At 72.8% G+C, this 57,291-nt stretch carries 46 protein-coding genes (1 of these 46 only partly in view); 24 read left to right on the top strand and 22 right to left on the bottom strand.

Annotation, left to right across the window (positions count from 1 at the left end; all coding sequences use genetic code 11):
• Both ACL02R_RS19135 and ACL02R_RS19130 read right to left on the bottom strand, forming a co-directional pair.
• On the bottom strand, positions 1-1,001 hold a 1,001-nt coding region (locus ACL02R_RS19135), incomplete at its 3' end, for a glycoside hydrolase family 6 protein (RefSeq protein ID WP_412798161.1).
• Between the two features lie 146 nt (positions 1,002-1,147).
• On the bottom strand, positions 1,148-2,320 hold the full coding sequence (locus tag ACL02R_RS19130) for a lipid II:glycine glycyltransferase FemX (protein WP_412798163.1): 1,173 nt from the start codon (positions 2,318-2,320) through the stop codon (positions 1,148-1,150).
• Between the two features lie 230 nt (positions 2,321-2,550).
• Between ACL02R_RS19130 and murJ the strand changes: the two genes are divergently transcribed.
• The 10 genes from murJ (at position 2,551) to ACL02R_RS19080 (ending at position 12,862) form a co-directional block, all read left to right on the top strand.
• The gene (gene murJ / locus ACL02R_RS19125; RefSeq protein WP_412798160.1) at positions 2,551-4,314 is read left to right on the top strand and encodes a murein biosynthesis integral membrane protein MurJ; all 1,764 of its coding nucleotides are present in this window, start codon (positions 2,551-2,553) and stop codon (positions 4,312-4,314) included.
• Positions 4,311-4,874 carry a SigE family RNA polymerase sigma factor gene (locus tag ACL02R_RS19120; protein WP_412798159.1) on the top strand — a complete coding sequence of 188 codons (564 nt, stop codon included), beginning with the start codon at positions 4,311-4,313 and terminating at the stop codon, positions 4,872-4,874. The genes murJ and ACL02R_RS19120 overlap by 4 nt, the downstream gene beginning before the upstream one ends.
• A gap of 52 nt (positions 4,875-4,926) precedes the next feature.
• Entirely contained in the window at positions 4,927-5,742 is an 816-nt protein-coding gene (locus ACL02R_RS19115) for a hypothetical protein (protein ID WP_412798158.1), read from the top strand.
• 63 nt (positions 5,743-5,805) lie between these two features.
• The gene (locus ACL02R_RS19110; protein WP_412798157.1) at positions 5,806-6,396 is read left to right on the top strand and encodes a MarR family winged helix-turn-helix transcriptional regulator; all 591 of its coding nucleotides are present in this window, start codon (positions 5,806-5,808) and stop codon (positions 6,394-6,396) included.
• A gap of 18 nt (positions 6,397-6,414) precedes the next feature.
• Positions 6,415-6,747: a DUF3817 domain-containing protein gene (locus tag ACL02R_RS19105; protein WP_362965345.1), complete on the top strand. Its 333-nt coding sequence runs from the start codon at positions 6,415-6,417 to the stop codon at positions 6,745-6,747.
• A 92-nt stretch (positions 6,748-6,839) separates the two neighbouring features.
• The gene (locus ACL02R_RS19100; RefSeq protein WP_412798156.1) at positions 6,840-8,540 is read left to right on the top strand and encodes a methylmalonyl-CoA mutase; all 1,701 of its coding nucleotides are present in this window, start codon (positions 6,840-6,842) and stop codon (positions 8,538-8,540) included.
• Positions 8,541-8,601: 61 nt separating this feature from the next.
• On the top strand, positions 8,602-9,582 hold the full coding sequence (locus ACL02R_RS19095; protein ID WP_412798155.1) for a tetratricopeptide repeat protein: 981 nt from the start codon (positions 8,602-8,604) through the stop codon (positions 9,580-9,582).
• A gap of 508 nt (positions 9,583-10,090) precedes the next feature.
• Positions 10,091-10,708, top strand: coding sequence for a DUF6230 family protein (locus ACL02R_RS19090; RefSeq protein WP_412798154.1), 618 nt, complete (start codon positions 10,091-10,093; stop codon positions 10,706-10,708).
• A gap of 149 nt (positions 10,709-10,857) precedes the next feature.
• Positions 10,858-11,454, top strand: a complete 597-nt coding sequence (locus tag ACL02R_RS19085; protein WP_412798153.1) for a DUF6114 domain-containing protein — start codon at positions 10,858-10,860, stop codon at positions 11,452-11,454.
• Positions 11,444-12,862: a hypothetical protein gene (locus ACL02R_RS19080; protein ID WP_412798152.1), complete on the top strand. Its 1,419-nt coding sequence runs from the start codon at positions 11,444-11,446 to the stop codon at positions 12,860-12,862. Before ACL02R_RS19085 ends, ACL02R_RS19080 begins: the two co-directional genes overlap by 11 nt.
• Before the next feature lie 11 nt (positions 12,863-12,873).
• On the opposite strand, the gene ACL02R_RS19075 is transcribed toward ACL02R_RS19080, so the two are convergent.
• The 7 genes from ACL02R_RS19075 to pta form a co-directional block, all read right to left on the bottom strand.
• Positions 12,874-13,644, bottom strand: a complete 771-nt coding sequence (locus ACL02R_RS19075) for a GvpL/GvpF family gas vesicle protein (RefSeq protein ID WP_412798151.1) — start codon at positions 13,642-13,644, stop codon at positions 12,874-12,876.
• 43 nt (positions 13,645-13,687) lie between these two features.
• Entirely contained in the window at positions 13,688-14,017 is a 330-nt protein-coding gene (gene gvpO, locus ACL02R_RS19070) for a gas vesicle protein GvpO (RefSeq protein ID WP_412798150.1), read from the bottom strand.
• A gap of 78 nt (positions 14,018-14,095) precedes the next feature.
• Positions 14,096-14,761: a hypothetical protein gene (locus ACL02R_RS19065; protein WP_412798149.1), complete on the bottom strand. Its 666-nt coding sequence runs from the start codon at positions 14,759-14,761 to the stop codon at positions 14,096-14,098.
• Complete coding sequence (locus ACL02R_RS19060; RefSeq protein WP_412798148.1) at positions 14,758-16,026, bottom strand: AAA family ATPase; 1,269 nt, start codon at positions 16,024-16,026, stop codon at positions 14,758-14,760. Before ACL02R_RS19060 ends, ACL02R_RS19065 begins: the two co-directional genes overlap by 4 nt.
• A gap of 212 nt (positions 16,027-16,238) precedes the next feature.
• On the bottom strand, positions 16,239-17,669 hold the full coding sequence (gene pyk / locus ACL02R_RS19055) for a pyruvate kinase (protein ID WP_412798147.1): 1,431 nt from the start codon (positions 17,667-17,669) through the stop codon (positions 16,239-16,241).
• Between the two features lie 37 nt (positions 17,670-17,706).
• Positions 17,707-18,909: an acetate kinase gene (locus ACL02R_RS19050; RefSeq protein ID WP_412798146.1), complete on the bottom strand. Its 1,203-nt coding sequence runs from the start codon at positions 18,907-18,909 to the stop codon at positions 17,707-17,709.
• Positions 18,906-21,065 (bottom strand): phosphate acetyltransferase, encoded by a 2,160-nt coding sequence (gene pta, locus ACL02R_RS19045; RefSeq protein WP_412798145.1) that lies wholly within the window; start codon positions 21,063-21,065, stop codon positions 18,906-18,908. Before pta ends, ACL02R_RS19050 begins: the two co-directional genes overlap by 4 nt.
• Before the next feature lie 231 nt (positions 21,066-21,296).
• Here pta and ACL02R_RS19040 point away from each other — a divergent pair, with 231 nt between their 5' ends.
• The 3 genes from ACL02R_RS19040 to ACL02R_RS19030 all read left to right on the top strand — a co-directional run bounded on the left by ACL02R_RS19040 (position 21,297) and on the right by ACL02R_RS19030 (position 24,300).
• On the top strand, positions 21,297-22,322 hold the full coding sequence (locus ACL02R_RS19040) for an ATP-dependent 6-phosphofructokinase (RefSeq protein WP_412798144.1): 1,026 nt from the start codon (positions 21,297-21,299) through the stop codon (positions 22,320-22,322).
• 173 nt (positions 22,323-22,495) lie between these two features.
• Positions 22,496-23,497 (top strand): ATP-binding cassette domain-containing protein, encoded by a 1,002-nt coding sequence (locus ACL02R_RS19035; protein WP_412798143.1) that lies wholly within the window; start codon positions 22,496-22,498, stop codon positions 23,495-23,497.
• Entirely contained in the window at positions 23,494-24,300 is an 807-nt protein-coding gene (locus ACL02R_RS19030; RefSeq protein WP_412798142.1) for an ABC transporter permease, read from the top strand. Before ACL02R_RS19035 ends, ACL02R_RS19030 begins: the two co-directional genes overlap by 4 nt.
• Here the strand turns inward: ACL02R_RS19030 and ACL02R_RS19025 are convergent.
• Positions 24,238-27,501: a BTAD domain-containing putative transcriptional regulator gene (locus ACL02R_RS19025; protein ID WP_412798141.1), complete on the bottom strand. Its 3,264-nt coding sequence runs from the start codon at positions 27,499-27,501 to the stop codon at positions 24,238-24,240. The two genes, ACL02R_RS19030 and ACL02R_RS19025, sit on opposite strands and share 63 nt — an antisense overlap.
• 92 nt (positions 27,502-27,593) lie before the next feature.
• On the opposite strand from ACL02R_RS19025, the gene ACL02R_RS19020 reads away from it, so the two are divergent.
• Positions 27,594-27,941 (top strand): VOC family protein, encoded by a 348-nt coding sequence (locus ACL02R_RS19020; RefSeq protein ID WP_412798140.1) that lies wholly within the window; start codon positions 27,594-27,596, stop codon positions 27,939-27,941.
• Between the two features lie 705 nt (positions 27,942-28,646).
• On the opposite strand, the gene ACL02R_RS19015 is transcribed toward ACL02R_RS19020, so the two are convergent.
• From ACL02R_RS19015 to ACL02R_RS18995, 5 genes are all read right to left on the bottom strand, one after another.
• Complete coding sequence (locus tag ACL02R_RS19015) at positions 28,647-28,799, bottom strand: hypothetical protein (protein ID WP_412798139.1); 153 nt, start codon at positions 28,797-28,799, stop codon at positions 28,647-28,649.
• A gap of 145 nt (positions 28,800-28,944) precedes the next feature.
• On the bottom strand, positions 28,945-30,228 hold the full coding sequence (locus tag ACL02R_RS19010; RefSeq protein WP_412798138.1) for a YrhB domain-containing protein: 1,284 nt from the start codon (positions 30,226-30,228) through the stop codon (positions 28,945-28,947).
• Complete coding sequence (locus tag ACL02R_RS19005) at positions 30,225-30,521, bottom strand: YrhB domain-containing protein (protein ID WP_412798137.1); 297 nt, start codon at positions 30,519-30,521, stop codon at positions 30,225-30,227. The genes ACL02R_RS19010 and ACL02R_RS19005 overlap by 4 nt, the downstream gene beginning before the upstream one ends.
• Positions 30,518-30,796 carry a YrhB domain-containing protein gene (locus ACL02R_RS19000; protein WP_412798136.1) on the bottom strand — a complete coding sequence of 93 codons (279 nt, stop codon included), beginning with the start codon at positions 30,794-30,796 and terminating at the stop codon, positions 30,518-30,520. The genes ACL02R_RS19005 and ACL02R_RS19000 overlap by 4 nt, the downstream gene beginning before the upstream one ends.
• A 24-nt stretch (positions 30,797-30,820) precedes the next feature.
• Entirely contained in the window at positions 30,821-32,263 is a 1,443-nt protein-coding gene (locus ACL02R_RS18995) for a toxin glutamine deamidase domain-containing protein (protein ID WP_412798135.1), read from the bottom strand.
• A gap of 312 nt (positions 32,264-32,575) precedes the next feature.
• Between ACL02R_RS18995 and ACL02R_RS18990 the strand changes: the two genes are divergently transcribed.
• Complete coding sequence (locus ACL02R_RS18990; protein WP_412798134.1) at positions 32,576-32,938, top strand: ASCH domain-containing protein; 363 nt, start codon at positions 32,576-32,578, stop codon at positions 32,936-32,938.
• Between the two features lie 10 nt (positions 32,939-32,948).
• Here ACL02R_RS18990 and ACL02R_RS18985 read toward each other — a convergent pair whose 3' ends face one another.
• Positions 32,949-33,857 (bottom strand): serine/threonine dehydratase, encoded by a 909-nt coding sequence (locus ACL02R_RS18985; RefSeq protein WP_412798133.1) that lies wholly within the window; start codon positions 33,855-33,857, stop codon positions 32,949-32,951.
• A gap of 214 nt (positions 33,858-34,071) precedes the next feature.
• Between ACL02R_RS18985 and ACL02R_RS18980 the strand changes: the two genes are divergently transcribed.
• Complete coding sequence (locus tag ACL02R_RS18980) at positions 34,072-35,292, top strand: amidohydrolase (protein WP_412798132.1); 1,221 nt, start codon at positions 34,072-34,074, stop codon at positions 35,290-35,292.
• Between the two features lie 46 nt (positions 35,293-35,338).
• Here the strand turns inward: ACL02R_RS18980 and glgB are convergent, their stop codons facing one another.
• From glgB to ACL02R_RS18960, 4 genes are all read right to left on the bottom strand, one after another.
• A complete protein-coding gene (gene glgB / locus ACL02R_RS18975; RefSeq protein WP_412798131.1) occupies positions 35,339-37,522 on the bottom strand; it encodes a 1,4-alpha-glucan branching protein GlgB in 2,184 nt (727 codons plus the stop codon).
• Positions 37,523-37,614: 92 nt separating this feature from the next.
• Positions 37,615-39,090, bottom strand: coding sequence for a maltokinase N-terminal cap-like domain-containing protein (locus ACL02R_RS18970; RefSeq protein ID WP_412798130.1), 1,476 nt, complete (start codon positions 39,088-39,090; stop codon positions 37,615-37,617).
• Between the two features lie 206 nt (positions 39,091-39,296).
• Entirely contained in the window at positions 39,297-41,000 is a 1,704-nt protein-coding gene (gene treS, locus ACL02R_RS18965; RefSeq protein WP_412798129.1) for a maltose alpha-D-glucosyltransferase, read from the bottom strand.
• Entirely contained in the window at positions 40,997-43,033 is a 2,037-nt protein-coding gene (locus tag ACL02R_RS18960; protein WP_412798128.1) for an alpha-1,4-glucan--maltose-1-phosphate maltosyltransferase, read from the bottom strand. The genes treS and ACL02R_RS18960 overlap by 4 nt, the downstream gene beginning before the upstream one ends.
• A 740-nt stretch (positions 43,034-43,773) precedes the next feature.
• Between ACL02R_RS18960 and ACL02R_RS18955 the strand changes: the two genes are divergently transcribed.
• The 8 genes from ACL02R_RS18955 to ACL02R_RS18920 all read left to right on the top strand — a co-directional run bounded on the left by ACL02R_RS18955 (position 43,774) and on the right by ACL02R_RS18920 (position 53,869).
• Entirely contained in the window at positions 43,774-45,441 is a 1,668-nt protein-coding gene (locus tag ACL02R_RS18955; RefSeq protein ID WP_412798127.1) for an ABC transporter substrate-binding protein, read from the top strand.
• Between the two features lie 136 nt (positions 45,442-45,577).
• Positions 45,578-46,582 carry an ABC transporter permease gene (locus tag ACL02R_RS18950; protein WP_412798126.1) on the top strand — a complete coding sequence of 335 codons (1,005 nt, stop codon included), beginning with the start codon at positions 45,578-45,580 and terminating at the stop codon, positions 46,580-46,582.
• Positions 46,582-47,535, top strand: a complete 954-nt coding sequence (locus ACL02R_RS18945; protein ID WP_412798125.1) for an ABC transporter permease — start codon at positions 46,582-46,584, stop codon at positions 47,533-47,535. The genes ACL02R_RS18950 and ACL02R_RS18945 overlap by 1 nt, the downstream gene beginning before the upstream one ends.
• 5 nt (positions 47,536-47,540) lie before the next feature.
• Positions 47,541-48,575, top strand: coding sequence for an ABC transporter ATP-binding protein (locus ACL02R_RS18940; protein WP_412798124.1), 1,035 nt, complete (start codon positions 47,541-47,543; stop codon positions 48,573-48,575).
• Entirely contained in the window at positions 48,572-49,753 is a 1,182-nt protein-coding gene (locus tag ACL02R_RS18935; protein ID WP_412798123.1) for an ABC transporter ATP-binding protein, read from the top strand. The genes ACL02R_RS18940 and ACL02R_RS18935 overlap by 4 nt, the downstream gene beginning before the upstream one ends.
• Before the next feature lie 135 nt (positions 49,754-49,888).
• Positions 49,889-52,465, top strand: coding sequence for an alpha-glucan family phosphorylase (gene glgP / locus ACL02R_RS18930; protein WP_412798122.1), 2,577 nt, complete (start codon positions 49,889-49,891; stop codon positions 52,463-52,465).
• Positions 52,466-52,679: 214 nt separating this feature from the next.
• Positions 52,680-53,564 (top strand): helix-turn-helix domain-containing protein, encoded by an 885-nt coding sequence (locus ACL02R_RS18925; RefSeq protein ID WP_412798121.1) that lies wholly within the window; start codon positions 52,680-52,682, stop codon positions 53,562-53,564.
• A complete protein-coding gene (locus ACL02R_RS18920; RefSeq protein ID WP_412798120.1) occupies positions 53,561-53,869 on the top strand; it encodes a DUF397 domain-containing protein in 309 nt (102 codons plus the stop codon). Before ACL02R_RS18925 ends, ACL02R_RS18920 begins: the two co-directional genes overlap by 4 nt.
• A 50-nt stretch (positions 53,870-53,919) precedes the next feature.
• On the opposite strand, the gene ACL02R_RS18915 is transcribed toward ACL02R_RS18920, so the two are convergent.
• Positions 53,920-55,809: an ABC transporter ATP-binding protein gene (locus ACL02R_RS18915; protein ID WP_412798119.1), complete on the bottom strand. Its 1,890-nt coding sequence runs from the start codon at positions 55,807-55,809 to the stop codon at positions 53,920-53,922.
• Positions 55,806-57,291: the 3' portion of an ABC transporter ATP-binding protein gene (locus tag ACL02R_RS18910; protein WP_412798118.1), read on the bottom strand. The gene runs 344 nt beyond the window's last position; only the last 1,486 of its 1,830 coding nucleotides appear in the window; the start codon falls outside the window, past its right edge; the stop codon is at positions 55,806-55,808. The genes ACL02R_RS18915 and ACL02R_RS18910 overlap by 4 nt, the downstream gene beginning before the upstream one ends.

Genomic DNA, 57,291 nt, shown 5'->3' with positions numbered 1-57,291 from the left:
CCCCCCCCCCCCCCCCGCGCCAGCTCCAGCGCGTACTCGGGCCACCACTCCCCGGCCGCCGGGCCGCCCCTGCACTCCCCGTCCGACTCGCCCGGCCGCTTGATCCACAGCAGCGCGTCCGTCAGGGCGTCACCGGTGTCGGCGGTCGGCGGCGTCCCCAGGGCACGGTCCGGCGGGTTGCACCACGACTCCTCGCCGCCGTCGTAGGGCCCGTTGCCGTTGCGGCTGGTGTCGATGACGAAGTGGGCGCCGTCCAGCAGCTCCGACAGGACATGCCCGTACGCGGTGTTGTCGGACAGCGTCTGGAAGTTGGCGACGTTCAGCGCGAAGCCGTCCGCGCGCGCCACGCCCGCGCGGCGCAGCGGGTCGGCGATGCGCGCCGGGTCGGCGATCCACGCCGGGTTGCCCGCGTCGAGGTAGACCCGCGTGTGGGGCTGCCGCTTGAGCCGGTCCACGGCGTCGCCCAGCGTCGCCAGCCGGTCCTCGACGTACATCGGCGCGGTGCAGCCGTCCACGATGTGCGGCACGGCGTCCGGCTCCAGCACGACGACGGCGTGCGCGTCGCCGATGCCCCCGGCCAGCGCGTCGATCCACCCGGCGTACGCGGCCTCGTCCCGCGCGCCGCCCTGCGAGTACTGGCCGCAGTCACGGTGCGGGATGTTGTACGCCACCAGCACCGCCGTCGTCTCCCGCGCGGTCGCCGCCTCCGTCACCTCGCGCGCCCACGCCCCCGGGTCCTCCTCGCCCGGCGCCCAGTGCGCGAGCGGCCGGTCGGCGATCCTGCGCAGCACACCGGCGTCGTCGGTACGCCCTTCCGCCTCCCACTCCGCCACCTGCCGCGCCGCCGGGCTCTCCGGGTCCACCCAGAACCGCTCGTCGGCCGTCCCCGCCGCCGCGCCCCCTTCCCGGGGACCGTCGTGGGCGGCTTCCCCGCCCGAGGAGCAGGCCAGCGCGAGGACCGCGCAGCACAGGACAGCGGTGACCGACGAACGACGCAGCATGCCGTCATCGTGACACGCCGTCACCGCCGCGCCGTGGACCTCGCGCCGCGGACCGACCGCGGCACCCCCTCACCGCCCGCCGCTCCCCACTCCCCACCGCTTCTTGTCACCTGCTGTCACCTCTTGTCAGCTTCTGTCACCTCTTGTCACCTCTTGTCCAAGTAGCTCTTCATCGCCCGGTGCAGCGTCCTGTTCACCGCGCCCTGGAGCGGCAGCTCCCACTCGCCCAGCATCTCCACCGCCTCGCCGCCCGTCCCGAGCTTCCACCGCACGAGGCCGAACGGCCGGTCCGCCGGGTCCAGCGTGTCCGGTATCCCGCGCATGTCGTACACCGAGGCGCCCATCGCGTGCGCGTCGCACAGCATCCGCCACTGGAGCCCGTTGCTCGGCCGAACGTCCCGCCGGTGGTCGGCGGACGCACCCGTCAGGTACCAGACCCGCGCGCCGTCGGGGGAGCGCAGCAGCGTGTGCGCCGCGAGCAGTTCGCCCCCGTGCCGCGCCGTGTACAGCCGCATGGTGCCCGGCACGTCCGAGTTCAGCGCCGCGTACTGCCGCTGGTAGTACTCCAGCGAGCGCCCCAGCCGGAACCCGTCACGCCGCTCCGTCACCCCGAGCAACTCGTGGAACCCCGGCAGGTCCTCGGGCCCCGCGACCTCCGCCCGCACGCCCGCCTTCGCCGCCTTCTTCACATTGCGCCGCCACTCCTGGCTCAGCCCGGTCCACAGCCCGTCCCGGTCACGCCCGGCGAGCGGCACCTCGAAGACCAGCCGAGGCTGCGCGTCCGCCGCCCCCGCGCCCTCCTCGCCGCACCGCGTCCAGCCCGCCTCCCGCAGCCGGTCCGCCACCACGGCGCCCAGCGGCTCCACACGGTCGGGCAGCACGTCGCCCACCCGGCGGCCGGGACCGGCCGCGTCCTTCAGCGTCCGCGCCGACCACCGCCGGTACGCCAGCGGCGGCCCCATCCGCACGGCGAACGCGCCCGCCTCCCGCAGCCGGTCGAGCAGCGGGCCGAACCACTGGTCGAGGTCGGGCACCGACCAGTCGATCACCGGACCCTCCGGCAGGTACGCGAACCACCGCCGCAGGCGCGGCACCTGGCGGTACAGCACCAGCGCCGCGCCGGCCAGCCGCCCGTCCACCAGCCAGCCCAGGCTCTCGGCACGCCAGCCCCGCTTCACGGCGGCCCACGCCGGGGTCTGGAGGAAGCTGACCTGCCCCGGCGCCGCGCCCGTCCACGGCCGCCGTTCGGCCAGGAACGCCAGGTGCTCCGCCGAGCTGAGCGGGACGAGCAGCGGGTGCGTCCGTCCCCACGCCGGCATCCCGGACGGCGGCGCAGGCGGCATCTGGTGCGCCCTGGGGCGCTGGATGGTCGTATCGGACACGGGACTTCCCTCCGCGACGGCGGCCGGGCCGCGCGGCCCGGGGGCGGGCGTCAGGTACAGCCCACTCGCAGCTCCTCACGTCCGGGAGGCCCGGGAGGTGACAGAGATGTTTGCGACAGCTTCCCGATGGGGTGGCCGGGCGGCCGCCCTGGCACAATCACCTGCTCATGGGCAAGCACAGCAGACGCGGCGTCACCGCTCCCGCCGCCGCCGTGGCCCCGGCCGAGCCGCCGGAGCGCACCGGGCGGCACGCGGGACCCGCGGCGGAGACGGCGCCGCGCGAGGAGGCCGCGCCGTCCGGCTCGCCCGGCCGGGGCAGCGCGATCATGGCCGCCGGGTCCCTCGTCTCGCGGGCGACCGGCTTCGTGCGCACCGCCGTCGTCGTCGCCGCGCTCGGCACGACGCTGCTCGGCGACGCCTTCCAGATCGCCAACACGGTGCCGAACATCGTGTACTTCCTGATCCTCGGCGGCGCGCTCAACTCGGTGTTCGTCCCCGAGCTGGTCCGCGCCCGCCGCACCCACGCCGACGGCGGCGCCGCCCACACCGACCGCCTCCTGACCGCCTGCCTCCTCGGCCTGCTGCTGCTGACGGCCGCGGCCGTCGTCGCCGCGCCCTGGCTGGTCACGGCGTACGCGCCCGACTTCACCGGCGCGCAGCGCGACCTCACCGTCGCCCTGGCGCGCTACTGCCTGCCGCAGATCCTGTGCTACGGCCTGTTCACCCTGCTCGGGCAGGTCCTCAACGTACGGGGCCGCTTCGGCGCGATGATGTGGGCGCCGGTCCTCAACAACCTCGTCGTCATCGGCGTCTTCGGCCTCTACCTGGCGATGGCCGCCGACGTCACCGAGGCCGGCGCCATGACCGGCGGCCAGGCCCTGCTGCTCGGCCTCGGCAGCACCGCCGGTGTCGTCGCCCAGGTACTGGCGCTCATACCCCCGCTGCGCGCCGCCGGTTTCCGCTGGCGCCCCCGCTTCGACCTGCTGCACGCCGGGCTCGCCGCCCCCGTGCGCGCCGCCGTGTGGACGGTGCTGCTCGTCCTCGTCAACCAGCTCGCCCTGTGGGTCGTCACCAGCCTCGCCACCTCCGCCGCCGTCCGCGCGACCGCCGAGGGCGTCACCACCGGCGTCGGCTTCGCGGCCTACACGAACGCCTACCAGCTGTGGGTCGTCCCCCAGGGCATCATCACCGTCTCGCTCAGCACCGCCCTGCTGCCCCGCATGAGCGCCGCCGCCGCGGACGGCGATCCGCGCGCCGCCGGGCGCGACCTGGCGTGGGGACTGCGGCGCAACGCCGTCGCCGTCGTCCCCGCCGCCCTGGTCTTCCTCACCCTCGGGCCGCAACTGGCGGGCGTCATCTTCCAGTACGGCCAGACCACCGAGGCGGACGTACGCGTCCTCGCCTGGATCCTCATGGCCTTCGCCGCCGGGCTGCCCGCCTTCGCCGGGCAGTACCTCGTCGCCCGCGCGTTCTACGCACTCGGCGACACCCGTACGCCGTTCCTGCTCAACCTGGTCATCGCCGCCGTGCAGGCGGGGCTCGCCCTGTGCGCCTACGCACTGCTCCCGCCGCGCTGGGTCGTCGTCGGTATGGCGGGGGGCTATGCCATCGCGTGCACGGTCGGGCTGTTCTGCACGAGCCGCGCCCTCCTGCGCCGCATAGGCCGCTGGCCCGGCACGCTCGGCACCCACCTACGCGTCGCCCTGGCCGCCGCACCCGGCGCGGCCGCCGCCGTGCTGATCGCCGACCGCTGCACCGCGCGCCTCGGCGAGGGACCCGTGGGCGACCTGGCCGGTCTCGGCCTCGGCAGCACCGCGCTGCTGCTGTCCGTGCTCCTGTTCGCGCGCCCGCTGCGCGTCCCCGAGGTCGGCGAGCTGGCCGCCCCCGTCCTGCGCCGCCTGCCGGGCGGTGCGCGGTGGCGCCGCTCATGAAGGGCGGTGACGGCGCGGCGCGCGACGACTTCGCGTCCTTCTACCACGCCTCCGCCACCCGGCTCGTCGCCGCCGTCTACGCCGTCACGGGCGACCTCGGCGACGCCGAGGACGCCGTGCAGGAGGCGTACGCCCGCGCCTGGCAGCGCTGGGCCGCCCTCACCGCCGAGGGCGACCCCACACCCTGGGTCCGCACCGTCGCGCTCCGGCTGGCCGTCAGCACCTGGCGCAAGGCCCGCAACCGGCTGCGCGCCCACAACCGCCACGGCCCCCCGCCCGACGTCTCCGCGCTCGCACCCGACCACGTGGCGCTGGTCGCCGCGCTGCGGACGCTCCCGGCCGACCAGCGCACGGCCGTCGTCCTGCACCATCTGCTCGACCTGCCCGTCGCCCAGATCGCACGCGAGACCGGCGCTTCCGAGGCCGCCGTCCGCACCCGCCTCAGCAGGGCCCGCAAGGCGCTGCGCCCCCGACTGGCCGACGACCCCACCGCGGCCCGGCGCCACGGCGCCCCGGACGGCGGCGGCGCAGCAAGGCGGAAGGGGGCGGGGGCACGATGAGCGCCCGCACCAGGTGCCCGGCTCCGGCTCCGACACGAGGTGGCATGTCCCGATGACCGAGCACGACACCCCCCACGAGGGCAGCGGCCTCGGCGAGCGACTGCACCTGCTCGCCGACCGCATGGAACCCGTCGTCACCCTCGCAGGACCGGACGCGGCCCGCCGCAGGGGCGAGCGCCGCCGCGCCCGCCGCCGCGCGGGTACGGCCGCCGCGTCCGTCGCGGTGCTCGCCGCCGTGACCGCCGGCGTCTGGCAGTACGCCCCCCTGGACAGGCCGCAGGAGCCGGCCCCCCCGGTGCCGCCCGCCGCCCCGGACCTCCGCGTGCCGTCACCGCCGCCCATGGAGCTGCCCTGGGACGAGCGGTTCGCGTGGCGGGAGGCGAAGCCGGACGCGTCGCTGGACGGGCTGCTCGCGGCGTGGCACGACCGCTGCGGGTGGGCCGCGGGCCCGACGGACACGTGGCAGAGGTCCGCCCGGTTCTACGAGGGTGCGGACGGCGCCCTGGCGACTTGGGAGACGCTTGTCTTCGAGTCGTCCGCCCTCGCGAAGAACGCCGGTGAAGTGGTGCTCGAACAGGGTGTGTGCGACTACGGCGCGCGCGCGGGCAATGCGTACGGGGGCTTCGGCATGGCCGACACCGGCACCGAGCCGGGCACACCGGGCTCGGCCCGCGTCTACGCCGTGGTCGACGGCAACCGGCTCGGTGTGCTCCGCATCCTCGTCGGCGAGCCGCGTATCGCCGACCCGGACCCGGCGGCGTACCCGTACGTCTCCAGTCCCGACCACAGCACCCTCGACTGCATGGCCGATCTGCTGGACGAGAGGGGCGGCAGGACCGCCTGCTGGGCCGGGTCCGACGAGCGATGACCCCCGCCGCCGCCCGGCGGCCCACGGGAGGCATTCGTATGACCAGCCGGTAGGGTCGCTGGCGTGTCCAAACCGCTCAGCCTTCCCTTCGACCCGATCGCCCGCGCGGAGGAGTTGTGGAAACGCCGCTGGGGCTCCGCACCGGCCATGGCGGCGATCACCTCGATCATGCGCGCCCACCAGATCCTGCTCGCCGAGGTGGACGCCGTGGTCAGGCCGTATGGACTGACGTTCGCCCGGTACGAGGCCCTGGTCCTGCTCACCTTCAGCAAGAAGGGTGAACTGCCGATGTCCAAGATCGGCGAGCGCCTGATGGTCCACCCCACCTCCGTGACCAACACGGTGGACCGCCTCGTCCGCTCCGGGCTGGTCACCAAGCGGCCCAACCCGAACGACGGCCGGGGCACGCTCGCCTCGATCACCGACGAGGGCCGCGCCGTCTGCGACGCCGCCACCCGCGACCTGATGGCCATGGACTTCGGCCTCGGCGCGTACGACGCCGAGGAGTGCGGCGAGATCTTCGCGATGCTGCGCCCGCTGCGCGTGGCCGCCCAGGACTTCGAGAGCCGGGACGACGGCGCCCCCGCGCCGGGCGCGGCGGCGGGCGCGGTGCGCTCCGGCGCCGGGGGGCCCGGCGAAGATCGCCCCGAATGACCGGATAGGCTCGCCGGCATGAAGCGGAGTGTGCTCACGCGATACCGGGTGATGGCCTACGTCACCGCGGTCATGCTGCTGGTGCTGTGCGTCAGCATGGTCTTCAAGTACGGCTTCGACACGGGTGAGGACGTCACGCTCCTCGTCTCCCAGGTCCACGGCCTGCTGTACATCATCTACCTGGTCTTCGCGTTCGACCTGGGCCAGAAGGCCCGCTGGCCGTTCGGGAAGCTCCTGTGGGTGCTGGTCTCCGGGACGATCCCGACCGCCGCGTTCTTCGTCGAGCGCAGGGTGGCCGCCGAGGTCGAGCCGCTGGTGGAGGCGCCCGAGGAGGAGCCCGTCGGGGTCTGACCCCGCCCGCGGCGTCACCGGCCCCCGGTGTCCCGGGGGCCGTCGCCGCGCGCCGTTGGACGGATACTTGGACGTCCAAGTAAATTGGCCGTATGGACGCAGACGCCATTGCCGCGGGCCGCCGACGCTGGCAGGCCCGCTTCGACGCGGCCCGCACCCGGGACGCCGACTTCACCACGCTCTCCGGCGACCCCGTCGAGCCCGTGTACGGCCCACGCCCCGGCGACTCGTACGAGGGCTTCGAGCGCATCGGCTGGCCCGGCGAGTTCCCGTACACCCGCGGCCTGTACGCCACCGGCTACCGGGGCAGGACGTGGACGATCCGCCAGTTCGCCGGCTTCGGGAACGCCCGGCAGACCAACGAGCGCTACCGCACGATCCTCCGCAACGGCGGCGGCGGCCTCTCCGTCGCCTTCGACATGCCCACCCTGATGGGCCGCGACTCCGACGACCCGCTCTCCCTCGGCGAGGTCGGCCACTGCGGCGTCGCCGTCGACTCGGCCGCCGACATGGACATCCTCTTCGACGGCATCCCGATGGGCGAGGTCACCACCTCGATGACCATCAGCGGCCCCGCCGTCCCCGTCTTCTGCATGTACCTCGTCGCCGCCGAGCGGCAGGGCGCCGACACCCGCGCGCTGAACGGGACGCTCCAGACGGACATCTTCAAGGAGTACATCGCCCAGAAGGAGTGGCTGTTCGGCCCCGAGCCGCACCTGCGCCTGATCGGCGACCTCATGGAGTACTGCGCCCGGCACATCCCGGCCTACAAGCCGCTGTCCGTCTCCGGCTACCACATCCGCGAGGCCGGCTCGACGGCCGCGCAGGAGCTGGCGTACACCCTCGCCGACGGCTTCGGTTACGTCGAGCTGGGACTGTCGCGCGGCCTGGACGTGGACACGTTCGCGCCCGGCCTGTCGTTCTTCTTCGACGCGCACATCGACTTCTTCGAGGAGATCGCCAAGTTCCGCGCCGCGCGCCGCATCTGGGCCCGGCGGATGCGCGACGTGTACGGCGCGACGAGCGAGCGCGCCCAGTGGCTGCGCTTCCACACCCAGACCGCGGGCGTCTCCCTCACCGCGCAGCAGCCGTACAACAACGTGGTGCGCACCGCCGTCGAGGCCCTGTCCGCCATCCTCGGCGGCACCAACTCCCTGCACACCAACGCCCTGGACGAGACGCTCGCCCTGCCCAGCGAGCGCGCCGCCGAGATCGCCCTGCGCACCCAGCAGGTGATCATGGAGGAGACCGGCGTCACCTCCGTCGCCGACCCGCTCGGCGGCTCCTGGTACGTCGAGCAGCTCACCGACCGCATCGAGGCCGACGCCGAGCGGATCTTCGACGAGATCCTGGAACGCGGGCGGCGCGCCGTCCCGGACGGGCGGCACCCCGTCGGGCCGATCACCTCGGGGCTGCTGGCGGGCATCGAGGACGGCTGGTTCACCGGCCGGATCGCGGAGGCGGCGTTCGCCTACCAGCGCGCGCTGGAGAAGGGCGACAAGCGCGTGGTCGGCGTGAACGCGCACACCGGCTCGGTCACCGGCGACCTGGAGATCCTCCGGGTCGGCCACGAGGTCGAACGCGAGCAGGTCCGCGCGCTCGCCGGCCGCCGCGCGGCCAGGGACGACGCCGCCGTGCGCGCCGCGCTCGCCGCGCTGCTCGACGCCGCCAGGGAGGGGAGCAACATGATCGCGCCCATGCTCGACGCGGCGCGCGCCGAGGCGACGCTCGGCGAGATCTGCGGCGCCCTCAAGGACGAGTGGGGCGTCTACACCGAGCCGCCCGTCTTCTGACCCGCCCTCCTCCTCCGGGGGGCGTACCCGTTCCGCCCCCGGAGGGGGGAGACTAGGACCCATGCAGCCACGCAACATGTCCATGAGCGGAGCCGTCGACCTCTCCGCGGTGAAGGCCGCGGCCGAGGCCAGGCAGAAGGCCGAGCAGGCGCGGGCCCAGCGCGCGGCCCAGCCGGAGGGCGGGCCGACCCCCGCCGCCGTGCGGCTCGTGATCGACGTCGACGAGGCCGGGTTCGAGCAGGAGGTGCTCCAGCGCAGCACCGAGGTGCCGGTCGTCATCGACTTCTGGGCCGAGTGGTGCCAGCCGTGCAAGCAGCTGAGCCCGGTGCTTGAGCGGCTGGCGGAGGAGTACGCCGGGCGGTTCGTGCTCGCCAAGATCGACGTGGACAGCAACCAGATGCTGTTCCAGCAGTTCGGCGTGCAGGGCATCCCGGCCGTCTTCGCCGTGATCGCGGGCCAGGCGCTGCCGCTGTTCCAGGGCGCGGCGCCCGAGCCGCAGGTGCGGCAGGTGCTCGACCAGCTGATCGAGGCGGCCGAGCAGCGCTTCGGCATCGTCGGGGCGCCGGTCGATCCGGAGCAGGCCGCGGCGGCGCGCGAGGCGCAGCCGGCGGCCGAGCCGGCCGAGCCCGTGAACCCGGCGCTCGCCGCCGCCCACGCGGCGCTCGACTCGGGCGACCTCGGCGGCGCGATCCAGGCGTACGAGAACGTGCTGGCCGACGACCCGGCCGACGAGGAGGCCAGGATCGGCCTCGGCCAGGCCAGGCTCCTCGACCGTGTGCGGAACGCGGACCCCGAGCAGGTGCGCAAGGACGCGGCGGAGCGGCCGGGCGACGTCGCGACGCAACTCGCCGTGGCGGACCTCGACCTGGTCGGCGGGCATGTCGAGGACGCGTTCGGCCGCCTCGTCTCCGCCGTCCAGCGCAGCGCGGGGGAGGACCGGGACGCCGCGCGCGTGCGGCTGCTCGAACTCTTCGACCTGGTCGGTCCCGAGGACCCGCGGGTCATCGCGGCCAGGGGTGCCCTGGCGCGCGTGCTGTTCTGAGGCCGGGGCTGCCTGTCCGGTGGCCGCGGGCGCAGGGGTGTCACCACGTTCGCCGTGGTCCGCCGTTTCCGGCGGTCCGTCAAATCTTGGTAAACCCTGTGTCCGCGGCCGCGTTCTCCCCGGGTGGGCGCCCGCTCAGGTGTCCGAGACGGTTGGTCACCTTTGGTGGCGCTGTGCCCCTCTTTGTCATGCACGCGAAGTGCCGTGCCAGCCCCGGGACGGTCGTCCCGGTGTCCGGGTTATTTAACTCCCAAGTAACCAACCCCTTGTGCCGGGGCGTGAGATGGACCACGATCGGCGGGGTCGGGGGTGCCACGCGCCCGGCTCGGAACAGGGGGGTTCCCGCCGCGGTGGGACCTGTCCGGAGGACCGCGCACACGGCGGTCCGTGGCTGACGCCGGGGTGCAGACCGGCGGCATCGCGCTTCTCCTCTCCAGGCGCCGGACGGCTTGCGGAACCACGGGCTCTCCGGGGCCCTGGGGATGCTCGTCCGAAAAGGAGGATTTTCATGGAGTCTCAGGCTCGCGGCGGCACCAGATGGCGGCGGTTCGGTCTGGTCATGGTGCCGAGCGTGGCCGCCACAGCCGCCATAGGCGTCGCCATCAGTTCCGGTGCCCTCGCCACCTCGCTGAGCATGTCGGGCGACGCGTTCAAGGTGCGCGTCGAACGGCTCGAAGGCAACGGGTTCGTGCAGTACGGCACGGTGATCACCACCGCCGGTGACGGCGAACGGGCGGTCGCCGTCTCGGCGTTCGACCACGCCACCATCACGGAGCTGTGCCAGTCGGTGGTCGTCTCCCTCCCGATCATCGGCGATGTCACGCTCCGGATCACGGCGGGCACCACACCGGGCAGGCCGGTGGAGGCCGACAACCTCTTCATCGACGTGGCCCAGTTGGACGCGGACGCCACCTTCAGCGACATCAGGATCGGCGTCAGCACCGGTTCCACCGGCCGCATCCAGGACGGCGACGGCAACGCCCAGGCCGACTCCTTCGCCCAGCAGGCGGAGGGCGCCGTCCTGACCGATGTCGAGCAGATCGCCTACGGGACGTCGGCGGGAACGTTCACCCTCACCGATCTGAGCCTCAGTCTGCACACCGGCTCGGACGACGAGTGCTTCTGACGCACCGATGAACCACGTGCCGGGGCAGCGGACGGCCGCGCTCGCGCCGTTCCTGCCCCGGGGACGTGCCGGAGGCGTCCGCACGCGGCGGGCGCGACCGCCGTATCGTGCATCCCGCCATTGAACGCGCCACCAGGGGAGTACGTGCTGTGACTGTCAATGCCGAAGAGCGGCCGGGGATCTCGTCGTGGACCAGAGGCCGCGTCGCGTTCCGGAACTTCCGCTGGCGGCGGCCGTTCTGGGCGGGCCTGTTCGTCGGCACCGCGGGCGGACCCATCCTGTGGGTCCCCTACGCGAACCTGACGCTCGGCCAGCTCAACGTGCGCCTGTCCACGACGGCGGGGGCGAGCGCCGTCGTGATCGGCGTCCTGCTGATCGTGCTGGGGCTGACCATATGGTTCCAGCCGCACGTCCGGATATTCGCGGGCGTCGCCGCCATCCTGCTGTCCCTCGTGTCCCTGGTCATCGCCAACTTCGGCGGGGGGCTGATCGGCTTCCTGCTGGGCCTCGTGGGCGGCGCGATGAGCGTCGCGTGGGTGCCCGGGACGGCCGGGAGCGGCACCGGGGAGGCGGCCGGGGACACGCTGGGGGCGGGCACCACCGCTGCGGCCGCCGCACCCGGCACCGTGCCGCCGGCCCGCGTGCCGGGGACCGGGAGCGCGCTGGCGGCCTTCGGAGGAGCCGCGCCCGGGGGAGGCGGGCGGCCCCCGGGGCATCCAGGGAAGGACGACGAACGTGCCGAGTGAGGACATAGCCGCGGGGGCCGGCGTGCCCGCCGCGCGCCGTACGCTGCGCAGCCGCCTGCGGACACCGGTCGGCAAGGCGATCGTCCTGGCGGCGATGCCGTCCGCCGCGTTGCTGGGCATGGGCATCGGCTCGCCCCTCGCGAAGGCCGAACCGCAGCCGCCGCCCAACCCGTTCCAGGACCGGCCGTGCGTCGAGATGCCGGACGAGGAGCCCGCCGGGGCGGCGGACGACCGGGCGGCACGCGAGGAGGCGGCGCCGGAGGAGGCGGCTTCCGGGGAGGCGGCACGCGAGGAGGCGGCGCCCGAGGAGGCCGCGCCGGAGACCCGGCCGCCCGTACCGCAGGACGACGCTCCGGCGCGGGACGAGACCCCCGCGCCGCCTGCCACCGGGGCGGAGGCCGGTGGCGGTGCGGCGGGGGAGGAGGAGCAGGCGGAGGAAGCCGCCCAGGGCGCCCAGGGCGCCCCGGAGGCGGAGGGCACGGAGGACACCGGAGACGCGGCGCGGCCATGGGACCCGCTGGGCATCGGCCAGGGACTCGACGACCTGGGGCACGCCGTGGGCGACCTCCTCACGCCGGGCCGCGGGGACGACGGCTCGCACAACGGCGGCGGGGGCGGCGAGGAGCCGCCGACTGACGCGCCGTCCGAGCCGGGGCGCCCCGAGGACCCGGAGGACACCCCGGAGCCCCCGGGCGACGACGGCCCCGGCTCCGGCGACCCCGGCCTCCCCGACGAACCGGCCGACCCCGGCGCCGGGACCCAGCCGGAGACAGAGCCCGACGCCGACGCCGACGCCGACGCCGACGCGGACAGCGACGCGGACCCCGGCACGGAAGCGGACAGGGAGCCGGGCGCCGACGACGCGGCGGCCGACGACCCGTTCGCCCCCGACGAGCAGGGCCGCCTCCCCTACCCCTGCCCGGAGGAACGCAGCGTCCCGGGCACGGACGAGACCCTGCCCGTCGTCCTCCCCGACGAGGGCTGGTACCTGGAGGCCACCTACCTGACCCTCCGCGGCCTGGACTACGAGGGCGTGGTCAACGTGACGACGTCGGGCGGGCACACCAAGCAGGCGCTCAAGTTCACCGCCGACCAGCTCGACATCGGCGACCTGCACCAGATCGTGGACGGCGAGGGCGGGCTGCGCTACCACGTGGGCACCGCCACCGGCTCCAACTCCACGTTCAGGAACGGCCGGGTCACCATGTACACCGAGCGCCTGGAGGGCAACCTCTTCGGCGTCATCCCGATCGTCTTCGACCCGGAGCACGAGCCGCCGCTCGACATCTCGTTCGCGTTCTTCACGGACGTCTTCGTGCACCAGGCGGGCCAGTTCGGCGGCGACCTGACGCTGCACGGCATGGAGATCTACACGACGGAGGACGGCCCGACGCCCCTGCCGGGGTGAGCGGTGGGGCGTCAGACCGCGGCGAGCGGCCGCCGGGCCGCCGTGCCGAACAGGCCGGCGAACCCGGCCGAGCCCGCGAAGCCGTACGGCGGCAGCGGCCCGTTGACCGCGAGGTCCAGGTGCGGCACGTCCTCCTGGAGCCGCTGGGCCGCCGTCAGGAACGCGGCGGCCCGGTCGCGGTCCACGAGGAAGGCCATCGTGAGGACCCAGCCGTCGGCGCCGGGCCCGCCGCGGTGCCGCGCGGCCAGCGGGGCGAGCGCTGCCTCCACCGTGGCCGTGTCCCGCGCCGCCTGCGCGGCCACCGCCGCGTCGAGCAGTTTGCCGAGCCGCAGCCTGTCCGCGTACGTGCCGCCGCCGTCGGCGCGGACCGCCGCGTTCAGCCGCCGCACCTCCTCGTCCCTGGCGACGATGCCGCGCAGCAGCGTCTCCTCGTCGTGCATGCCGCGCACGGTGAACTCGACGCGGCCCGCGACCATGTCGAGCGCCGCCCGCAGGGCGTCCGACCGCGCCGTGAGCAGCGCGCGTACGGAGCGGTCGTCGGGGGCGACGCTGCCGAAGCGCAGCGGCAGCACGGTCGCGCCCGCCGCGGCGGACAGCAGGCGCTGGTGCGCGAACAGGTCGCGGCGCGTCGGCCGCAGTCCCGGCGGGCAGTCGCTCACGACGGCGGCCACGCCGCCGGCCCGGACGACGCGCACGGCGCGCGGCGGGTCGCCCACCCCGGCGAGGCCCGCCGGGAGCTGGGGCAGCCCGGAGTGGGTGATGCCGTAGACGTAGGTGCTCATGTCGGTCCGCTCTCCCGTCACTCCCGGACGGACGGACACGCGGTCAGCCGGGGTGCCGGTACCGCCGGACGCGGCGGCAGCCGGTCACCCGGCCGTCTGGCCCTGTGGTGACCTCGTACAGGGCCAGGACGGCGGGCGTCCGCCGGAGCGGGGGTGTCTCGACCACCTCGGCCTCCAGCAGCCAGCCGTTCCCGTGCCGTTCCAGCCGGGTCACCGCCTCCGCGCGCAGTCCGGTCAGCGCGGTGAACTCGGCGCCCGCCGTGCCGATCATCTCCAGCACGGCCCGCGCCGGGCCCGCGCCCGCGTCGTCCGGGCCGTCGTCGTTCGTGTCGTCGTTCGGGTCGTCGCTGTGCTCTGTCGCTTCACGTGCCATGGCTCAGATCGGGTTCCGCCGCAGCGCGCGGCCAAACGTCCCTTTCGCGTCCGTCCCGCATCCCCGTGTGTGGGAACGTCAGTCCCAGGTGCGCAGATCGTCGGTGAAGTCGTCGTAGGACCGGTTGACGCCCACGGGCGCCGCGACGAGCCCCCGGTCGCTCGCTGCCTGCATGACGAGCGGCCCGTCGCTCTCCCTGAAGGCGGGAGCGCCGAGGCGGCGGCCCAGGGCTTCCTTCGGGCTCTCCAGACGCCCCGTGTCCTTGCCGCGCAGGCTGGGCGGGACGTGCCAGCCCGGATGCACCAGGGGGAAGGCGTCAGGAAAGAGCAGCAGCCACGCCTCCGATTCCCAGGCGGCCAGTGCGAACACGGCCGGGCAGGGAGCGCCGCCGCGTGCCAGTTCCGCGGCCACGGAACGCCGTGTCTCCTCGTACGGGCCGGTGGCGAATCCGTCGAAGTCCTCGTGGATGACGAGACCTCGCAGTGGCGCACGCTGTTGGAGAGCCTTCGCGCGTGCCTTTCCCACGAGAGTCCTGACGGCCGCGGTGAGATCGGCTCCCCGTTTCTTCCGGAGACGCACGGGGTCGTTGATGCGCACGAGCTTCGTACTCGCGTCCAGGTCCGGCCGGTGGGCGCGTATCAGGGTGGCCAGGATCTGGCAGTCGTTCCGGTCCTCACCCGCGAGGACCACGATGCCCCGTCCGCTCTCGCGTCCCCGCGCGCCGCCGACCGGTCTGCGGCTCACAGTTCCCTGCCCGTCAGATCGCCACCGAGCACTCCGGAGAACCACAGGTCGCCGAGCGGCTGGTCACCGGACTCATCGACGATCGCGTGCGTCTCTTCCGCCGTGAGGGCGGGAATGATGGAGGCTCCATGCTCGTCGCGCTCGCACACCACGAACTCCTCGGGGCGGAGCCGGTCCACGAGCGCGGGTGAGTGTGTGGCGACGATGAACTGCGTCCGTTCGGCCGCTTCCCTGAGGCGTTGCACCACCAGTTCCAGCGCCTGAGGGTGCAGACCATGGTCGATCTCCTCGACGCATGTGAACGCGGGCGGGTCCGGGTCGTACAGGAGGGCCAGAAGGCCGAGCAGCCGTACGGTTCCGTACGACGCGTCCGCCAGCGGCGTGAGACGGCGCAGACCGCGCTCGCGCAGGACGACGGTGAGGCGGTCACTGGCACCGCCGGCCTCTTCGAACTCGATGCCCTCCAACTGCGGCAGCACGTCCCTGGCGTCGGCAACGAGTCTGTCCCAGACGTGCTCCCTGGTGCTGAGATGGATCAGGAAGGCGGCCAGGTTCTCCGCCTGGGGGGACAGGGCGGTGAGGTCACGTCCCCGCAGGCGGGCCGGGCGACGCGCGGCGGCCACGTCGACATCGAAGATGCGGAAGGACGACAGACGGTCGGCGACTCTCGTCACCTCGTCGCCGCCGTCGGCCGCTCCCAGCCGGGGCAGGGTCGACAGCCCGCTGCTCAGCCGCCGGATGCCGAAACTTCCGCTCTGGCGGGGGGAGCGCGGCGCGCGCGTGCGTGGACGGCGAGGCGGCTCGGTGACCGTGTCGATGACGCGGGCCTCTTCTCCCTTGATCGTGATCCGGCGCCCCCGGCCCTGTGTGCGTTTGAACTGGAAGCTCTCCTCACGTGAGAGCGCGTAGGCGTGCGATCTCACCTGACGGTTGGAGGGGAGTGCCCGTCTGCGGATCGTAAGACCGTACTCGTCCGGTGCGTTGTCGGTCGAGTTGCTCGTCCAGGTGGCCTTCAGCTGGATGCGCAAGGTGGTAGGGGGTTTGGAGCCGCCCCAGAAAGCCACTTCGTCGAACCCGCCGCGGTCGTCGAGTGCCGGCTGGAGGTCGCTCCTGATGATGTCGGCGAGGAACTCGAAGACCTTCAGGACATTGGTCTTGCCGACCCCGTTCGGTCCCACCAGCACGGTGAGGGGGCCGAGAGGGATCGTCACGTCACGCAGGCTGCGGAAGTTCTCGACGTGGAGTTCTAGAAGTCGGCCTGGCATGGCGGGTTCCTGTCCGTGGGCGGCGTGGCGGATGCCGGGACCCGTGCGGAGCGGGAGCGAGCCGCACACCGGAAAGACTAGATCATGCGACTGACAGTCACGTTCGGCGACGAACGGTGAGCGTGCGGCGCACACGGGCCGCACGGACACGACAGCGCCCCCGGACGTTCGCTCGGTGCCGGGGGCGTGCGGAAGTGCTGTGGGGGTGGGTGTCAGATGCCCTGGTGGCCGCCGAGGTGGTGGACGCGGACCATGTTGGTCGTGCCCGTGACACCGGGGGGCGAGCCGGCGGTGATGATCATGGTGTCACCGGACTCGTAACGGCCCAGGCGCGACAGCTCCGCGTCGCACAGCTCGACCATCTCGTCGGTGTGGTTCACGTTCGGCACGACCGTGGTCTCGACGCCCCAGCTCAGCGTCAGCTGGTTGCGCGTCGCGGGCTCGGAGGTGAACGCGAGGATCGGCTGCACCGCGCGGTAGCGGGACAGGCGGCGGGCCGTGTCGCCCGACTTGGTGAAGGCGACGAGCGCCTTCGCGTTCAGGAAGTCCGCCATCTCGGCGGCGGCGCGGGCCACCGAACCGCCCTGCGTGCGCGGCTTCTTGCCCGGCACGAGCGGCTGGAGGCCGCGGGAGAGCAGTTCGCCCTCGGCGGCGATGACGATCTTCGACATCGTCTTGACCGTCTCGATCGGATAGCGGCCGACCGACGACTCGGCCGACAGCATGACCGCGTCCGCGCCGTCCAGGATCGCGTTGGCGACGTCCGAGGCCTCGGCGCGCGTCGGGCGCGAGTTCTCGATCATCGACTCCATCATCTGGGTCGCGACGATGACCGGCTTCGCGTTGCGGCGGCACAGGTCGATCAGGCGCTTCTGCACCATCGGGACCTTCTCCAGCGGGTACTCCACCGCCAGGTCGCCGCGCGCCACCATCACGCCGTCGAAGGCCAGGACGACCTCCTCCATGTTGTCCACGGCCTGCGGCTTCTCGACCTTCGCGATGACCGGGACGCGGCGGCCCACGCGGTCCATCACGCGGTGCACGTCGCGCACGTCGTCCGCGTTGCGCACGAACGAGAGGGCGATCATGTCGGCGCCGAGCCGCAGCGCGAACTCCAGGTCCTCGATGTCCTTCTCGGACAGCGCGGGCACGTTCACCGCGACGCCGGGCAGGTTGATGCCCTTGTGGTCCGAGACGACGCCGCCCTCGATGACGATGGTCCGCACGCGCGGGCCGTCCACCTCCAGCACCTGGAGCGCCACGTTGCCGTCGTTGATGAGGATCGACTCGCCCTTGGCCACGTCGCCCGGGAGGCCCTTGTACGTGGTGCCGCAGATGGTGCGGTCGCCGGGGACGTCCTCGGTGGTGATGGTGAACTCGTCGCCGCGCTTCAGCTCCACCGGGCCGCCCGCGAAGGTCTCCAGGCGGATCTTCGGGCCCTGGAGGTCGGCCAGGACGCCGATGGCGCGGCCGGTCTCCTCGCTGGCCTTGCGGACGCGGTGGTACCGCTCCTCGTGTTCCGCGTGGGAGCCGTGGCTGAAGTTGAAGCGGGCCACGTTCATCCCCGCCTCGACGAGCGCCTTCAGGCGGTCGAACGAGTCCACGGCGGGGCCCAGCGTGCAGACGATTTTGGAACGGCGCATGAAGCGATCCTATCGTTTTGTTCCGTGGTGGAATAATTCAGGTGCTGACCAGATCGTATGCCTGGCCCGCGATCTCCAGTTCCTCGTCCGTGGGCACCACGGCGACCGCGACCGAAGCGTACTGCGGGGAGATGAACCGGGGGCCGCGTTCCGCCGACGCGTTGCGGTCGGGGTCCACCGCCAGGCCCAGGGGTTCGAGACCGGCGATCGTCGCCGCGCGCACCGGTGCCGAGTTCTCGCCGACCCCGGCCGTGAACACCACGGCGTCCACCCGCCCCAGCACCGCCATGTACCCGCCGATGTACTTGCGCAACCGGTGCGTGTAGACGTCCAGCGCCAGCCGCGCCGCCCCGTCCCCCTCGTCCACCCGCCGCGTCACCTCGCGCATGTCGTTGTCCCCGCACAGGCCGAGCAGCCCCGAGCGCCTGTTCAGCAGCTCGTCCACCTCGTCGGGCGACATGCCCGCCGTCCGCGCCAGGTACGGGACGACCGCCGGGTCGATGTCGCCCGACCTGGTGCCCATCACCAGCCCCTCCAGCGGCGTCATGCCCATCGACGTGTCCACGCACCGGCCGCCCCGCACGGCGGCGGCGGAGCAGCCGTTGCCCAGGTGCAGGACGATCACGTTGACGTCCTCCGGCGCGCGGCCGAGCAGCGCGGCCGTACGGCGCGAGACGTACGCGTGCGACGTGCCGTGCGCGCCGTACCGCCGGATGCCGTGCGCGTCGGCGGTGCGCACGTCGATCGCGTACCGCGCCGCGTACTCCGGCATCGTCGTGTGGAACGCGGTGTCGAAGACCGCCACCTGCGGCACGCCGGGACTGAGCGCCGCCGCCGTCCTGATGCCTTCGAGGTTGCCCGGGTTGTGCAGCGGCGCGAGCGGCACCAGAGCCTCGATGTCCGCGATCACCCGGTCATCCACGACCACGGGGCCGCTGAAGACGTCCCCGCCGTGCACGACGCGGTGGCCCACGGCCGCCAGCTCCGGCGAGTCGAAGCCCGTGCCGTCCGCCGCCAGCTCCTCCGCCGCCGCGCGCAGGGCGGCGCGGTGGTCGGCGAACGGGCCGCCGCGCTCGCGCCGCCCACCGTCCGCCGGGGTGTGCACCAGCCGTGCCGACCGCTCGCCGATCCGCTCCACGATGCCGGTGGCCAGGCGCCGGCGGCCGGCCATGTCGATCAGCTGGTACTTCACCGACGACGATCCTGAGTTGAGCACCAGCACGCGTGTCGCCTCGGTCATGCGGGGGACTCCTCGCCTGCGGCGGCGCCGGACGCGCCGCCCCGTTCGTTCTGCGCCTGCACGGCGGTGATCGCCACCGTGTTCACGATGTCCTGCACCAGTGCCCCGCGCGACAGGTCGTTGACCGGCTTGCGCAGGCCCTGGAGGACGGGGCCGACCGCGACGGCGCCCGCCGAGCGCTGGACGGCCTTGTACGTGTTGTTGCCCGTGTTGAGGTCGGGGAAGACCAGCACGGTCGCCTGCCCCGCGACCGCCGAGTCCGGCAGCTTCGCCGCCGCCACCGTCGGCTCCACCGCCGCGTCGTACTGGATGGGCCCCTCGACCGACAGGTCGGGCCGCGACCGGCGGACCCGCTCCGTCGCCTCGCGCACCTTGTCGACGTCCGCGCCCGACCCGGACGTGCCGGTCGAGTACGACAGCATGGCTATCCGCGGCGTCACCCCGAACTGCGCGGCCGTCGCCGCCGACTGCACGGCGATGTCGGCGAGCTGCGCCGCGTCCGGGTCGGGGTTGACCGCGCAGTCGCCGTAGACCAGCACCTGGTCGGCCAGGCACATGAAGAAGACGGACGAGACGATCGACGCGTCCGGCTTCGTCCTGATGATCTCGAACGCGGGCCTGATCGTCGCGGCCGTCGAGTGCGCCGCGCCCGACACCATGCCGTCGGCCAGGCCCTCGTGGACCATCAGCGTGCCGAAGTAGGAGACGTCCGCGACGACGTCCCAGGCCAGTTCGTGCGTGACACCGCGGTGGGCGCGCAGGCGCGCGTAGGTCTCGGCGAATCGTTCCCGCAGCGGGGAGACGCGCGGGTCCACGACGCGCGCCGAGGGCACGGGCGAGGCGGCCTCGGGCAGTTCGTCCGGGCCGAGCAGCCGCAGGTCGAGCCCGAGGTCGGCCGCCCGCTTGCGGACCGCCGCCTCGTCGCCGAGGAGGGTCAGGTCGCACACGCCCCGCCGCAGCAGGACCTCGGCGGCGCGCAGGACGCGTTCCTCCTCGCCTTCCGGCAGCACGACATGGCGGCGGTCGGCGCGCGCCCGTTCGATCAGCTCGTGCTCGAACATCATCGGCGTCACCCGGTCCCCGCGCGCCACCGAAAGACGCTCGGTCAGCGCCGCGGTGTCCACCCGCGTCTCGAAGAGGCCGAGGGCGATCTCCGCCTTGCGCGGCGTCCCCGCCGTCAGCCTCCCCTCTAGACCCGACAGCGCCGCCGCGGTGTCGAACGAGCCGTCCGGCACCATCAGCACGGGCGTCCCCGGCGCCAGCCGGCCGGCGAGCGCCATCGTCCGCTCCGAGGGCCGCTCGTCCAGCGTCAGCAGCACCCCGGCCACCGGCGGCGAGCCCGCCGAGTGCGCGGCGAGCGCGCCCAGCACCAGGTCCTCGCGGTCGCCCGGCGTCAGCACCAGGCAGCCCTCCGTCAGGGCGCCGAGGAACGTCGGCAGCATCGCGCCGCCGAAGACGAAGCCCCGCACGTCGCGGGCCAGCCCCGTCGCGTCGCCCAGCAGCACCCGGGCGCCCAGCGCGTCCGCCACCTGCGCCACCGTCGGCGCGGCCAGCGCGGGCTCCTCCGGCAGCACCCACACCGGCACCGGCAGGTGGCCGTCCAGCTCGCGCTCCGCCGCGGCCGCCTCCTCCGCCGCCACGCGGTTCGCGATCATCGCGACGACGTCGCAGCCGAGCGACGTGAAGGCGTGGTGCGCGTTCCGCACCTCGGCGGCGACCGACTCGCCGGTCTGCCCCGGCCCGGCGATCACCGGCAGGACGGGGGCGCCCAGCTCGTTCGCCAGCCGCGCGTTCAGCGCCAGTTCGGCCGGAAGCTGCGTGTCCGCGTAGTCGGTGCCGAGGACGAGCACCACCTCGAAGTCCCGCGCGACCTCGTGGAAGCGCTCCACGAGGCGGCCGACCAGTTCGTCCGTGCCGTGTTCGGCGTGCAGCGCGGCGGCCTCCGCGTACGCCAGCCCGCGCGCCGACGACGGCGGCTGCGCCAGCCGGTAGCGGCCGCGCAGCAGCTCGAAGACCAGGTCGGGGCCCTCGTGCGCCAGCGGCCTGAAGACGCCGACGCGGTCCACCTGCCGGGTGAGCAGCTCCATGACCCCGAGCTCGATCACCTGGCGGCCGTCGCCCCGGCCGATGCCGGCCACGTACACGCTGCGCGTCACGGTCCCCTCCCTGTTCGCTTCCCGGCCCGCTCGTGGCAAGCTCGCCTTGAGGCGCCGCGGGCAGTCTTTCCCGACCGTACCCGCGCGGGGGCGGCACGCGCGCGGTGGGACCGGATCGGCGAAGCCCCGTCCGGGCGCACCCGCGGCCGTGAAAGAATTCCCGCGGCCCCGAAGGCGCGGCATCCCAGTTCCCGACGAGCACCAGTCCCTAGCGAGCAGGAGAGCACCACCATGCGAATCGGAGTTCTCACCGCAGGCGGTGACTGCCCCGGTCTCAATGCCGTGATCCGGTCGGTCGTCCACCGCGCGGTGGTCGACCGCGGCGACCAGGTGATCGGTTTCGAGGACGGCTTCAGGGGCCTGCTCGAAGGCCGCTACCGCGAACTGGACATCAACGAGGTCAGCGGCATCCTCGCGCGCGGCGGCACGATCCTCGGGTCCAGCCGCCTGGAGCGCAACCGGCTGCGCGACGCCTGCGCCAACGCCGAGGCGTTCCGGCACAAGCTCAGCCTGGACGCCCTGATCCCGATCGGCGGCGAGGGCACCCTCACCGCCGCCAGGATGCTGGCCGACGCGGGCATCCCCGTCGTCGGCGTGCCCAAGACGATCGACAACGACATCTCCGCCACCGACCGCACGTTCGGCTTCGACACCGCCGTGGGCGTCGCCACCGAGGCCATCGACCGGCTGAAGACCACCGCCGAGTCGCACCAGCGCGTCATGGTCGTCGAGGTCATGGGGCGGCACGCGGGCTGGATCGCGCTGGAGGCCGGCATGGCGGGCGGCGCGCACGGCATCTGCGTGCCCGAGCGCCCGTTCCAGGTGGACGACCTGTGCAAGATGGTCGAGGACCGCTTCGCGCGCGGGAAGAAGTTCGCGGTGATCTGCGTCGCCGAGGGCGCCCGCCCCGCCGAGGGCTCCATGCCGTACGAGCGCGGCGAGATCGACCCGTACGGGCACGAGCGGTTCGCGGGCATCGGCAACCGGCTCGCCGCCGAGCTGGAGCACCGGCTCGGCAAGGAGGCCAGGCCCGTCATCCTCGGCCACATCCAGCGCGGCGGCACCCCGACCGCGTACGACCGCGTCCTCGCCACCCGGTTCGGCTGGCACGCGGTGGAGGCGGCGCACCGCGGCGAGTTCGGCATGATGACGGCGCTGCGCGGCACCGAGATCGTCATGACCCCGCTGGCCAGCGCCACCATGGAGCTGAAGACCGTCCCGCAGAACCGCATGGACGAGACCGAAGCCGTCTTCTGACCCCCCGCCGACACCCCCGGCACAGGCCCGCTCTGCCATCGGCTGACAGCCCCTGGCACGGCGGGCCCGCCGCTGTCAGCGCCCTGTGCGGACGCTGACAGGCCCCTTCGCGACAGTGACCTGGACACACCGCACACAGGCACACGCCAGCGACAAGGAGAGGGGAGCCCGGGATGACCTACGCCTTCCGGACCACGGGCCTCGTCAAGCGCTTCGGGGACACCACGGCACTGGCCGGGGTGGACCTCGCCGCCAGGCCAGGCACCGTACTGGGGGTCCTCGGACCCAACGGGGCGGGCAAGACCACCGCCGTCCGCATCCTCGCGACCCTGCTGCGCCCGGACGGCGGGCAGGCCGAGGTGGCGGGGTACGACGTGGTGCGCGACGCCGAGGAGGTGCGCCGCCGCATCGGGCTGACCGGGCAGTACGCCTCGGTGGACGAGGACCTGACGGGCGTCGAGAACCTCGTCATGCTCGGCCGCCTCCTCGACCTGTCCCGCCAGGACGCGAGGACGCGCGCCGCCGAGCTGCTGGAGCAGTTCGACCTGACCGCCGCCGGCGGACGCCGGGCCGGCACGTACTCGGGCGGCATGCGCCGCCGCCTCGACCTCGCGGCGAGCCTCATCGCCCACCCCGAGGTCGTCTACCTGGACGAGCCCACGACCGGCCTCGACCCGGCCAAGCGCGACGACGTGTGGGGGCTGGTGCGCGACCAGGTCGCCGCCGGGGTGACCGTGCTGCTGACCACGCAGTACCTGGAGGAGGCCGACGCGCTGGCCGACGAGATCGCCGTCATCGACCACGGCTCGGTCATCGCCCAGGGCACGCCGCACGAGCTGAAGGCCGTCGTCGGCGGCCAGACGCTCCAGGTCAGACCGCTCGACCTGGCGCGCCTCGGCGAGGTCGGCGACCTGCTCGAACGCGTCACCGGCGGCCGCCCCGACTCCCCGGCGCGCGGCGTGCTGAGCGTTCCCGTGACAGGGGACGCGGCGCTGCCGCCGCTGGTGGCGCGGCTGGCCGAGCGGGGCATCGAGGTCATGGAGCTGTCGCTGCGGCTGCCCAGCCTCGACGAGGTCTTCCACAGCCTGACGGGCGGCACAGGCACCGCCACCCCCGCCCCCACCGACAGCGACACCGACAGCGACACCGACAGCAAGAAGGGGGCCCTCGCATGACCGCCACCACCCTCACCCGCCCCGCCGTCCCCCGTAAGCCGTCGCTCGCGCGCGGCGTCACCCACAGCCTCACCCTGGCGCGGCGCAGCCTGATCAAGACGCTGCGCACCCCCGAGCAGCTGATCGACGTGACACTCCAGCCGGTCATCTTCGTCGTGATGTTCGTCTACCTGCTGGGCGGCGCCGTCTCCGGCTCCACCTCGGAGTACCTGCGCTTCCTGCTCCCGGCGATCATGGTGCAGACCGTGATCTTCGCGACCGTGAGCACCGGCGTGAACCTCAACACCGACATCAAGAAGGGCGTCTTCGACCGCTTCCGCAGCCTCCCCATCGCCCGCTCGGCGCCCCTGCTCGGCTCGGTGCTCGGCGACATGGTCCGCTTCGTCGTCTGCATCGCCGTCCTGCTCGGCTTCGGCACGGCGCTCGGCTACCGCATAGGGACCGACCCGCTGTCCGCGCTGGCGGCCTGCCTGCTGGTGATGCTGTTCGCGTTCTCGCTGATCTGGGCCTCGGTGCTGCTCGGCGTCGTGGCCCGTGAGGCGGGCGCGGTGCAGGGCATCATGTTCCTCGCGATGTTCCCGCTGACCTTCGGCACGAACATGATCACCCCCACCGAGAGCCTGCCCGGCTGGCTCCAGTGGTGGGTCAAGGCCAACCCGGTGACGGACGTCATGGAGGCCGCCCGCGGCCTGCTGAACGGCGGCCCGGTCGCCGGACCCGTCACGACGACGCTGCTGTGGTCAGCCGGCCTGTTCGCCGTGTTCTTCCCACTTGCCGTCCGGGCCTACCGCCGCAAGGCGTAGCCGTGTCAGCGCCTCGGTGCGCGACAGGGCGGCCCCCACCGCGTACGCCGCCTCGAACCCGGCGTCGCCCAGCTCCCCGCGCAGCCGCGCGGTGAACCGGGCGATGTCCGGGTTCGAGGCGTACGGGAGGCCGCGCACCGCCTCGGACGCGCCGAGCAGTTCGGCGGCGGCGGTCAGGTCGCCCCGCGCCTCGGTCACCCCGGCGAGCGCGGTGCCCACCATGCCGATGACCGGCATGTCCCAGACGGACTCCCCGTCCCGCAGCGCCTGCGCCACCTGGCGGGCCGCCTCGTCGACGGCCCCGTCCAGTTCCAGCAGGACCGCCGCCTTCCCGCAGCGCACCGCCGCGCTGAGCTGCGGCTGCACGAAGGAGCGCTGTTCCAGCAGCGCCCCGGCGGCCTCGTACTCCTCCCGCGCGCGCGTGAGGCGCCCCGCACGCCGGTGGATGTCGCCGAGCGCCTGGCGCGCCAGCACGACGACGAAGACCTCGCCGCGCTGCTCCGCCTCCCGGCGGTACCGCTCCAGCTCCTCCTCGGCGCGCGCCACGTCGTCGCGCTCGCCGTGCAGCACGGCGAGCCGTACGCGCAGGTGCTCGGCGTCGGACTCGGTGTGCAGCTCGTCCATCAGCCGCATCGCGTCCTCCAGGCAGGCGGCGGCCGTGTCGTCGTCGCCGGAGTAACGGTTCAGCTCGCCGAGGGACGTGAGCGCCATCGACAGTCCCCAGCGGTCGCCGACCTCGCGGAACGCGGCCACCGCCACCTCCAGGTCCTCCCGCATGCCCCCCGGCTCGCCCTCGTTCTCCCGGATCGCGGCGCGCATCAGCCGCAGCATCGCGCGCGTCCACGGCTCGGGGTGGTCGAGCGGGACGTCCGGGGGGCGCCGCCGTTCGCTGTTCCACGCTTCGAAGAAGGCCAGGCCCGGTTTGAACACGGCGATCACCGGGTGCCGGTCGGCGCGCTCGCCCAGCGCGTCGAGCGCGCGGCGCAGCCGGACGACGTAGCGGTGCGCGTCGCGCGGGTCGCCGGTCGAGGCGATGTTGATCACGCCGACGCCCAGCACGACCGCCAGCGGTTCCAGCGGCGGGTCGCCGGGGATGTCGAGGGCGGCGCTCATCCAGTTCGCGGCCTCCCCGTGCGTGCCGCGCATCGTCCAGTAGAGCGCGAGCGCGGCGCACAGCCGGACGGCGGTTTCGGCGTCGCCCGTGCCGGTGGAGTGGTGCAGGGCGGCGAGCAGGTTGTCCCGTTCGGCCATCAGCAGCTTGATCCAGGGCAGTTGCCCACCGCTGCGCAGGTGCGGCTCGGCGGTCTCGGCGAGCCGCAGGAAGTACGCGGCGTGCGCGTCCCGCACGGTGCGCAGCCGCCCGTCCGCCGTCAGCCGCTCGACGCCGTACTCGCGCAGCGTCTCCAGCATCCGGAAGCGCGGCCCGTCCGACGGCTCGTCGGCCTCGGCGGGCTGGAGCAGCGACTTGTCGGCGAGGGACAGCAGCAGGTCGAGCACGTCGTCCGCCGGGACGCCGCACACGCCCTCGGCCGTCTCGGGCGTGATGCCGCCGGGGAAGACGGCGAGCGCGGCGGCCAGGTCGCGTTCGGCGTCCGTCAGCAGCTCCCAGCTCCACGCGACGACCGCGTGCAGCGTGCGGTGGCGCGGCAGGGCGGTGCGGCTGCCGCCGGTGAGGAGCCGGAAGCGGTCGTCGAGGCGGGTGGCGAGGTGGGCCGGCTCCATGGCGCGCAGCCGTGCGGCGGCCAGCTCGATGCCGAGGGGGAGGCCGTCGAGGCGGCGGCAGATCTCGGTGACGGCGGCGACGTTCTCCTCGTGCACCGTGAACCCCGGCCGGACGGCGGCGGCCCGGTCGGCGAACAGCTGTACGGCGGCGCTGGCCAGCGCCTCGTCCGGTGTCGCGCCGGGTCCCGGCGTCGAGAGCGGCGGCACGGGGGACAGCGACTCGCCGGTGATGCCGAGCGGTTCGCGGCTGGTCGCGAGGACGCGCAGCCCGGGGCAGTGGCCGAGGAGGTGGTCGGCGAGGCGGGCGGCGGCGTCCACCAGGTGCTCGCAGTTGTCGAGCACGAGGAGGGTCGGCGCGGCGGCGAGCACTTCCGTCAGCATCCCCAGCGCGTCGCGCGGGGGAGCGGCGGAGCCGGGCGGCCGCGGCCGTTCCAGTACGCCGGTGACGCGGCGGCCCAGCGCGTCCAGCACGGCCTGCGGCACGTCGTCGGAGTCGGTCACCGGCGCCAGCTCGACCAGCCACGCGCCGCCGGGGAAGCCCTCGGACAGCCCGGCCGCCGTCGTGGCGGCCAGCCGCGTCTTCCCGGCGCCGCCGGGGCCGACGAGCGTGACGAGCCGGGACTCGTCCAGCCGCTTCGCGATGAGGCCCAGCTCCTCCTCGCGGCCGATGAAGCTGGTCAGGGCCGAGCGGAGGTTGCCCGGTACGGGCGCCTGGGGCGGGGGCGCGGCGGGGGCCAGGCCGCTGTCGGCGCGCAGGACGGACAGGTGCAGGCCGCGCAGCTCGGGGGAGGGGTCGACGCCCAGCTCGTCGGCGAGCAGCGCCCGGTACTCCTCGTACGCGCCCAGCGCCTCGGCCTGGCCGCCGGTCGCGTAGCGGGCGCGGATCAGCAGGGCGCGGGGGCGCTCCCGCAGGGGGTGGGCGGCGGCCAGCTCCTCAAGACCGGCGACGACGGCGGCGGCGCGGCCCGCCGTCACCTCGGCGTCGTACAGGTCCTCGCGGGCGGCGAGCCGCAGTTCCTCCAGGCGGGTCGCGGGCGCGGCGGCGAACGGCGCGTCGGCCGCGTCGGCGAGCGCAGGCCCGCGCCACAGGGCCAGCGCGGCGCGCAGCGCGGTGACGGCCTCGGCGGTGTCGCCCGCGGCCAGCGCGCGGCGGCCCTCGTCGGCCAGCCGCTCGAAGCGGACGGCGTCCACGGCGTCCCGCGGCACGGCCAGCCGGTAGCCGCCGGGCGCGGAGACGATCAGCCCGGGGTCCGGCAGGGCGCGGCGCAGGCGTGAGACGAGGGACTGGAGCGCGTTCGCCTGGTCGCCGGGGACCTCCCCGCCGCCCCACAGCGCGTCCACGAGCGTCTCGCCGCGCACCGTCCGCCCGGCGTCGAGCGCCAGCCGGGTGAGCAGCGTACGCAGCCGCCCGCCGGTGACGGCGACCGGTCGTCCCTGGGAGGAGGCCACTTCGAGTGGCCCGAGAATGCCGACCTGCACCGGGCCAGTGTCGCACCGGCCGCTCGGGGCGCACGCGGGCGGTGCGGAAACGGGGTGGCGCGGCGCGTGGCGTCCGGGGCGGGCTCGGGCGCATGGTCTCAGTGGTGCAGAACATCGCGATCGACTGCGCGGACGCCTACGGTCTCGCGCGATTCCGGAGCCGGGTCACCGGCTGCCCTGTCAACCCGGACGACCGGCCGGGCGACCCGGAGACGCAGGTGCTGCTCGCGGAGGGGCCGGTCCGCCACTTCAACCAGGTGCCTGAGCCGAGGACCGCCAAGAACCGCCTGCACCTGTGCCTGCGCCCGGACACGACCCGCGAGGCCGAGGTCGAACGTCTCCTGGCCCTCGGCGCGCCCCTCACCGCCGACCACCGCAACCCGGACGGCACGGGCTGGGCGGTCCTGTCGGACCCCAACACTCCTGACTACCGGTTCTGAGGATATGGGCAGCTCAGGACATGCGGAAGCCCCGCCCACGCGCCACCAGGGGGAGCGCATGAACGGGGCCGTGACTGGCGTTGGCTGGTCAGCGAGGTGCACTCACGGGGCGTTGAGCCCGAAGCTCACCGAGACGCCGTTGGTACAGGGGTCCGGCGACATGCGCCGCACGCGCCTTGCTCGGGGCTGACTGCTCGATGATGTGGTGCGCGGCAGCCTTGAGCGCCGCAGACCGCGCGAGTACATGCTGTTGAGCGCTTCGCCCACACTCTTCCGGTTCACCGGGCAGGCAGAGCGGAAGCTGAGGGCCGACCTTGTTCGCCGCGTGCCGAACGTATCGGGCGATGGTCAGCCAGTCGTCCTCTGTCCGCGTCCGCAGAGATCTGCGATCGTCGGCGCGGCACCCCTGCTTCCCCTGCCGAATGTCCGCGTTCGGTCTCCGCCGACTTCTTCCACACCGAGCGCGAGAAGGTCTTGCGCGGCTTGCACGCGGGATTCGTCCAGCTTCCGCCAACCGCCCCGAGTGCCCCGCTTCACCGTGAGCCGTGCTCCGGCGTCAACGAGCATTGCGCGCTTGCCCGCCGTGTCGGCAGCGTGCCATTCGTCGGCATACGTGCGACCGGTTGGGACGATTTCCCTTCTCGCCTCGATCTTGGCTGAGTTCTCCAATAGGGCTAGCCGGTTGTCGAGAGCGTCCGCGCGTTCCTACGAGGCCTTGGCGGCAGCCTTGGACTTCTGCCGCCCCTTCTGGTTCTGGTGCTCGTTGTACTCGGCGAGCGTGACCGCTATTTCCGGGGCGGGGTCATAGCCAGGAATCACCCGGGCCGTGTGGCCCTGAATTTCTTCAGCCAGCTTCAAGGACTTTCGCTCTACCTACTCTTCAACCCAGTCGGCCGGACACCGTCGCCACACGTCGCCGAAGTCTACGACTCGACGCCTTCCCGTTCACCGGAAACCCGTATTCCGCCTGGGCGTTACCCCGTGTCGAGGCGTCCGGCGTCGGTCAGCGGTATCTGATCAGGTGCAGTGCCCGTACGCCCTCTGTCTCCAGACGGGCCGACTCTCCCGTCGTGCTGTCGATGAGGGCGATGCCGTCGGCCGTGCACGTCGCGTTGAGCAGCAGGCCCACGGACTCACGGCCGCGGAAGTCGCTCCTGCGCAGCCACACCAGCGCCCTGGAGCCTTCGGGGAAGCCCGCGAGTTCCGCGGTCAGCGACTGCCAGTCCGTGTGGTACGTGGACGAGACGATGTCGCCGAGCCGGCGCATCGTCGGCGCGAGCCAGGCGGCGGGCCCCGGTCGCGGAGGCGCGGGGGTCGGTGATCCGCCCGCCTGCCACTGGCGGAGCCAGGGCCAGGGCGCGGAGTTGGGCAGGGCGAAGGGCTGTGCCGAGTCCTTCGGGACGACCAGGGCGGCGTCCAGCATGCCGTCCGCCCAGTCGCCCGACCTGGCGGAACTCACCGTGTTGCAGGCGAAGAGCCAGCCACGCGGTCCCTCGTCCGAGGGGTGCGGCGCGAGCAGCGCCACCTCGTCGCCGTAGGCCTCCCGCAGCCACGCCTCGGCCTTGGCGACGGCGGCGTCGAAACTCGCGGCGTGCGCCTGCCACGTCGGACCGGCGGGCATGGGCGTACGGCCGACGCCGGGCGCCACCGCGAGGGTGAGCGCGCGGACACCTTCCTGTTCCAGCCGGCCCAGCCGGCCCACCGTGGGGTCGATGAGCGCCACCTGGCCGTTGTTGTGGTGGGCGTAGAGGAGATGGCCGGTGGACTCGGTGCCGCGCGACTCGCGGCGTATCCATACGAGTCCGCGCGCGTCGGGGCCGTACGACTCGACCACGGTGGTCAGTTCGGCCCAGCTCGCACAGGACGCCACCTCGGCGTGCGGCGCGAACTGGCGTACCAGCCGTCCCCACCACCCCGGGTTCTCGTGCTCCGGCCGCCACGGCAGCGGCGTCGCCTTGGCGCCACCGAGCGCCGCGTGCATGGCCAGGACGCAACCACGGGCGTTGGTGCGCCGGGCCTGGGCGAGGGGATCGCGGGGACCGGGCGCGGCGTCGAAGGCCGCGAGGTCGGCCTGCGGATCGTCGGTCGCGGGGTGGAACGGGGCGGAACCGTTCTTGGGCACGGCGAGCGAGGCGTTGAGCATGGCCTCCCCACCCTGCCCGGCCGGGGCACAGGCGAAGAGCCAGGTCCCCGCCGTCTTGCGGAGTGGCTTCGAGCCGACCACCGTGACCCGGCCACGGTAGGTCTGCTCCAACCACTGCTCGGCGCGCTGCCGGAGATCACTCACTGCTCGGCCTCCAAGCTTTCCAGGAACTCGGTAAAAGATCCCATGGTGGGCGGAAAGCGCGGCTGCGAGCCGTCTTTGGGGACGGCGAGTACGCGCGTAAAAGGTGCCTTGGTCATGTCACCCGTGCCGATGTGCTCCTGGGTGTCGAACACCACGGTCCAGGCCGTCCGGTGTTCTTCGGACAGCTCGGGAAGCATGACCAAGGTGTAGCCCTCGTCCGCGAAGACGCTTTCCAGGAAGTCGGTCGCGGCCCGCACCGCGTCGTCGAGCATTCTCGTACCGGTGTCGCTCACGGTTCGGCGTCCAGTTTGGCGATGAAGTCACTCGTGGGCCGGGCCGATGGTGGCCACAGCGGCGACGAGCCGTCTTTGGGCACCACGAGCAGGCGTACCATCGGGGCCTTGGTCATGTCGCCGGTGTCGATGTGTTCCTGGGTGTCAAATCGCACTGTCCAGAATTTCCGGTACTCCTGAGAAAGCTCCGGCAACATTACGAAGGTGTAGTCGTTGTACTTGTAGACCTTTTGTAGAAATGCTTGCGCAATCTCCAGTGCTTCCTCAAGCGGCATGCTTTCTCCTTCATCGATTCCGTGCTATCGGTATGGCAGGTGGGCTATGGTCACCCCTTCTTCCAATTGCGCCAACTGGCCCGATTGGCCATCCAAGTAGACGACTCCATGAGGGGTGTTGATCGCGTTGAAGACGTGGGCGCTATCCGATCTGCCAATGTACACGATGCTCCTGGAGCCCACTCCTCTGCGGATTAAGTCTTCCGTGATTTCGTCGTAGTTGTTCACGAGCTGATAGCTGATGCCTTCTGCGCCCAGTGCGCGCTGGTTGGGCCATTGGCCTCCAGGGAGAGGGGCTGCGCCCACCTCGATACCGTCGAGCCTGCGATCGACCGTGACAACGCAATTGGAACAGTTATCGGTATAGCCGGGATGTCCGGTGTTGTTCACGTCCCGCAGCCACGGGTAATTGGCGTCGATGAATCGCTCGGCTTCGGCCGGGCTCATCGAGCCGGCGTGGATGGGCCCGGTCGGCGGCCTGGACCTGCTTCCGACGCGACGTAGCGCGGCGGCCATGCCCCGGAGGCCGCCCCTTGCGGCGGTGAGGCCGCCGCGGAGGCCGCGGGCGAGGCCGCCGAGCGTGGTGAGGCCCTTCATGCCCGGAATGCAGTCCAAAGCCGCGAACGCGACGTCGAGGAGGCCCGCTTCGCCGCGTGCGTATCTGATGAGGGTATCGGTCAGGACGACGAGTGCGGCGGCGAGGACAACCCACGCGAGGGGCCCGCCGATGATCATCACGACGACGCCGAGGACGGCGACGACGATCTTGCATACCTCGACTATCGAGTCCCAGTTCTCGGTGACCCAGTGGACGGCGTCCTGCCACCACTTGCGGTTGTGGATACCGGCGTCGGACGCCTCGTCGATGTCGCGGGCTGCCTGTCGTGCGGCTTCCTCGCGTGTTTCCCTGGCCTGGCGCGCGAGTTCACGGGCGGCGTCGAGGGAGTCCTGTGCGGTGTCGACGCGGGCCTGTGCGGCGTCGCGGGCCTTGTTCGCCGCCTGGCGGTCGCGGGTGGCGGCGCGCACCTGCGCCTCGTCCGGCGGCGGCGCGCCCGCCCGTTCCCCTTCGCGCTGGAGGCGCTCAGCCTCGTCCCCGGCCCGTCCGACCCAGTTCTGCGCGCTGCCCAACGAGCCTTGCGCGGCGGTGAGGTCGGCCTGCGCCGCGATGGCCCGGTCCAGGGCGCGGTCCGCCTGGCCCTGCGCGGTCTGCAACGTGGGCCAGTACGTATGGAGTGCCTGCGCGCATAAGTCGTAGGAGTCCCGCAGCTTCTCCAGGTTGCCCGGCACGCCGTCGAACTCGTTGCGGAACGCGTCGGCGGAAAGCCCCGCCCAGTCCTGCACCGCGCGGTCGGAGGCGAGACTCCGGACCTTGCCCAGCGCCTCGGCGACATCGTCGGAGAACGCCTGTAACTCGTCCGCCAGCGCGCGGACTTCCTCCGGATCACCCGGTGTCGGGTCCGAGTCCATCCCCACCGGACTCCAGTCGGACGCACGGGCCACAGCCAACACCCCCCCTGTGTCGGAATGATCACCTTCGGTGATCCTAGTCCATGGGGTGTGAGTCCAGGAAGGCCGAATGGCGCGGCAGCGCGGCACGGTCGGCGCCGCGGGTGAGCGGTGGCGTGTGCGCCGGGGGGTGTGCGGTGGGGCGTGCGGGGGGTTGTGGTGCTTCGGGTCCTTGTGTCCGTGCGGAAGGTGGCGGGCAGAAGTGGAGGAGGGGCTGCTTCCGCGCCGGGTGGCCCCGCCTCTCCCGCCGAGCCCGAAGGGCAGTCTCCTGCGATGGCCACTCCTCCCGCTCCCGCCGCGCGTGAGCACCTCCTCAGCATCCGCAAGGTCTGGTTCGACCTCGTGGGGCGGGGGTTGAAGACGGTCGAGGTCCGCGTGGGCCATCCGAAGATCCGCCGCATCGCGCCGGGCGACCTGCTGTACCTGACCGCCGACCACGCCACGCGGCGCACGCGCGTCGTGCGCGTCGCCGCGTACGCCTCGTTCGCCGAGCTGCTCGACGCCGAGGACCCCGCCGCCGTGGGCGGTCCCGGCGCGGATCGCGAGGCGGTGCTGTCCGCGCTGCGGGAGATCTACCCGCCGGAGAAGGAGGCGCTCGGGGTCTACGCCCTCCAGCTCTCGCGCGACGGCGACTGACCGCCGCCCGTCACGCCAGGTCGGACGGGTCCGTGTTCGCGCCGCACAGGACCACGCACGTCTCGGCCGGGGAAGGCGAGGACAACGCCCCCGCGTACGCCGCCGCGGCGCCGTGCTCGACCGCGATCCGGTGTTCGTCCCACAACAGCCGCCTGGCGGCGGTGATGTCCTGGTCCCGCACGAGCACCGATGTCGTGTGCGGGCGGCGCGCCCAGTGCAGCGCCTCGGCCGAGACGCGGCGCGCGCCCAGCGAGTCTGCCGCGACCGACCGTACGGGCACGTCCACCGGCGCCCCCGCCTCCAGCGCCGCGTTCAGGGCCCGGCTGCCCTCCGGTTCGACGGCGACGACGCGCACGCCGTGCCGCTCCGCCGCCGCGGCGACCCCGGCGAACAGCCCGCCGCCGCCCACCGCGACGACCACCGTGCCGATCGAGGGGCGGGCCGCGAGGATCTCCGGCAGCAGCGTGCCGGCCCCGGCGGCGATCAGCGGATCGTCGTACGCGTGCGACCCCAGCGCGCCGTTCGCCGCCGTGAACGCCGCGCACGCCTCCGCGGCCTCCGCGTACTCGCGCCCCACCCGGCGCACGTCCGCCCCCAGGCGCCGCAGGCGCGCGACCTTCACCCCGGGCGCGGTCTCGGGGACGAACACCGTCGCGGGAACGCCCTGCCGCCCGGCCGCCCACGCGCAGGCGAGGCCCGCGTTGCCGCCGGACGCGATGGTCAAGCCCGCCGCCGGGATGGTGCCCGACTCCCGGTGCGCCGCCGTGAAGTTGAGCGCGCCGCGCGCCTTGAACGTGCCGGTGTGCTGGAGGAACTCCAGCGCGAACCAGAGCCGCTCACCGGCGTGCGCCAGTGCCACGGGGCGCGTGCCGCCCGTGACGCGCCGGGTGGCGGCCTCGATGTCGTCGTAGCCGATCACCGCCGCAGTCTAGGCCGGGGGCGGCACCGGGCGCGGGGAGGTGATAACCGTCACACGCGTCCCAGCCGTCACGTTCCCCGGGCCCGCCCATGGCCGGAAAAGGCCGTCGGGCGGCGGCCGTCGGGCAGGGCGCGGCCGGAGGCGGCGGTGGACGGCGGGGGCCGGACCGTTACCCATCCCCTGCAAAGGGCACCGTGGGATAGGTTCAGTGGCCATGGATATTGCGATCAGATCAGGTCATGTCGTCCCCGTCACCGGCGACCCCATCGACGGCGGCACCGTGCTCATCATCGACGGCAAGATCGCCGCCGTGGGTCCCGACGCCGAGGTGGACGTCCCCGAGGGCGTGCGGACGGTCGACGCGGCCGGCCGCTGGGTGGTCCCCGGTTTCGTGGAGGCGCACGGCCATATCGGCATCCACGAGGAGGGCGAGGGCTGGGCCGGCAACGACACCAACGAGATGACGGACCCGGTCGGCGCCCGCATGCGCGCCCTGGACGCCATCAACCCGGCCGACACCGGCTTCAAGGACGCCCTCGCGGGCGGCGTGACCAGCGCCGTCATCAAGCCCGGCTCCGGCAACCCCATCGGCGGCCAGACCGTCGCCCTCAAGTGCTGGGGCCGCAGCGTGGACGAGATGCTGATCCGCCAGCCCGTCAGCGTGAAGAGCGCGCTGGGCGAGAACCCGAAGCGCGTCTACGGCGACAAGAAGCAGCTGCCGTCCACGCGCCAGGGCGTCACCGCCGTCATCAGGGACGCGTTCGGCAAGGCGCGGGACTACCGCGCCAAGCGCGAGTACGCCGCGAGTGAGGGCAAGCCGTTCGAGCACGACCCCACCCTGGAGGTCCTGGTCAAGGTCCTGGACGGCGAGCTGCCCTGGTGCCAGCACACGCACCGCGCGGACGACATCTCCACGGCGCTGCGCCTGGCCGACGAGTTCGGCTACCGCGTGGTCATCAACCACGCGACCGAGGGCCACCTGCTGGCCGACGAGATCGCCCGCCGCGACGTGCCGGTGATCAGCGGCCCGCTGTTCACCACCCGCAGCAAGGTCGAGCTGCGCGAGCGCACCCTCGCCAACCCGGGCATCCTCGCCCGCGCCGGGGTCAAGGTCGCCATCACCACCGACCACCCCGTCGTGCCGATCAACTTCCTCGTCCACCAGGTGACCCTGGCGGTCAAGGAGGGCCTGGACCGCGACGTGGCGCTGCGCACCATCACCGCCAACCCCGCCGAGATCCTCGGCCTGGACGACCGGGTCGGCTCGCTCAAGCCGGGACTGGACGGCGATGTCGTCATCTGGTCGGGCGACCCGCTGGACGTGATGAGCCGCGCGCTGAACGTCTTCGTGGACGGCCGCGAGGTCTACACGTGGGACGAGGCGACCCGTACGGGCACCGTCGTGGACCCGTACTACCGCGAGGCGCTGGTCTGACGCACGCCACCGGCCCGGCGCACCCGCCGCCGGGCCGGGTGCCGCGTCAGGCGGGCCGCAGCCAGACCGTCGCCAGCGGCGGCAGCGTCAGCGACAGCGCGCCCGCCGCGTCGGCCTTCAGCGGCCCGGGGTTGGTGACGCCGCTGCCGCCGTACGCGAGGTCGTCCGTGTTGAGCACCTCGGTCCAGCCGGGCGCCTGCCCTGGCGGCGTGAGCCGGTAGTCGTGCCGCACGACGGGGGAGAAGTTGCAGGCGACGAGCAGCGGGGTGCCGTCCGCCGCGTGCCGCGTGAAGGCGAGGACGTTGTCGCCCGCCGCGTCGGCGAGCAGCCAGCGGAAGCCCGCCGGGTCGGTGTCCAGCTCCCACAGCGCGGGCGTCGCGCGGTAGACGGTGTTCAGCGACCGTACGAGCCGCTGCACGCCGCGGTGGTCACCGGCGGCCGGCCAGCTGTCGTCCAGCACCCACCACTGCGGCCCCTCCGCCTCCGACCACTCCGCGCCCTGCGCGAACTCCTGGCCCATGAACAGCAGTTGCTTCCCCGGGTGCGACCACATGAAGCCGAGGTACGCCCGCAGGTCCGCCCGCTGCCGCCACCAGTCGCCCGGCATCTTCGCGACCAGCGCGCCCTTCCCGTGCACCACCTCGTCGTGCGAGATGGGCAGCACGTAGTTCTCGGAGTACGCGTAGACCATCGAGAACGTGATGTCGCCGTGGTGCCAGGCCCGGTGCACCGGGTCCTTGGACATGTAGACCAGCGAGTCGTGCATCCAGCCCATGTTCCACTTGAAGCCGAAGCCGAGGCCGCCCTGGTCCGTGGGCCGGGTGACGCCGTCCCAGGCGGTGGACTCCTCGGCGACGGTGACGACGCCCGGCGCGCGCCGGTAGACCGTCGCGTTCATCTCCTGGAGGAACGCGACCGCGTCCAGGTTCTCCCGCCCGCCGTGCTCGTTGGGCAGCCACTCGCCGTCCTCGCGCGAGTAGTCGAGGTACAGCATCGAGGCCACGGCGTCCACGCGCAGCCCGTCCACGTGGAACTCCTCGCACCAGTAGACCGCGTTGGCCACCAGGAAGTTCCGCACCTCGCGGCGCCCGAGGTCGAACTCCAGCGTCCCCCAGTCGGGGTGCTCGGCGCGGCGCGGGTCCGGGTGCTCGTAGCAGGGCGTGCCGTCGAACCGCGCGAGCGCCCACTCGTCCTTCGGGAAGTGCCCCGGCACCCAGTCGATCAGCACCGCGATCCCGGCCCGGTGCAGGGAGTCCACGAGGTGGCGGAAGTCGTCGGGCGTGCCCAGCCGGGCGGTCGGCGCGTAGTAGCCCGTCACCTGGTAGCCCCAGGAGCCGCCGAACGGGTGCTCCGCCGGGGGCATCAGCTCGACGTGCGTGAAGCCGAGGTCGGAGACGTATGCGGGCAGCTCCTCGGCCAGGGTCCGGTAGGTCGCGCCTGGCCGCCACGACGCGAGGTGCAGCTCGTAGACCGACATCGCCTCCGCGTGCCAGTGCCGCCCCGCCCGCGCGTTCATCCACGCCGCGTCGCCCCAGGTGTACGTGCTCTCCTCGACGACGGACGCGGTGGCGGGCGGGCGCTCCGTGCGCCGCGCCATGGGGTCGGCGCGCAGGGTGTGCCCGCCGTCGGGGCGGCAGATGTCGAACTTGTACAGCGTCCCCGCGCTCACGCCCGGCACGAACAGCTCCCACACCCCGGACGAGCCCAGCGACCGCATCGGGTGCGCCCCGCCGTCCCACCCGTTGAAGTCCCCGGCGACGCGGACCCCCCGCGCGTTCGGCGCCCACACGGTGAACCGCGTCCCGCGCACGCCCTGGTGCGTCATCACCCTGGCGCCGAGCGCGTCCCACAGCCGCTCGTGCCGCCCCTCGCCGATCAGGTGCAGGTCGAAGCCCCCGAGCGCGGGCAGGAAGCGGTACGGGTCCTGCTGGCGGCGCACGTCACCGTCCCCGTACGTGACTTCAAGTTCGTACGCCGGGACGCCGCGCGCCCCGGCCTCCAGTGGCACGACCCCGGAGAACAGGCCGTCGCCCTCGGAACGCAGCGGCGTGCCCAGGACGCTCACCCCGCGCGCGCCGGGGCGCAGCGCGCGCACCCGCAGGGCACCGCCGGGCTCGGGGTGCGCCCCGAGCAGCGCGTGCGGATCGTGGTGGGCGCCGGAGAGGAGACGGGTCCGGTCGTCGGCGGACAGCGCGGTGGGCGCGGCGGGCACGGAAGGCACGGAAGGCACAGCGCGGCTCCTGGGGGGTCGGGTCTGGCGGGGGAGCGGCCACGCCGTCCGGCGCGGGCACGCGGTGGGGGCGGGCGCCCGGCGTCCGGTGCTCAGCCGGGCGCTGCGGCGAGGCGGCGGACGGCCGCCATCGGGACGTGCAGCCAGGCGGGGCGGTGCCTGGCCTCGTACAGGACCTCGTAGATCGCCTTGTCCGTCTCGTAGGCGCGCAGCAGGTCGAGCTGGCCCATCGGGTCCTGGCCGCCCGCCTCGGCGTAGCCCTGGCAGTAGGCGGCGCGGTTGGCGCGCGACCAGCTGTCCACCCAGGGGCCGCCCGCCGGGTGCTGGCAGGCCGCGTAGTCGAACGAGCGGAGCATTCCGGCGATGTCGCGGACCGGCGGTCCCGGCCTGCGGCGGTCGGCGAGCGGCCTGGCGGGCTCGCCCTCGAAGTCGATCAGGTGCCACGTGCCGCTCTCCGGGGTGTGCAGCACCTGCCCGAGGTGCAGGTCGCCGTGGAGCCGCTGCGCGACGCAGGTGCCGCCGCGCCGCGCGAACTCGCCGACGGTGTCGAACGACCGGTGCAGCCCGGCGCGGTACGGGCGCAGCGCGGGCACGGCCTCGGCCGCCTCGTCGAGCCGCCTGCCCATGGCGGCGGCGATCCGTTCGAGCTGCTCGCGGCCGAGGCGCACGGTGGGCAGGACGGCGGCGAGCGCCGTGTGCACCTCGGCGGTGGCGCGGCCGAGGGAGCGGGCCGAGCCGGTGAAGTCGGTGCGTTCCGCCAGGGAGCGCAGGGCGAGCTGCCAGCCGTCGGACGAGCCGGCGAGGAACGGGGCGAGCACGCCGAGGGTCATCGGCTCGTCGGCCGCGCCGCCGCCCTTCTCACGGGCCTGCTGCGGCGGGGGCGGTGGCGTCGCCTCGAACCAGGCGGACGGCGCGGGCACGCGGTCCGAGCCCGCCTCGGCGAGGGCGAGCGGCAGTTCGAGGTCCGGGTTGACGCCGGGGCTGACGCGGCGGAAGAGCTTGAGGATGTGCGTCTCGCCGTACACGACCGACGTGTTGGACTGCTCGCCGGTCAGGACGCGTGCGGCCAGGCCCGAGGGGATGGCCGAGCCGGGCGCGCGGCCGAACGTGAGGCCGCCGAGCCGTCCAGGGGCCCGCAGCCGCTCCAGCAGGAGGGCGGCGAGCCGCGCGTCGTGCAGCGCCTCGTAGACGGCCTTCCCGCGCAACGGGCCCTCGGTGGGGCGGCCGACGAGGGCGGGGCCGAGGGTGGGCGGCAGGGTGGGGCGTACGCCCAGCAGCAGCTGGTAGCAGTCGCCGCCGGAGGAGGCGCCCTCCTGGCCGCCGAGCCGGGTGCGCACCAGCAGGTGCAGCAGCCCGGGGATGGGGCCGCCGCCGGTGCAGGGAAGCAGCTCGGTGGCGGAGACGAGGGTCAGTGAGTTCAGCGGACGGCCCTTGCCCGCGAACCACCGCTGCCGTGGCATCCAGCGTGCGAGCAGTCCCGTGAGGGACCGCAGCAGATCGCTGGCCTGCGGCGCGGTGGCGAGCGGGAGGCGCGCCGGAACCGTCCGGGGTGAGGAGCTGTCCGACATGGCGTCCTTTCCCCGGGCACGAAAATATGTGGCGAAGTGTCCCGGATTGCGGCGATCGAAGCCCCGTGGTGCGGGACGTGTCGTGAAGGACCGACCGAGCGGGTGAGGCCCGTAACACATATGGAGTGCTTTGGGTAGAACTGGGGGACAGGGAAACGCTTACCCCCGGACCACCGGGGGTAAGCCTCTCCCGTTCCTGTTACGTCCTACTGCTCGGTCCCTTTACGGAGCCGGAACCAGTAGAAGCCGTGCCCCGCCAGCGTGAGCAGGTACGGCAGCTCCCCGATCGGCGGGAACCGCACGCCGCCGATCAGCTCCACGGGCACGCGCCCCGTCCACGCGCGCAGGTCCAGCTCGGTCGGCTGCGAGAAGCGCGAGAAGTTGTTCACGCACATCACCAGGTCGTCGCCGTACTCGCGCAGGAACGCGAGGACGGACGGGTTCGACGACGGCAGCTCGCTGTACGTGCCGAGGCCGAAGGCGTGGTTCTGCTTGCGGATCTCCACCATCCGCCGCGTCCAGTGCAGCAGCGACGCCGGGCTGCTCATGGCGGCCTCGACGTTGGTCACCTGGTACCCGTACACCGGGTCCATGATCGTCGGCAGGAACAGCCGGCCGGGGTCGCAGGAGGAGAAGCCCGCGTTCCGGTCGGGGGTCCACTGCATCGGCGTGCGCACCGCGTCGCGGTCGCCGAGCCAGATGTTGTCGCCCATGCCGATCTCGTCGCCGTAGTACAGGATCGGCGAGCCCGGCAGCGACAGCAGCAGCGCGGTGAACAGCTCGATCTGGTTCCTGTCGTTGTCGAGGAGCGGCGCGAGGCGCCTGCGGATGCCGATGTTGGCGCGCATCCGCGGGTCCTTCGCGTACTCCGCGTACATGTAGTCGCGCTCCTCGTCGGTGACCATCTCCAGGGTCAGCTCGTCGTGGTTGCGCAGGAAGATGCCCCACTGGGCGTGGGCCGGGATCTGCGGGGTCTTGGCCAGGATCTCCGAGACCGGGTAGCGCGACTCGCGGCGCACGGCCATGAAGATGCGCGGCATGACGGGGAAGTGGAACGCCATGTGGCACTCGTCCCCGCCCTTGTCGTAGTCGCCGAAGTAGTCGACGACGTCCTCGGGCCACTGGTTCGCCTCGGCGAGGATCACCGTGTCCGGGTAGTGCGCGTCGATCTCGGCGCGCACCGACTTCAGGAACGCGTGCGTCTGCGGGAGGTTCTCGCAGTTGGTGCCCTCCTCGGCGAAGAGGTACGGCACCGCGTCGAGGCGGAAGCCGTCGATGCCGAGGTCCAGCCAGAACCGCAGCGCCGACATGATCTCCTCGCGCACGGCCGGGTTCTCGTAGTTGAGGTCCGGCTGGTGCGAGAAGAAGCGGTGGAAGAAGTACTGCTTGCGGACCGGGTCGAACGTCCAGTTGGACGACTCGGTGTCGACGAAGATGATCCGCGCGTCCGCGTACCCCTTGTCGTCGTCGGCCCACACGTAGTAGTCCCCGTACGGGCCTTCCGGGTCCTTGCGTGACTCCTGGAACCACCGGTGCTGGTCGCTGGTGTGGTTCATGACGAAGTCGATGATGACCCGCATGCCGCGCTGGTGCGCCGCGTCCACGAACTCCACGAAGTCGGCCAGGTCGCCGAACTGCGGGAGCACGTCGGTGTAGTCCGAGACGTCGTACCCGCCGTCCCGCAGCGGGGACGCGAAGAAGGGCGGGAGCCAGAGGCAGTCCACGCCGAGCCACTGGAGGTAGTCGAGCCTGGCGGTGAGCCCCTTCAGGTCACCGATTCCGTCACCGTTGCTGTCCTGGAAGGACCGGACAAGGACCTCGTAGAAGACCGCTCGCTTGAACCACTCCGGGTCCCGGTCGCGGGCTGGCGTGTCCTCGAACGTGTCGAGGACCGGCTCATTGACGCTCATGGTGTGGGTGACCCTCCGGTCTGTGAGGACGGTCGCAGGGTGAGGATGTGGGCGGACGAGGCGTACGCATCCGCACGGCCCGGCTCAAGCCGCACATAGTTGTCCCTGCCCCAGTGATAGGTCGCTCCGGTGAGCTCGTCGCGCACCGGGAAGGGTTCGGCGCCGCCTTCCTGCGCTGGCGTGAGACCGCACCCTTGGAGTTGCGCCATATCCAACGAGATCGTCGCTTCGTGGGTGTGGTGCGGATCGAGGTTGACCACTGTCAGCACGCAGTCGGCCTCCGGTGTCCGCGTGCGCTTGGAGTACGCCAGGATGTGGTCGTTGTTGGAGCCGTGGAAGCGCAGGTCGCGCAGCTGGCGCAGCGCCGGGTGGCGCCGCCGCAGCGCGTTCAGCAGCGTCACGAGGGGCGTGATGCTGCGGCCCTCGGCGTCCGCGCGCGCCCAGTCGCGGGGGCGCAGCTCGAACTTCTCCGAGCCGGCGTACTCCTCGCTGCCGGGCGCCGCCGCCGTGTTCTCGCACAACTCGTAGCCGGCGTACATGCCCCAGGTGGGCGAGAGCGTCGCGGCCAGCACGGCGCGCGTCTCGAAGGCCGCGCGCCCCCCGTGCTGGAGGTAGGCGTGCAGGATGTCGGGCGTGTTGACGAAGAAGTTCGGCCGCATGTAGGCCGCCGCCGCGCCGCTCAGCTCGGTGAGGTACTCGGTCAGCTCGTGCCGGCCGTTGCGCCAGGTGAAGTACGTGTACGACTGCTGGAAGCCGATCTGCGCCAGCGTGTGCATCATCGCGGGCCGCGTGAACGCCTCGGCGAGGAAGACGACGTCCGGATCGGTCCTGTTGATCTCCCCGATGACCTTCTCCCAGAACACCACCGGCTTCGTGTGCGGGTTGTCCACGCGGAAGATCCGCACGCCGTGCGCCATCCAGTGCCGCAGCAGCCGCAGCGTCTCCGTCACCAGGCCGGGGAAGTCGCGCTCGAACGAGATCGGGTAGATGTCCTGGTACTTCTTCGGCGGGTTCTCGGCGAACGCGATCGTGCCGTCCGCCCGCCGCCTGAACCACTCCGGGTGCTCCTTCACCCACGGGTGGTCCGGGCTGCACTGGAGCGCGAAGTCCAGCGCCACCTCCATGCCGAGCGACGCCGCCGTGGCGACGAAGTGGTCGAAGTCGTCGAGCGTGCCGAGGTCCGGGTGGACCGCGTCGTGCCCGCCGTCGGCCGAGCCGATCGCCCACGGGCTGCCCACGTCGTCCGTCCGCGCCGTCAGCGCCCCGCCGGGGCCCTTGCGGAACGAGGTGCCGATCGGGTGCACCGGCGGGAGGTACACCACGTCGAACCCCATGGCCGCCACGGCGGGCAGGCGTTCCGCCGCCGTGCGCAGCGTCCCGGAGACCGGCGGCCTGCCCCGGCGCACCCGCGCGCCCTCCGAGCGCGGGAACATCTCGTACCACGAGCCGTACAGCGCCCGTTCGCGCTCCACGGTCAGCGGCATGGGCCGCGACGAGGTGACCAGTTCCCGCAGGGGGCTCCCGTCGAGGGCCGTCACGACGTCCGGCGCCAGCGCGGTGGCGAGACGTTCCTCCGGGCCGAGCGCCGGGTCGAGCAGGGCGCGCGCGGCGGCGAGCACCGCCTCCTTGCCCGCGCTCCGGGGCACGCCCGCGGCGGCGCGCCGGTGCAGTTCGGCGCCCTCGCGCAGGGTCAGTTCCACGTCCACCCCGGCGCCGACCTTGATTCCGGCCACCTGGCGCCAGCTCGCCACGGGGTCGCTCCACGCCTCGACCGCGAACGTCCAGCGCCCCACCGCGTCGGGCGTCACGTCCGCGCCCCAGCGGTCGGTGCCGGGGGCCAGTTCCCGCATCGGTGTCCACGGGCCCACCCGGCCCTTGGGGTCGCGCAGCACCACGTTCGCGCCCACCGCCTCCGCGCCCTCGCGGAAGACGGTCGCGCTGACCTGGAACGTCTCGCCCGGCACCGCCTTGGCGGGGCGGCGTCCGCAGTCCACGCGCGGCTGGACGTCGAGGACGGGGATGCGACCGATCATCTGGGAATCACCTGGTGGTGTCGAAGGCGGGCCGGTTACGTCGTCAGGGGGACTCACCCCGGCTTGTCGGGATTTCGTCCTTTGTATCTTCTTTGCATGTGAATGGCTGGTTTCGAGCATGGCCGCTCCCCTGCGCGTTCACTCGGGTGGGGGTGGCGCATCGCTGCGCCCGCTGACGCGTCTGCCTTGGAGAGACTTTCCGGACTTGGCGGGACCACACCGGTCCGGTTTCCGCCATGTCGTCCCGGAAACCCCTCCGGGTGTCCCGGCGGGGGCCCGAGCGCCCCGGCGGAACCGGGGAAAACCGCGGGAAATCGGGGGATGTGCGGGCCGCGGAACCGGTGCCGGATGTGCGGACGGGCCACATCCAGTCTGGCGCGGCCGGTCATCCGGGGCGTTGCGTCCGTATTTCCGGCAGCGCATGTTTCCGCGCGGTGGTCCGCGGGTGTGCGCCGGGCGCCGTCGCCCGGCGGCGCGGCACGCCCGCGCGTGCCGCCCGCGGGTGTGCGCCGGGCGTGTGTGACCGGGGTGTTGCGGGTGTGTCAATCGCGTGTCGCCGGAGCGTGCGAAGTGTATTCGATCTTGACAACTCGCCTGTGCAGAAAGTGACTTGTCGCTATTTGATGCCCACATCTCAGGTCGGTATCGCCGGTCTACGCGCGGTTCCCAGTCATGTGCCTGACCAGTAATGTGCCGTCCACCGGAAGGCCCCTACCACCGCCGACCCCTTGAGGTGGACGATGCGCATAGCAAGACCCAAGGCCGCGAGGATGCTTGCGGCGGCCCTGGCGATCGGACTCTTCGCCACCGCTTGCGCCAGCGAGCGTGACGACGAGGAATCGTCGGGCGACACGGAGACGTTCGTCTTCGGTGCCGCCGGAGACCCGGCCGCGCTCGACCCGGCCCTCGGGAGCGACGGCGAGACCTTCCGGATCACCCGTCAGGCGTTCGAGGCGCTGCTGGAGCACGAGCCCGGCGGCACCGAACTGGTCGGCGGACTCGCCGAGACCTGGGAGAGCAACGAGGCCGGCACCGAGTGGACCTTCCACCTGCGGGACGGCGTCACCTTCCACGACGGCGGCGAGCTGACCGGTGAGGTCGTCTGCGCCAACTACAACCGCTGGTACAACTGGACCGGCACGTACCAGAACCCGACGCTCTCCTACTACTGGGGCTCCGTCTTCGGCGGCTTCGCGCAGAACGAGAGCGAGGACACCAGCCCCTCGAACTACGTCGGCTGCACCGCCCCCGACGAGCAGACGGCGGTCATCGAGATCGCCGAGCCGTCCGCGAACTTCCCCGGCGCCTTCTCCCTCCAGTCCTTCTCCATCCTGTCCCCGGACAGCCTGGACGCCATCGAGGGCGACGACCCGAGCGGCGAGGGCGAGAACGTCACCTTCCCCGACTACAGCCAGGAGGCCGGCACGATCGCCGGCACCGGCCCGTTCAGCCTCGCCGAGTGGGACAAGTCCAACGGCGAGGTGACGCTGGAGCGCTTCGACGACTACTGGGGCGAGCCCGCGGGCGTCGACGAACTGGTCTTCCGCACCATCCCCGAGGAGGACGCGCGGCGCCAGGCGCTCCAGGCCGGGGACATCGACGGCTACGACCTCGTGGCCCCCGCCGATGTCGAGACGCTGGAGTCCGACGGCTTCCAGGTCCCGGTCCGCGGCGTCTTCAACATCCTCTACCTCGGCATCACGCAGGAGAACAACCCCGCGCTCGAACAGCTTGAGGTGAGGCGGGCCATCGCCCACGCCCTCGACCGGCAGAACATCGTGGACACCCAGCTGCCCGAGGGCGGCACCGTGGCCACCCAGTTCATCCCGGACACGGTGGACGGCTACTCCGAGAACGTCACCACGTACGACCACGACCCGGAGCTGGCCCAGGAACTGCTGGCCGAGGCCGACGCGTCCGACCTGTCCGTGGACTTCTGCTACCCGACCGAGGTCACCCGCCCGTACATGCCGGCCCCGGCCGACATCTACGAGCTGCTGCGCGCCGACCTCGAAGCCGTCGGCATCACCGTCAACCCGGTGCCGCTCAAGTGGAACCCGGACTACCAGGAGACCACCCGCGCCGGCAACTGCGGCCTCTACCTCCTGGGCTGGACCGGCGACTTCAACGACGCCTACAACTTCCTCGGCACCTGGTTCGCGGACTACAGCCTGGAGTGGGGCTTCCGGGACGCGGAGCTGTTCGAGATGATGGCCGCCGCCGCGACGGAGCCGGACGTCACCACCCGCGTCGCCGAGTACCAGGCGCTGAACGAGTACATCATGGACTTCCTGCCCGGTGTGCCGATCTCCAGCTCGCCCCCGTCCATCGTGTTCTCGCCCGACGTGAACCCGCCGACGGTCTCCCCGCTCACGCAGGAGAACTTCGCAGAGGTCTCCTTCAGGTAACGCGCCGTCGCGCACGGCCGACCCGCCCGGTCACGGCACACCGTGACCGGGCGGTCCCCTGAGGGCCGGAGAGAGAACCCGGCCGGCCCCCCGAAGCACGTGAGCCAAGAGAGCCAAGAGAAAGGCCACCCCGCCGGTGCTCCGTCTCATCGTCCGCAGACTGTTGCAGCTGATACCCACGCTGCTCGGTCTTTCGGTACTCCTCTTCGCGTGGCTGCACCAGCTGCCCGGCGGCCCGGCCTCCGCGCTGCTGGGCGAACGCGCCACGGAGGAGGACCGCCGCGCCATCGAGGAGGCCCTCGGCCTCGACGACCCCGTGTGGGTCCAGTACGGCCGCTGGATGCAGCGGCTCGTCCAGTTCGACTTCGGGGAGTCGGTCCGTACCGGGCGCCCGGTGTGGGAGGAGTTCCTCCAGCGTTTCCCCGCCACCGTCGAACTCGCCTTCGCCGCCATGCTGATCGCCGTCGTCGTCGGCATCCCGCTCGGCTACTTCGCGGCCCGCAGGCGCGGCTCCTGGCTCGACCTCACCGCGGTCTCGGGATCGCTCGTCGGCATCTGCATCCCCGTCTTCTTCCTCGGCTTCATCCTCCGCGCGGTCTTCGCCGTCAACCTCGGCTGGCTGCCCAGCTTCGGCCGCCAGTCCACCGGCATCGACGCGACGGAGATCACCGGCTTCTACGTGCTCGACGGCCTGCTGACCGGCGAGTGGGACGCCTCCTGGGACGCGATCGAACACCTCGTGCTCCCCGGCCTCGCCCTCGCGTCCATCCCGCTGGCCGTCATCGTCCGCATCACCCGCGCCAGCGTCCTCGACGTCCTGGGCGAGGACTACGTGCGCACCGCCGAGTCGAAGGGCCTGCGCCGCCGCGTCGTCCGCTCCCGCCACGTGCTGCGGAACGCGCTGCTGCCCGTCGTCACCACGGTCGGCCTCCTCACCGGCAGCCTGCTGTCCGGCGCGGTGCTCACCGAGTCGGTCTTCGCGTTCGGCGGCATCGGCTCGTTCATCCGCGACGCGATCGACACGCGTGACTACCCGGTCCTCATGGGCTTCATCCTCTTCATCGCGCTGCTCTACGTCGCCATCAACCTGCTGGTCGACCTCGCGTACAGCGTCATCGACCCGAGAGTCCGGGTGAACTGATGAGCAAGACGGCAGAGAAGATCGACCGGCTCGCCGAGCTGACCACCCGCACCGCCCCCGCCTCCGGCGGCAGCCTGTGGACCGAGGCACTGCGCCGCCTGCGGTCCAGCAAGATGGCGCTGATCGGCGGCGCGGTGATGGCGCTGTTCGTCGTCGTCGCGATCGTCGGCCCCTGGGTCGCGCCCTACGACCCGACCGCCCAGACCTGGCGTGGCGAGGTCTTCACCAACCGCGGCATCTTCGTCGGCCCGCGCGGCGACAACTGGCTCGGGCTCGACCACCTGGGCCGCGACATGTTCTCGCGCATGCTGGTCGGCGCACGGCAGACGCTGCTGGTCGGCGTCGTCTCCACGGTCCTCGGCTTCGTCGTCGGCGCGCTCGTCGGCGGCCTGTCCGGCGCGGCCCTCGCGTTCGGCGGCAAGGCGGGCCGGCGCCTGGACACCGTCCTGATGCGCTTCATCGACATGATGCTCGCGCTGCCCTCGCTGCTGCTCGCCGTCAGCGTCGCGGCCATCCTGGGGCAGAGCCTGACGACGGTGATGATCGCCGTCGGCGTCATCCAGATCCCGGTGTTCGCCCGCCTGCTGCGCGGCTCGATGCTCGCGCAGGCGGCGTCCGACTACGTGCTGGCCGCGCGCGCCCTGGGCGTACGCCGCCGCCGCATCGTCCTCGCCCACGTGCTGCCGAACTCGCTCGGCCCGGTGATCGTCCAGACGACGCTGGCTCTGGCCACGGCCATCATCGAGGCCGCCGCCCTGTCCTACCTGGGACTCGGCAACCCGGACGCGTCCCAGCCCGAGTGGGGCGTCATGCTCTCGCAGGCGCAGCGGTTCTTCGACGGTGAGCCCATGATGGCCGTCTACCCGGCCCTCGGCATCATCATCACCGCCCTCGGCTTCACCCTGCTGGGCGAGGCCATGCGCGAAGCCCTCGACCCGAAACTGCGGAGCTGACGCACATGCCCCTGCTCACCGTGGACGAACTGACGGTCACCTTCGCCGGGCGCGGCGGCCCCGACACCACCGCAGTCTCCGGCGTCTCCTTCACCGTCGACCAGGGCGAGGTCGTCGGCCTGGTCGGCGAGTCGGGCTGTGGCAAGAGCGTCACGTCGCTCGCGCTCATGGGCCTGCTCCCCGCCAAGGGCGTACGGGTCGGCGGCACCGCCCGCTACACCGGCACCGGCACCGAGGCCGACCTGCTGACGCTGCGCCGCTCCGCCCTGCGCGACCTGCGCGGCACCCAGCTCGCGATGATCTTCCAGGACCCGCTGTCCTCGCTGAACCCGGTCGTCCCCATCGGCGTCCAGGTCACCGAGATCCTCAACCGCCACCGCGGTCTGCGCGGCGACGCGGCCCGCAAGGAGGCCGCGTCACTGCTGGACCGCGTCGGCATACCCGACCCGACGCGCCGCCTCAAGGAGTACCCGCACCAGCTGTCGGGCGGCATGCGGCAGCGCGCGCTGATCGCCATGGCCGTCGCCTGCGCCCCCCGGCTGCTGATCGCCGACGAGCCGACCACCGCGCTCGACGTCACCATCCAGGCGCAGATCCTCGAACTGCTCAAGGAACTCGTGGACGACCAGGGCACCGCGCTGCTGATGATCACGCACGACCTGGGCGTGGTCGCGGGCCTGTGCGACCGGGTCAACGTGCTGTACGCGGGCAAGGCCGTCGAGACGGCGGACCGGCGCCGCCTGTTCGCCGACCCGGCGCACCCGTACACCCACGGCCTCCTCGGCTCCATCCCCCGGCTCGACGCCCCGCGCGGCGACCGGCTGAACCCGATCCGCGGCTCCATCAACGACCGCATCGCGTGGGAGGACGGCTGCGCCTTCGCCCCCCGCTGCGACTCCTACACGCCGGAGTGCCTCGGCGGCCCGCCCGCGCTCGGTGACCGCCCCCGCGCGGGCGCCGCCGCACCGCCCGGGGGCCACCAGGTCCGCTGCGTCCACCCGGTGGACACCACCGCCGAGGCCACGGAGGTCTCCCGATGAGCCTGCTCGAACTGGACGACGTCAAGGTCCACTTCCCCGTGAAGCGCGGCCTGCTCTTCGACCGGACGGTCGGCCACGTCTACGCGGTGGACGGTGTGTCGCTGTCCGTCGAGGCCGGGCAGACGTACGGCCTGGTCGGCGAGTCCGGCTGCGGCAAGACGACGCTGGGCCGCGCCGTGCTGCGGCTGAACGACATCACGGCGGGCCGCGTCGTCTTCGACGGCACCGACCTGGCCGCCCTGCCGTCCGAGGAGATGCGCCGCGCGCGCCGCCGCCTCCAGATGGTCTTCCAGGACCCGCTGGGCAGCCTGAACCCCCGGCAGAACATCGAGTCGATCCTCGCCGAGGGCATGGCCGCGCACGGCATCGGCGCCACGCGCGAGGAGCGCCGGGAGAAGATCCTCGGCATCCTCGACCGGGTCGGCCTGCCCGCGAGCGCGCTGTCGCGCTATCCGCACGAGTTCTCCGGCGGGCAGCGGCAGCGCATCGGCATCGCGCGCGCCCTCGTCCTCGCACCCGATGTGATCATCTGCGACGAGCCGGTGTCCGCGCTTGACGTGTCGATCCAGGCGCAGGTGCTGAACCTGCTGGAGGAGCTCCAGGACTCGCTCGGCCTCACGTACCTGGTCATCGCGCACGACCTCGCGGTGGTCCGGCACATCTCGGACCGCATCGGCGTGATGTACCTCGGCTCGCTGGTCGAGGAGGCGCCGAGCGACGCGCTGTACGCCGAGCCGCGCCACCCGTACACGCGGGCCCTGATGTCGGCGGTGCCGGTGCCCGACCCGGTCGTGGAGGAGACGCGCGAACGCATCCTGCTGCGCGGCGACCTGCCCTCACCGGCCGCGCCGCCCGCGGGCTGCCGCTTCCACACGCGCTGCCCGTGGCGGCAGCCGGAGCGCTGCGACACCGAGCGGCCCGCCCTCACCGACATGGGGGACGGGCACCGGGTGGCCTGCCACTACGCGGCGGAGATCGCCGCCGGAACGCTCCTGCCGACGCGCGAGCTGGCGCCGCGCGAGCTGCGCGAGACGGAAGCCGACGGCCCAGACACCACAGACACCACAGACACCACAGACACCTCGGAGGTCACCGGAACCCCCGGCGTACCCGTCCAGAAGCCGCCGCCCGCGGCGGACCCCCAGGAGCGGCCCGGCACCGGCGGCATCCCCGCCTGACCGGCCCGATCCCGGCCCGCGCGCCCGGCTCGGCCCCGCCGTCCCCTGGTCCCCGGGGGTGGTTTACCGTCCGATTCCAGCCCATTCCGGCGTAAACCTGCCCACACCTCCCGGGGCCCGGCTACGGTCGGGACCGTGAAGGCCATTCGTCGCTTCTCCGTCCGCCCCGTCCTGCCCGAACCTCTCCGACCCCTCCAGGAACTGGCGCTGAACCTCCGCTGGTCCTGGCACCCCGAGACCCGCGACCTGCTGCGCTCCGTCGATCCCGAGGCGTGGACGGCCTGCGGCGAGGACCCGGTCCGGCTCCTCGGCACCGTGCCCGCCGACCGGCTGGCCGCCCTCGCCGCCGACCGCGGCTTCCTGCGCCGCCTCGGCGTCGCCGTCGGCGACCTGCGCGACTACCTCACCGAGCCGCGCTGGTACCAGCAGACGGACGCCCGCGCGGGCGGCGACCTGCCGCGCGCCGTCGCGTACTTCTCGCCCGAGTTCGGCATCACGGCCGCGCTCCCGCAGTACTCGGGCGGCCTCGGCATCCTCGCCGGCGACCACCTCAAGGCCGCCAGCGACCTGGGCGCCCCGCTGATCGGCGTCGGCCTCCTCTACCGGCACGGCTACTTCCGGCAGAGCCTGTCGCCCGACGGCTGGCAGCAGGAGCACTACCCCGTCATCGACCCCCACGAACTGCCGCTGACCCCCCTCACGGAGCAGGACGGCACCCGCGCCCGCGTCAGCCTGGCCCTGCCCGCGGGACGCACCCTCACCGCGCAGGTCTGGCAGGTCAGCGTCGGCCGCGTGCCCCTGCTGCTGCTGGACTCCGCCGTCGCCGAGAACGCCCCGGCCGAACGCGAGGTCACCGACCGGCTCTACGGCGGCGGCAGCGAGCACCGGTTGCTCCAGGAGATGCTGCTCGGCATCGGCGGCATGCGGGCCGTCCGCACGTTCTGCCGCATCACGGGCCACGCGGCGCCCGAGGTGTTCCACATGAACGAGGGCCACGCCGGGTTCCTCGGCTTCGAGCGCATCCGCGAACTGGGCGAGCAGGGCACGGACTTCGCCGCCGCGCTGCGCGCCGTCCGCGCCGGGACCGTCTTCACCACCCACACACCGGTCCCGGCCGGCATCGACCGCTTCGGCGAGGAACTCGTCGCGCGCCACTTCGGCGACGGCGCCGAGCTGGCCTCGCTCGACCCGGCCGCGCTGCTCGCCCTCGGCCGCGAACCGGCGGCCCTCACCAAGGAGGGCGAGGTCCCGCAGTTCAACATGGCGGTCCTCGGCCTGCGCACCGCGCAGCGCGCCAACGGCGTCTCGGCCCTGCACGGCGACGTGAGCCGCGGTATGTTCGCGGGCCTGTGGCCGGGCTTCGACGCCGACGAGGCGCCCATCGGCTCGATCACCAACGGCGTGCACGCGCCCACCTGGACCGCCGACGCCACCCAGCGCGCCCGCGCGACCAGCACCCTGGGCGACGCCGAGCTGTGGGAGCTGCGCCGCACCCTGCGCGAACAGCTCGTCCAGGACGTACGGGCCCGCCTGCGCGTCTCCTGGCGCCAGCGCGGCGCCGGGCAGGCCGAACTGGGCTGGATCGACGACGTGCTCGACCCCGACGTCCTCACCATCGGCTTCGCGCGCCGCGTCCCGTCGTACAAGCGCCTCACGCTGATGCTCCAGGACCCGCGCCGCCTCACCGCCCTGCTGCTGCACCCGGACCGTCCGGTGCAGATCGTCGTCGCGGGCAAGGCGCACCCGGCGGACGAGGGCGGCAAGCGGCTCATCCAGGAACTCGTCCGCTTCGCCGACGACCCCGCGATCCGCCACCGCATCGTCTTCCTCCCCGACTACGGCATGGCCATGGCGCGCGCGCTGTACGCGGGCTGCGACGTGTGGCTCAACAACCCGCTGCGCCCGCTGGAGGCCTGCGGCACCTCGGGGATGAAGGCCGCGCTGAACGGCTGCCTCAACCTGTCGGTGCGCGACGGCTGGTGGGACGAGTGGTCCGACCCGGACTTCGGCTGGGAGATCCCCACGGCCGACGGCCTGGCCGCCGCCGAGCCCGACCGCCGCGACGCCATCGAGGCCGCCGCGCTCTACGGGCTCCTGGAGGAGCAGGTCGGCCCGCGCTTCTACGACCGGCTCGGCGGCAGGTCGGGGCTGCCGGTGCGCTGGCTGGAGATGGTGCGCGCCACGCTGGACCGGCTCGGCCCGCGCGTCCTCGCGGAGCGGATGCTGCGCGAGTACATCACCGGCTACTACGCGCCCGCCGCCCTGGCGCACCGCGCGATGACGGCCGAGGCGGCGGGGGAGCTGGCGGCGTTCGCCGACCGGGTCGGCGAGCAGTGGCCGCGCGTCGCCGTGGACCACGTCGAGACGGACGGGGAGCCGGCGACGCTCGGCGCGTCCGTGCCGCTGCGGGTGCGGGTCACGCTCGGGGACCTCGACCCGTCCGCCGTGGAGGTGCAGGCGGTCATCGGGCGGGTCAACGGCGACGACACGCTGGCGGAGCCGGTGCAGGTGCCGCTGAAGGCGGAGGGCGGCCCCGACCTGTCGGGCCGCTGGACGTTCACCGGCGACCTGACGCTGCACCGGCCCGGCCCGTTCGGCTACACCGTCCGCGTCCTGCCCGCGCACCCGCTGCTGGCGTCGCGGGCCGAACTCGGCCTGATCGCCCTGCCGTCCGAGGACCACACGGAGACCTCGGGCACCCTCCTGCGCTGACCCGGGACCCTACGGAACGACGGCGGTGCCGCCCCCGGCGGCACCGCCGTCATGCTGCCGCCGGGAAGGCAATCGACCGTGCGCCCGAGATTGGCGCGGACCGGACGGTGTGCGCCAGATCACGGACCCGTACGCTGTGTCAGCGTACGGGTACTCCCGGTGGACAGTGGGGGCGATCGGCTGTGAGCATGGCCGGGTTGAGGTGTCCAGCGGGATGGGTGTGCACGAAAGGTGTCCTGAAGTGACGGACAGTACGGGCGGGTTCGATGGTGCGGGGCCCGGCTCCGGGAGTGAACCGGAGTCGTCGGACAGCCTGAAGGGGTTCGGGGAAGTCGTCAAGGTTTTTCGGAACCGTGCGCGACTGACACAGGAGCAGTTCGCGCCACGGGTGCGCTACTCGGTCCCCACGGTCGCGTCGATCGAGCAGGGACGGCGCTTTCCGCCCACCGACTTCGTCGAACGGGCCGAGGAAGTCCTGGACGCGTTCGGCGCGCTGCGAGCTGCGGCACGCCACCTGTCCCGGCGACCCGGGCTGGCCAACTGGTTCCGCCAGTGGGCCAAGCTGGAGAAGGAAGCACTGAGTCTGTACACCTACGAGTGCCGAGTCGTGCCGGGGCTATTGCAGACAGAGGCATACGCGCGCACGCTGTTTCTTGACCAGTTGCCCCCACTGAGCGACGACGACATCGAGGCCCAGTGGGCGGCACGAGCCGAACGGCAGCGCCTGCTCGGCGAACGGCCGCATACGGCGTACGGCTTCATCCTGGAGGAGCACCTGTTCCTCCGGCAGACGGGCGGGGTGGAGGTCACACGCGGACTGCTCGACCACGTACTTGAAGTCGCGGAGCTGCGGAACGTGGAGGTACAGATCATGCCGCTGGTACGGAAGAACCACGCTGGCCTGGCTGGACCGATGCAGTTGCTGGAGACCCCGGAGCACCGGTGGTTCGCCTACAACGAAGCTCAGCGGGGCGGTCTGTTCGTATCCGAAGCCAAGGAGATCAGCGCCCTCCAGATGAGGTATGCCAGGATGCGTTCACAGGCTCTCAGCTTCGATGACTCCGTGAGCCTGTTGCAGCGGATGCGAGGAGCATTGTGAGCGCGACCGACCTGGCATGGTTCAAGAGCAGCTACAGCAGTGGAGGTGACGGCGACTGCGTGGAAGTAGCACTGGCCTGGCACAAGTCCAGCTACAGCAGCAGTGGTTCGGGCGACTGCGTGGAAGTGGCTCTGGCCTGGCGCAAGTCCAGCTACAGCAGCAGCGGTGACGGTGACTGCGTTGAGGTGGCGTCCTGCCCGGACACCATCCACGTCCGCGACACCAAGGACCGTCAGGGCGCGCAGCTCGCCCTCTCTCCCGCCGCCTGGACCAGCCTCCTCACCTACGCGACCACCCACGCCTGATCCACCGCACGGGCCGCCCCCTCGTGGGTGAGGAGGCGGCCGGTGCGGGGTCAGACCAGGCTGTCGCGCCAGGCGCGGTGCAGGTCGGAGAAGCGGCCCGTGCCCGCGATCAGGCCGGCCGGGCGGCCGTCCTCCACCACGCGCCCCGCCTCCATCACCAGCACCCGGTCCGCGATCTCCACCGTCGAGAGCCGGTGCGCGATCAGCACGGCGGTACGGCCGCGCAGCACCGTCACCATCGCGTCCTGCACCGCCTTCTCGCCCGGGATGTCCAGTGACGACGTCGCCTCGTCCAGGATCACCACCGACGGGTCGGCCAGCAGGACGCGGGCGAACGCCACCAGCTGCCGCTGCCCCGCCGAGATCCGGCCGCCGCGTTTGCGGACGTCCGTGCCGTACCCCTCGGGCAGCGCGGCGATGAAGTCGTGCGCCCCGATGGCGCGCGCCGCCTCCTCGATCTCCTCGGGCGTCGCGTCCGGCTTGCCGATCGAGATGTTCTCGGCGACCGTCCCCGAGAAGAGGAACGCCTCCTGCGTCACCATCACGACGCCGCGCCGCAGTTCGGCGTTGGCCAGGTCGCGCAGGTCGGTCCCGTCGAGCAGGACGCGTCCCTCGGTCGGGTCGTAGAACCGCGCCAGCAGCTTCACCAGCGTGGACTTGCCCGCGCCGGTCGCGCCGACCAGCGCCGTCGTCTCCCCGGCCGCCAGCGTCAGCCGGAAACGCGGCAGCACCTCGCCGCCCGTGCGGTACGCGAACCGCACGTCGTCGAAGACCACCTCGCGCCCCGGCATCCCCGCCGCGCGCGCGGGCAGCTCCACCGGCCGTTCCGGCTCGGGCACGTCGGGCCGCTGCGCCAGCAGACCGGCGATCTTGTCCAGCGACGCCACGGCCGACTGGTAGTTGTTCAGCACCATCGCGAACTGGTCCAGCGGCTCGTACAGCCGCCTGATGTACAGGGCGCCGGCCGCCAGCGCGCCCAGCTCCAGGTCGCCGGACGCCACCCGCTGCGCGCCCCACAGGACGATGGCCGCGATGGCGACGGCCGCGATGCAGCGGGACGTGACGACGAAGCGCGCCATCTCCAGGATGGTGTCCCCGTTGATCCGCTCGTGCCTGCGGTTGAGCCGCTCGAACTCCTCGTCGTTGGCCCGCTCGCGGCGGAACGCCTTGACGGGCCTGATGCCGCCGACCGTCTCCGTGAACTTCACGATGACGGCCGCGATCGCCGTGGACCGCTTGCTGAACCGCTCCGCCGACCGCCGCCGGTAGCCGCGCACCAGGAACCACACCGGCACGAAGGACGCCACCGCCGCGACGCCGAGCCCCACGTCCAGGTAGAACAGCAGCCCGCCGATGTACACCACCGAGACGCAGATGATCAGCAGCTCCTGGAGCCCCTCGTTCAGCAGCTCGCGCAGCGACTGGACGTCGCTGGTCGAGCGCGAGATGAGGCGCCCCGACGTGTAGCGGTCGTGGAAGTCGAGGCTGAGGGCCTGCGCGTGCCGGTAGATCCGGCCGCGCAGCTCCAGCAGGATGCCCTGGTTGATGCGCGCCGTGAGCCGGATGAAGAGCGCCTGGAGCAGACCGCCGCTCGCCGCGCACAGGAAGTACGCCACGGCCACGGCGATCAGCGGCCCGTTGTCGTCGTCGCGCAGCGCGGGCACGGCGTTGTCGATCGCGTAGGCGACCAGCAGCGGCCCGGCCTGCACCGCCGCCTGCTGCACCAGCAGCACGACGGCGGCGACCGCCACGCGCAGCCGGTACGGGCGCACCAGCGAGCCGAGCAGCCGCCGCGAGGCGTCCTTCGGCGCGGGCAGCGTGTCCTGGTCGAACGGGTCCCCGGCCGGTCCCGCCGCCTCTGCGGCGGCCTGCTCAGGGAGTCCCCTGTCGTTCTCGTCGTCCGCGTTGTCTGCGAGTTGGCCTTCGACGGTGGTCGTCATGACGCGGTGACCTCCGGCCGCTGTTCGTGGGGGACCGGCTCGCCGGTCATGAGGTGCCGGTACTCGGCGTTGTCGCGGAGCAGTTCGGCGTGGGTGCCGACGGCGGTGATCCGGCCGCCGGACAGCAGCGCCACCCGGTCGGCCAGCTGCACGGTCGAGGGCCGGTGGGCGACGACCAGGGCCGTCGTCGTGGCCAGGACCTCGCGCAGCGCCGCCTCGACGCGTGCCTCGGTGTGCACGTCCAGGGCGGACAGCGGGTCGTCCAGGACCAGGAAGCGCGGGCTGCCGACGACCGCGCGGGCCAGCGCGAGGCGCTGCCGCTGGCCGCCGGAGAGGCTGAGGCCCTGCTCGCCGACCTCCGTCGCGGCGCCCTGCGGGAGGGCGTGCACGAAGCCGTCGGCCTGGGCGACGCGCAGGGCGCGCTCCAGGTCGTCGGGGGCGGCGTCCTCGGTGCCCATCGCGACGTTCTCGTGCACGGTGGCCGAGAACAGCGTCGGCTCCTCGAACGCGACGGCCACCTGCGCCCGTACGGCGTCGCGCGGGAGCGTGGCGGTGTCCACGCCGTCGAGGGTGATGCGGCCCGCGGTCGTCTCGTGCAGCCGGGGCACCAGGCCGATCAGCGTCGTCTTGCCGCTGCCGGTGCCGCCGACCAGGGCCATCGTCTCGCCCGGCCTGACGTGCAGGTCGATGCCGTCGAGCACGGGCCGCGTGCCGGGCGCGGCGTCGGGGAAGCGGAAGACGACGTTGTCGAAGCGCATGCCGTCCGCCTCGCCCGCGGTGGACGGCGCGCCGGCGTACTCGTCGGGCAGCGGCGTGTCCATGACGTCGAAGAACCGGTCGGTGGCGGTGGCCGCCTCGTTGCACAGCGCCAGCAGGAAGCCCATCGACTCGACGGGCCAGCGCAGCGCCATGGCGGTCGTCATGAAGGCGACCAGCGTGCCCGCCGTCAGGTTCCCGTCCGAGACCTGTATGACGCCGAGGACCAGCGCGGCGCCGAGGAAGATCTCCGGGATGGCCATGATCACCAGCCAGATCCCGGCGAGCAGCCGCGCCTTGTGCATCTCGGTGTCGCGCAGGCGTCCCGAGAGCGCGTGGAACGCCTCCGCCTGGCTGCGGTGCCGCCCGAAGCCCTTGATGACGCGGATGCCGAGGATGGACTCCTCGACGACCGTCGTCAGGTCGCCCATCTGGTCCTGCGCGCGGCGCGCCACGACGCTGAAGCGGTGCTCGAAGACGGCGCACAGCACGATCAGCGGGACGACCGGGCCGATCAGCACCAGGCCGAGCGTCCAGTCCTGCGCGAGGAGGACGGCGAAGCCGATCACGATCGTCGCGCTGTTCACGATGAGGAACGTCAGGCCGAACGCGAGGAACATCCGCAGCAGCTGGAGGTCGCCCGTGGCACGCGAGAGCAGCTGCCCGGTGGCCCACTTGTCGTGGAACGCGACGGGGAGCCGCTGGACGTGCCGGTAGAGCGCCGAG

This window comes from Streptomyces sp. MS19, assembly GCF_047200595.1.
In the GTDB taxonomy this organism is placed as follows: Bacteria; Actinomycetota; Actinomycetes; order Streptomycetales; family Streptomycetaceae; genus Streptomyces.
Note: the sequence above shows the minus strand (reverse complement) of the source record. Positions and strands in the feature narration are given on the sequence as shown.

What these genes read in the sequence shown, in the direction of transcription:
- ACL02R_RS19130 (WP_412798163.1), bottom strand. Translation starts at nt 2,320, where the DNA reads ATGCCGGCGTGGGGACGGACGCACCCGCTGCTCGTCCCGCTCAGCTCG.
- murJ (WP_412798160.1), top strand. Translation starts at nt 2,551, where the DNA reads ATGGGCAAGCACAGCAGACGCGGCGTCACCGCTCCCGCCGCCGCCGTG.
- ACL02R_RS19120 (WP_412798159.1), top strand. Translation starts at nt 4,311, where the DNA reads ATGAAGGGCGGTGACGGCGCGGCGCGCGACGACTTCGCGTCCTTCTAC.
- ACL02R_RS19115 (WP_412798158.1), top strand. Translation starts at nt 4,927, where the DNA reads ATGACCGAGCACGACACCCCCCACGAGGGCAGCGGCCTCGGCGAGCGA.
- ACL02R_RS19105 (WP_362965345.1), top strand. Translation starts at nt 6,415, where the DNA reads ATGAAGCGGAGTGTGCTCACGCGATACCGGGTGATGGCCTACGTCACC.
- ACL02R_RS19100 (WP_412798156.1), top strand. Translation starts at nt 6,840, where the DNA reads ATGGACGCAGACGCCATTGCCGCGGGCCGCCGACGCTGGCAGGCCCGC.
- ACL02R_RS19095 (WP_412798155.1), top strand. Translation starts at nt 8,602, where the DNA reads ATGCAGCCACGCAACATGTCCATGAGCGGAGCCGTCGACCTCTCCGCG.
- ACL02R_RS19090 (WP_412798154.1), top strand. Translation starts at nt 10,091, where the DNA reads ATGGAGTCTCAGGCTCGCGGCGGCACCAGATGGCGGCGGTTCGGTCTG.
- ACL02R_RS19075 (WP_412798151.1), bottom strand. Translation starts at nt 13,644, where the DNA reads ATGAGCACCTACGTCTACGGCATCACCCACTCCGGGCTGCCCCAGCTC.
- gvpO (WP_412798150.1), bottom strand. Translation starts at nt 14,017, where the DNA reads ATGGCACGTGAAGCGACAGAGCACAGCGACGACCCGAACGACGACACG.
- ACL02R_RS19060 (WP_412798148.1), bottom strand. Translation starts at nt 16,026, where the DNA reads ATGCCAGGCCGACTTCTAGAACTCCACGTCGAGAACTTCCGCAGCCTG.
- pyk (WP_412798147.1), bottom strand. Translation starts at nt 17,669, where the DNA reads ATGCGCCGTTCCAAAATCGTCTGCACGCTGGGCCCCGCCGTGGACTCG.
- ACL02R_RS19050 (WP_412798146.1), bottom strand. Translation starts at nt 18,909, where the DNA reads ATGACCGAGGCGACACGCGTGCTGGTGCTCAACTCAGGATCGTCGTCG.
- ACL02R_RS19040 (WP_412798144.1), top strand. Translation starts at nt 21,297, where the DNA reads ATGCGAATCGGAGTTCTCACCGCAGGCGGTGACTGCCCCGGTCTCAAT.
- ACL02R_RS19035 (WP_412798143.1), top strand. Translation starts at nt 22,496, where the DNA reads ATGACCTACGCCTTCCGGACCACGGGCCTCGTCAAGCGCTTCGGGGAC.
- ACL02R_RS19030 (WP_412798142.1), top strand. Translation starts at nt 23,494, where the DNA reads ATGACCGCCACCACCCTCACCCGCCCCGCCGTCCCCCGTAAGCCGTCG.
- ACL02R_RS19020 (WP_412798140.1), top strand. Translation starts at nt 27,594, where the DNA reads ATGGTCTCAGTGGTGCAGAACATCGCGATCGACTGCGCGGACGCCTAC.
- ACL02R_RS19000 (WP_412798136.1), bottom strand. Translation starts at nt 30,796, where the DNA reads ATGCCGCTTGAGGAAGCACTGGAGATTGCGCAAGCATTTCTACAAAAG.
- ACL02R_RS18995 (WP_412798135.1), bottom strand. Translation starts at nt 32,263, where the DNA reads ATGGACTCGGACCCGACACCGGGTGATCCGGAGGAAGTCCGCGCGCTG.
- ACL02R_RS18990 (WP_412798134.1), top strand. Translation starts at nt 32,576, where the DNA reads ATGGCCACTCCTCCCGCTCCCGCCGCGCGTGAGCACCTCCTCAGCATC.
- ACL02R_RS18980 (WP_412798132.1), top strand. Translation starts at nt 34,072, where the DNA reads ATGGATATTGCGATCAGATCAGGTCATGTCGTCCCCGTCACCGGCGAC.
- ACL02R_RS18970 (WP_412798130.1), bottom strand. Translation starts at nt 39,090, where the DNA reads ATGTCGGACAGCTCCTCACCCCGGACGGTTCCGGCGCGCCTCCCGCTC.
- treS (WP_412798129.1), bottom strand. Translation starts at nt 41,000, where the DNA reads ATGAGCGTCAATGAGCCGGTCCTCGACACGTTCGAGGACACGCCAGCC.
- ACL02R_RS18960 (WP_412798128.1), bottom strand. Translation starts at nt 43,033, where the DNA reads ATGATCGGTCGCATCCCCGTCCTCGACGTCCAGCCGCGCGTGGACTGC.
- ACL02R_RS18955 (WP_412798127.1), top strand. Translation starts at nt 43,774, where the DNA reads ATGCGCATAGCAAGACCCAAGGCCGCGAGGATGCTTGCGGCGGCCCTG.
- ACL02R_RS18945 (WP_412798125.1), top strand. Translation starts at nt 46,582, where the DNA reads ATGAGCAAGACGGCAGAGAAGATCGACCGGCTCGCCGAGCTGACCACC.
- ACL02R_RS18940 (WP_412798124.1), top strand. Translation starts at nt 47,541, where the DNA reads ATGCCCCTGCTCACCGTGGACGAACTGACGGTCACCTTCGCCGGGCGC.
- ACL02R_RS18935 (WP_412798123.1), top strand. Translation starts at nt 48,572, where the DNA reads ATGAGCCTGCTCGAACTGGACGACGTCAAGGTCCACTTCCCCGTGAAG.
- ACL02R_RS18925 (WP_412798121.1), top strand. Translation starts at nt 52,680, where the DNA reads ATGGGTGTGCACGAAAGGTGTCCTGAAGTGACGGACAGTACGGGCGGG.
- ACL02R_RS18915 (WP_412798119.1), bottom strand. Translation starts at nt 55,809, where the DNA reads ATGACGACCACCGTCGAAGGCCAACTCGCAGACAACGCGGACGACGAG.